At 40.4% G+C, this 57,671-nt stretch carries 48 protein-coding genes and 3 pseudogenes (2 of these 51 only partly in view); 31 read left to right on the top strand and 20 right to left on the bottom strand.

The features are described 5' to 3' along the window. A pseudogene (purE, locus tag D1093_RS09320) lies at window positions 1–89 on the bottom strand (5-(carboxyamino)imidazole ribonucleotide mutase); it reaches 410 nt to the left of the window's first position. Between the two features lie 851 nt (window positions 90–940). On the opposite strand from purE, the pseudogene D1093_RS10370 reads away from it, so the two are divergent. The 8 genes and pseudogenes from D1093_RS10370 to D1093_RS10050 form a co-directional block, all read left to right on the top strand. Next, a pseudogene (locus D1093_RS10370) lies at window positions 941–1,091 on the top strand (DUF5993 family protein); the annotation flags it as partial. A gap of 15 nt (window positions 1,092–1,106) precedes the next feature. After that, window positions 1,107–1,696, top strand: a pseudogene (locus D1093_RS09310) (disulfide bond formation protein B). A 1,872-nt stretch (window positions 1,697–3,568) separates the two neighbouring features. Further along, window positions 3,569–3,706 carry a hypothetical protein gene (locus tag D1093_RS10055; protein ID WP_174767405.1) on the top strand — a complete coding sequence of 46 codons (138 nt, stop codon included), beginning with the start codon at window positions 3,569–3,571 and terminating at the stop codon, window positions 3,704–3,706. Between the two features lie 598 nt (window positions 3,707–4,304). Beyond that, on the top strand, window positions 4,305–4,523 hold the full coding sequence (gene infA / locus D1093_RS09295) for a translation initiation factor IF-1 (RefSeq protein WP_004857577.1): 219 nt from the start codon (window positions 4,305–4,307) through the stop codon (window positions 4,521–4,523). Between the two features lie 234 nt (window positions 4,524–4,757). Further along, window positions 4,758–5,486 (top strand): Maf family nucleotide pyrophosphatase, encoded by a 729-nt coding sequence (locus D1093_RS09290; RefSeq protein WP_120102221.1) that lies wholly within the window; start codon window positions 4,758–4,760, stop codon window positions 5,484–5,486. 21 nt (window positions 5,487–5,507) lie between these two features. Further along, window positions 5,508–5,840, top strand: a complete 333-nt coding sequence (gene yacG, locus D1093_RS09285; protein WP_174767406.1) for a DNA gyrase inhibitor YacG — start codon at window positions 5,508–5,510, stop codon at window positions 5,838–5,840. Window positions 5,841–6,056: 216 nt separating this feature from the next. Beyond that, a complete protein-coding gene (locus D1093_RS09975; RefSeq protein WP_167309097.1) occupies window positions 6,057–6,227 on the top strand; it encodes a hypothetical protein in 171 nt (56 codons plus the stop codon). A 1,064-nt stretch (window positions 6,228–7,291) separates the two neighbouring features. After that, window positions 7,292–7,429, top strand: a complete 138-nt coding sequence (locus D1093_RS10050) for a hypothetical protein (RefSeq protein WP_174767405.1) — start codon at window positions 7,292–7,294, stop codon at window positions 7,427–7,429. A 255-nt stretch (window positions 7,430–7,684) separates the two neighbouring features. Here D1093_RS10050 and D1093_RS09270 read toward each other — a convergent pair whose 3' ends face one another. The 3 genes from D1093_RS09270 to D1093_RS09260 form a co-directional block, all read right to left on the bottom strand. Beyond that, entirely contained in the window at window positions 7,685–8,074 is a 390-nt protein-coding gene (locus D1093_RS09270; RefSeq protein WP_120102217.1) for a helix-turn-helix domain-containing protein, read from the bottom strand. Window positions 8,075–8,568: 494 nt separating this feature from the next. Then, window positions 8,569–8,958 carry a helix-turn-helix domain-containing protein gene (locus tag D1093_RS09265; RefSeq protein WP_174767404.1) on the bottom strand — a complete coding sequence of 130 codons (390 nt, stop codon included), beginning with the start codon at window positions 8,956–8,958 and terminating at the stop codon, window positions 8,569–8,571. Window positions 8,959–9,492: 534 nt separating this feature from the next. Beyond that, window positions 9,493–9,882 (bottom strand): helix-turn-helix domain-containing protein, encoded by a 390-nt coding sequence (locus D1093_RS09260; protein WP_120102217.1) that lies wholly within the window; start codon window positions 9,880–9,882, stop codon window positions 9,493–9,495. Window positions 9,883–10,657: 775 nt separating this feature from the next. Here D1093_RS09260 and D1093_RS09255 point away from each other — a divergent pair. Together D1093_RS09255 and D1093_RS09250 are read left to right on the top strand one after the other, a co-directional pair. Continuing rightward, the gene (locus tag D1093_RS09255) at window positions 10,658–10,909 is read left to right on the top strand and encodes an AbrB/MazE/SpoVT family DNA-binding domain-containing protein (RefSeq protein WP_005774741.1); all 252 of its coding nucleotides are present in this window, start codon (window positions 10,658–10,660) and stop codon (window positions 10,907–10,909) included. Continuing rightward, window positions 10,906–11,304 carry a type II toxin-antitoxin system VapC family toxin gene (locus D1093_RS09250; protein WP_120102215.1) on the top strand — a complete coding sequence of 133 codons (399 nt, stop codon included), beginning with the start codon at window positions 10,906–10,908 and terminating at the stop codon, window positions 11,302–11,304. The genes D1093_RS09255 and D1093_RS09250 overlap by 4 nt, the downstream gene beginning before the upstream one ends. Before the next feature lie 189 nt (window positions 11,305–11,493). Here D1093_RS09250 and D1093_RS09245 read toward each other — a convergent pair whose 3' ends face one another. Next, window positions 11,494–11,883, bottom strand: coding sequence for a helix-turn-helix domain-containing protein (locus D1093_RS09245; protein ID WP_244614000.1), 390 nt, complete (start codon window positions 11,881–11,883; stop codon window positions 11,494–11,496). 577 nt (window positions 11,884–12,460) lie between these two features. On the opposite strand from D1093_RS09245, the gene D1093_RS09240 reads away from it, so the two are divergent. Both D1093_RS09240 and D1093_RS09235 read left to right on the top strand, forming a co-directional pair. After that, window positions 12,461–12,649 carry a TylF/MycF/NovP-related O-methyltransferase gene (locus D1093_RS09240; RefSeq protein ID WP_120102211.1) on the top strand — a complete coding sequence of 63 codons (189 nt, stop codon included), beginning with the start codon at window positions 12,461–12,463 and terminating at the stop codon, window positions 12,647–12,649. Then, complete coding sequence (locus D1093_RS09235; RefSeq protein WP_244614048.1) at window positions 12,640–13,848, top strand: MFS transporter; 1,209 nt, start codon at window positions 12,640–12,642, stop codon at window positions 13,846–13,848. Before D1093_RS09240 ends, D1093_RS09235 begins: the two co-directional genes overlap by 10 nt. Window positions 13,849–14,084: 236 nt before the next feature. Here D1093_RS09235 and D1093_RS09230 read toward each other — a convergent pair whose 3' ends face one another. Beyond that, on the bottom strand, window positions 14,085–14,474 hold the full coding sequence (locus D1093_RS09230; RefSeq protein ID WP_120102208.1) for a helix-turn-helix domain-containing protein: 390 nt from the start codon (window positions 14,472–14,474) through the stop codon (window positions 14,085–14,087). A 472-nt stretch (window positions 14,475–14,946) separates the two neighbouring features. Here D1093_RS09230 and D1093_RS09225 point away from each other — a divergent pair, with 472 nt between their 5' ends. Beyond that, window positions 14,947–16,182: an MFS transporter gene (locus D1093_RS09225; RefSeq protein WP_120102416.1), complete on the top strand. Its 1,236-nt coding sequence runs from the start codon at window positions 14,947–14,949 to the stop codon at window positions 16,180–16,182. Window positions 16,183–17,142: 960 nt separating this feature from the next. Further along, complete coding sequence (gene clpB / locus D1093_RS09220) at window positions 17,143–19,722, top strand: ATP-dependent chaperone ClpB (protein ID WP_120102204.1); 2,580 nt, start codon at window positions 17,143–17,145, stop codon at window positions 19,720–19,722. An 836-nt stretch (window positions 19,723–20,558) separates the two neighbouring features. On the opposite strand, the gene D1093_RS10365 is transcribed toward clpB, so the two are convergent. The 7 genes from D1093_RS10365 to D1093_RS09185 all read right to left on the bottom strand — a co-directional run bounded on the left by D1093_RS10365 (window position 20,559) and on the right by D1093_RS09185 (window position 27,251). Continuing rightward, on the bottom strand, window positions 20,559–20,732 hold the full coding sequence (locus D1093_RS10365) for a hypothetical protein (RefSeq protein WP_244613999.1): 174 nt from the start codon (window positions 20,730–20,732) through the stop codon (window positions 20,559–20,561). Window positions 20,733–21,084: 352 nt separating this feature from the next. Next, window positions 21,085–21,309, bottom strand: a complete 225-nt coding sequence (locus tag D1093_RS10360; protein ID WP_244614047.1) for a hypothetical protein — start codon at window positions 21,307–21,309, stop codon at window positions 21,085–21,087. Between the two features lie 1,584 nt (window positions 21,310–22,893). Continuing rightward, window positions 22,894–23,286 (bottom strand): helix-turn-helix domain-containing protein, encoded by a 393-nt coding sequence (locus D1093_RS09205; RefSeq protein ID WP_120102201.1) that lies wholly within the window; start codon window positions 23,284–23,286, stop codon window positions 22,894–22,896. A 1,295-nt stretch (window positions 23,287–24,581) separates the two neighbouring features. Then, window positions 24,582–24,746, bottom strand: a complete 165-nt coding sequence (locus D1093_RS10550) for a VOC family protein (RefSeq protein ID WP_342212230.1) — start codon at window positions 24,744–24,746, stop codon at window positions 24,582–24,584. Between the two features lie 496 nt (window positions 24,747–25,242). After that, window positions 25,243–25,407, bottom strand: coding sequence for a hypothetical protein (locus D1093_RS09970; protein WP_167309096.1), 165 nt, complete (start codon window positions 25,405–25,407; stop codon window positions 25,243–25,245). A 461-nt stretch (window positions 25,408–25,868) separates the two neighbouring features. Further along, the gene (locus tag D1093_RS09190) at window positions 25,869–26,258 is read right to left on the bottom strand and encodes a hypothetical protein (protein WP_244613998.1); all 390 of its coding nucleotides are present in this window, start codon (window positions 26,256–26,258) and stop codon (window positions 25,869–25,871) included. 645 nt (window positions 26,259–26,903) lie between these two features. Continuing rightward, window positions 26,904–27,251, bottom strand: coding sequence for a helix-turn-helix domain-containing protein (locus tag D1093_RS09185; protein ID WP_120102197.1), 348 nt, complete (start codon window positions 27,249–27,251; stop codon window positions 26,904–26,906). Between the two features lie 1,207 nt (window positions 27,252–28,458). On the opposite strand from D1093_RS09185, the gene D1093_RS09180 reads away from it, so the two are divergent. The 14 genes from D1093_RS09180 (at window position 28,459) to D1093_RS09115 (ending at window position 47,878) form a co-directional block, all read left to right on the top strand. After that, window positions 28,459–28,779, top strand: coding sequence for a hypothetical protein (locus D1093_RS09180; RefSeq protein ID WP_120102195.1), 321 nt, complete (start codon window positions 28,459–28,461; stop codon window positions 28,777–28,779). 650 nt (window positions 28,780–29,429) lie between these two features. Then, window positions 29,430–29,627 carry a hypothetical protein gene (locus D1093_RS10045; protein WP_174767403.1) on the top strand — a complete coding sequence of 66 codons (198 nt, stop codon included), beginning with the start codon at window positions 29,430–29,432 and terminating at the stop codon, window positions 29,625–29,627. 74 nt (window positions 29,628–29,701) lie between these two features. Then, complete coding sequence (locus D1093_RS09170; RefSeq protein ID WP_120102193.1) at window positions 29,702–31,063, top strand: PBSX family phage terminase large subunit; 1,362 nt, start codon at window positions 29,702–29,704, stop codon at window positions 31,061–31,063. Further along, window positions 31,063–32,901 (top strand): portal protein, encoded by a 1,839-nt coding sequence (locus D1093_RS09165; protein ID WP_120102412.1) that lies wholly within the window; start codon window positions 31,063–31,065, stop codon window positions 32,899–32,901. Before D1093_RS09170 ends, D1093_RS09165 begins: the two co-directional genes overlap by 1 nt. Before the next feature lie 328 nt (window positions 32,902–33,229). Beyond that, window positions 33,230–34,003, top strand: a complete 774-nt coding sequence (locus D1093_RS09160) for a hypothetical protein (RefSeq protein ID WP_120102191.1) — start codon at window positions 33,230–33,232, stop codon at window positions 34,001–34,003. A 552-nt stretch (window positions 34,004–34,555) separates the two neighbouring features. Continuing rightward, a complete protein-coding gene (locus D1093_RS09155; protein ID WP_120102410.1) occupies window positions 34,556–35,674 on the top strand; it encodes a N4-gp56 family major capsid protein in 1,119 nt (372 codons plus the stop codon). Between the two features lie 81 nt (window positions 35,675–35,755). Beyond that, window positions 35,756–36,451, top strand: coding sequence for a phage adaptor protein (locus D1093_RS09150; RefSeq protein WP_120102187.1), 696 nt, complete (start codon window positions 35,756–35,758; stop codon window positions 36,449–36,451). Between the two features lie 861 nt (window positions 36,452–37,312). Next, window positions 37,313–38,776: a hypothetical protein gene (locus D1093_RS09145; protein WP_120102182.1), complete on the top strand. Its 1,464-nt coding sequence runs from the start codon at window positions 37,313–37,315 to the stop codon at window positions 38,774–38,776. Between the two features lie 260 nt (window positions 38,777–39,036). Next, window positions 39,037–39,519: a hypothetical protein gene (locus D1093_RS09140; protein WP_174767402.1), complete on the top strand. Its 483-nt coding sequence runs from the start codon at window positions 39,037–39,039 to the stop codon at window positions 39,517–39,519. Beyond that, entirely contained in the window at window positions 39,516–40,655 is a 1,140-nt protein-coding gene (locus D1093_RS09135) for a tail fiber domain-containing protein (protein ID WP_120102178.1), read from the top strand. The genes D1093_RS09140 and D1093_RS09135 overlap by 4 nt, the downstream gene beginning before the upstream one ends. Further along, window positions 40,652–41,656, top strand: coding sequence for a phage tail protein (locus D1093_RS09130; RefSeq protein WP_120102176.1), 1,005 nt, complete (start codon window positions 40,652–40,654; stop codon window positions 41,654–41,656). The genes D1093_RS09135 and D1093_RS09130 overlap by 4 nt, the downstream gene beginning before the upstream one ends. A 936-nt stretch (window positions 41,657–42,592) precedes the next feature. Next, the gene (locus D1093_RS09125) at window positions 42,593–43,036 is read left to right on the top strand and encodes a hypothetical protein (RefSeq protein ID WP_120102175.1); all 444 of its coding nucleotides are present in this window, start codon (window positions 42,593–42,595) and stop codon (window positions 43,034–43,036) included. Window positions 43,037–44,896: 1,860 nt separating this feature from the next. Further along, complete coding sequence (locus tag D1093_RS09120; protein ID WP_120102173.1) at window positions 44,897–45,340, top strand: hypothetical protein; 444 nt, start codon at window positions 44,897–44,899, stop codon at window positions 45,338–45,340. A 1,764-nt stretch (window positions 45,341–47,104) separates the two neighbouring features. After that, window positions 47,105–47,878, top strand: a complete 774-nt coding sequence (locus tag D1093_RS09115; protein WP_120102171.1) for a DUF4167 domain-containing protein — start codon at window positions 47,105–47,107, stop codon at window positions 47,876–47,878. An 839-nt stretch (window positions 47,879–48,717) separates the two neighbouring features. Here D1093_RS09115 and D1093_RS09110 read toward each other — a convergent pair. From D1093_RS09110 to D1093_RS09095, 4 genes are all read right to left on the bottom strand, one after another. Next, entirely contained in the window at window positions 48,718–49,158 is a 441-nt protein-coding gene (locus tag D1093_RS09110; protein WP_120102169.1) for a hypothetical protein, read from the bottom strand. Between the two features lie 55 nt (window positions 49,159–49,213). Further along, window positions 49,214–49,579 (bottom strand): hypothetical protein, encoded by a 366-nt coding sequence (locus tag D1093_RS09105; protein WP_120102167.1) that lies wholly within the window; start codon window positions 49,577–49,579, stop codon window positions 49,214–49,216. Between the two features lie 931 nt (window positions 49,580–50,510). Next, window positions 50,511–51,524 (bottom strand): sensor histidine kinase, encoded by a 1,014-nt coding sequence (locus tag D1093_RS09100; protein WP_120102166.1) that lies wholly within the window; start codon window positions 51,522–51,524, stop codon window positions 50,511–50,513. 22 nt (window positions 51,525–51,546) lie between these two features. Next, a complete protein-coding gene (locus tag D1093_RS09095) occupies window positions 51,547–52,341 on the bottom strand; it encodes a response regulator (protein WP_078674229.1) in 795 nt (264 codons plus the stop codon). A gap of 167 nt (window positions 52,342–52,508) precedes the next feature. Between D1093_RS09095 and D1093_RS09090 the strand changes: the two genes are divergently transcribed. From D1093_RS09090 to D1093_RS09080, 3 genes are all read left to right on the top strand, one after another. Beyond that, complete coding sequence (locus tag D1093_RS09090; RefSeq protein ID WP_005774781.1) at window positions 52,509–52,712, top strand: NepR family anti-sigma factor; 204 nt, start codon at window positions 52,509–52,511, stop codon at window positions 52,710–52,712. A 7-nt stretch (window positions 52,713–52,719) separates the two neighbouring features. Beyond that, window positions 52,720–53,274, top strand: coding sequence for an RNA polymerase sigma factor (locus D1093_RS09085; protein ID WP_078674230.1), 555 nt, complete (start codon window positions 52,720–52,722; stop codon window positions 53,272–53,274). A 224-nt stretch (window positions 53,275–53,498) separates the two neighbouring features. Next, window positions 53,499–54,923 carry a sensor histidine kinase gene (locus D1093_RS09080; protein ID WP_120102164.1) on the top strand — a complete coding sequence of 475 codons (1,425 nt, stop codon included), beginning with the start codon at window positions 53,499–53,501 and terminating at the stop codon, window positions 54,921–54,923. Window positions 54,924–55,246: 323 nt separating this feature from the next. On the opposite strand, the gene D1093_RS09075 is transcribed toward D1093_RS09080, so the two are convergent. From D1093_RS09075 to D1093_RS09070, 3 genes are all read right to left on the bottom strand, one after another. Next, window positions 55,247–56,443, bottom strand: coding sequence for a metallophosphoesterase (locus D1093_RS09075; protein ID WP_120102162.1), 1,197 nt, complete (start codon window positions 56,441–56,443; stop codon window positions 55,247–55,249). A gap of 318 nt (window positions 56,444–56,761) precedes the next feature. After that, the gene (locus D1093_RS09965) at window positions 56,762–56,899 is read right to left on the bottom strand and encodes a hypothetical protein (RefSeq protein WP_005775302.1); all 138 of its coding nucleotides are present in this window, start codon (window positions 56,897–56,899) and stop codon (window positions 56,762–56,764) included. A gap of 467 nt (window positions 56,900–57,366) precedes the next feature. Then, window positions 57,367–57,671, bottom strand: partial view of a M23 family metallopeptidase gene (locus tag D1093_RS09070; protein ID WP_005775303.1) — the 3' end only. It continues 1,675 nt past the right edge of the window; the window shows 305 of its 1,980 coding nt (coding positions 1,676–1,980); the start codon falls outside the window, past its right edge; it ends in the stop codon at window positions 57,367–57,369.

Genomic DNA, 57,671 nt, shown 5'->3' with positions numbered 1-57,671 from the left:
CCGTCAAAATATCGGCACTATGGCACATCGTTTGCCAATCCGATTGGCTCCCCATTAAAAAATCCGACATCACATGATTTCTTCATCATTCTTCGTCCTTTTCAAAGATTCAAGGCGATTCTTTATCATTCGTTTTGTAAGAGTTTTATAATCTCTTTGCAAAAGCCAATTGATGACAGAGAAACAGTTTTTTTTAAAATAAGATTGAAAGGTCAAAATTTAAAGGGCAAGTACAGAAGTTCAAAAATACCCTCTTGAAGCTCATAAAACACTGTCCTTTGAGCTTTTCGCTGTTCAATATGTTGGAGGATGTTGGAGGGGAAGTGGTTAAACAGCCAGAGTGTCTTTTACTTTAAGAATGCTTTTTTGTACTTTAAGAAAATGTACTTTGAAGCAGAAAAAAAAAAATACAGACTGCAAATATATTCTGGAAAAGTCTTTGAAGACTATAAGGTTTTTTAGAAAATGTCTCATTTTTTGTTGCTAAAAAACAAATACCGTTCCCATATACTGTAATGGTGCAATTTGAAACACTATTTTATGATAAAAAGAGATTTTTTATGGCAAAACTGCGTTCTAAATAAGGATATTTTTCCAAAAAAGTACAGAGGGGTATCTTGTCTTTCAAAGGCTTTTTTTTTATTTTGCTGTTGAGGTATGGGGAAAGGGGCTCTTTCAATAATTGTTGAGATCAAAGAATAAAATAATCAACGCTTTAATGCTTTTGTTCAAAGGTATTTTGAGGCGTTTAGCTCTTTCATCATTTCTTCATATAAATGTAACGATAAGCTATAAACATAACGACAATATAAAGTGAAGGATGAATTGTGAATAATAAATCCATGGTCTCTTTTTTTTTGCCCAATTTTTAATATGTTGAACCCTCATAATAAGAAAGAACAGTTAAACACCGGATATTAAGAAAGGAGATTTAAAAGTTATGTTTTTTCCATTTTTAATCGCTTTAGGCACTGCAATAACAACGGTGTATGGCAAAAAAAAATATAAGTTATGTTTTGTGGGCTATTTTGTTCGTTGTTATTCTTCTAACCTTTAATCATCACGCAACTTCTACTTTGAATTTATCTTTTTTTGAGAGAATAGCCATGGAAAATGTTGAACAAAAAAAATCCTCATTTCGTCATTTTTTATGAATACACTAGGACTGATTGGGTTGTCCATTGTCTTGGTGGTTGCTTTTTTTTTTATTATCAATTGGTAAAATTTGAGTTACCTTGTCCCCTCTGTTTGCTGCAACGCGTTGGATTGATGCTGGCAGGATGTGGGTTCTTGCTCAATATTCACCATAGAGTGAAAAAAATACCCATTATGGGATGGTTATTATCGGTTGTATGGTCACCAGTGCTGTTGCTGCTCGGCAGGTATTTTTTTTGCATATCACACCTGATGATCTGGGATATGGTTCAACGTTCTTTGGATTGCATTTTTTATACTTGGGCTTTCATTATTTCTGTCCTTTGTATCTTTGCTGTTGCATTCGTCATGATTTTAGGTGAATTGGCACACAAGTTTAAAGAGTTTTCTTCTTTTCCAATCTTAAGTAAAACAGCAAGTTTCTTATTTGTGTTTTTTAATCGCGGCAAATTTGATTTCGACCATATTGGAATGTGGTGGTGGACAATGCGCCGATGATCCTGTAAGGTACGAATTGTTATCAAATTGGTTCCCTTCATAGTCTTGAATTTTTTAAATTATTTCTCATCATAACTTTACGATTAAAGAGGCGGAAATGTTAAAAAATCCGCTTTTTTTTTTTTTTTTACTGGGGCGATGATTCATCAAGATTGTTGATCTCCTCAAAGGGATCTTTTATCGAAAAATTGGCTTTTATGCCTATGTGCGATTGATCTGTAAAAAAAAAAAGACTTGGTTTATCGTCTTTTTTTGGGGTTTGTAATTTTTTTTTTTTAAAAAAAAAACGTGTTATCGTTGAGCGGTGTTGGACGATTCGTTCGAGGGGACTTGTCTTGAGCCGTTGGATTGTCGAGCGGTGGGGGATAAGAAATCTCGTTTGTTAAGGGGCATTAACGATAAAATTTTTTTGTTCTTGATTTTTTTTTCGCTTTGTGCTAGATAATCCTTTGTATTCATTTTGGTGCTTCTGAAGTATTTTAGATACTTTTAGAGGGAGTAGTTTAAAATTTTGAAAATTATTCCAATAATTTTCTCTAGAGGTTTGTTTTATAAGAGACGAACCTTTTTTTTTTTATCTTTTTTTTCTTGATATCTCCTTTTTTTATGAAGCCTTTGTTTTAGAAAAGCATGAGCACTTTGATGATGATTCTCCTTACAAAAAAACATTGGCATAGAAAAACAATTTATCATTGTGATTATTGAAGGCAAAAATCAAAAAGGTCTTCTCATGTCTAACTTTCTGAGAGTGAAGCCATTCAATGGATCTTTATTCATTTTAAAAAAGCACTGCTTGTGGGGCAAGATTCTCTAAAAAATTGTAAAAATGCTTTTTATGACTCCTTTTAATCACCCAAATGGGCGTGTAAAATTTTGCGCTGGTCAATAAAATAATAAACTGGTTTATCTCTATCATTGAAATTAAAATGGGAGAATTTGACGTGAAAATGAGACCGAGATTTTAAAGGCGTTTTTTTAAAAAAAGGATTGTATCATCATTTTGTACAAATATTTCTGTAAATCTTTAAAAGCGTGAAAACAGAAATACGCAAAAAAGAGTGGAGGATTGATCTGTTGTGCAAGCTTTGGGGCCGTGGTTTGGGCTTGTGGTATGGCGTGAAATGGAGGGAGCGAATTGGGGCGGAAACGTTTGTGAATGGGGGTAAGCCGTGGTGAAAAGGGAGATGTGATTGGAGGAGAGCCTCGTGTGAGTGGAAGGGCAAATTGGGATGGTGAGGGGTGGTATGATTGGAGGAGGGAGAAGTTGGGAAAGAGAGAAAGAGGTAAGTGTGTGTAGGGGAATGAGAGGATAGAATGGAGGAGAGGGAAAGTGCGTATGGATAGGTTAGGATGGTCCTGTATAAGAGGCGGCGGTGCGAAGGGATGCATGAAAAAGCGCGGAGGATAGGGGATTGTTTGGTCTTGTCTGTTCCATGTTTTTGAGGGGACGATTTGGGATAGCGCGCGGGGTTAAGAGGCTGGATTGTCGTTTGTTTTCTCAATGGTGTGGGGTGGAGGTTTTGTCTTGTGGGGGCAAGCCAATCGGTCTTTTTATTGGCAGTTTAGTCTACAGATTTCTTTAAAAATGGTAAAATGTAAAAACGTGTATCTGTAAAAAGATAAGGGTCGTTTAAGCCGTGGAGGATTGATCTGTTGTGCAAGCTTTGGGGCCGTGGTTTGGGCTTGTGGCATGGCGTGAAATGGAGGGAGCGAATTGGGGCGGAAGCGTTTGTGAATGGGGGTAAGCCGTGGTGAAAAGGGAGATGTGACTGGAGGAGAGCCTCGTGTGAGTGGAAGGGCAAATTGGGATGGTGAGGGGTGGTATGATTGGAGGAGGGAGAAGTTGGGAAAGAGAGAAAGAGGTAAGTGTGTGTAGGGGAATGAGAGGATAGAATGGAGGAGAGGGAAAGTGCGTATGGATAGGTTAGGATGGTCCTGTACAAAAAAGTGGTGGTGTGAAGGGATGCATGAAAAAGCGCAGAGGATAGGGATTGTTTGGTCTTGTCTGTTCCATATTTTTGAAGAGGTGATTTGGGATAGCGCGCGGGGTTAAGAGGCTGGATTGTCGTTTGTTTTCTCAATGGTGTGGGGTGGAGGTTTTGTCTTGTGGGGGCAAGCCAATCGGTCTTTTTATTGGCAGTTTAGTCTACAGATTTCTTTAAAAATGGTAAAATGTAAAAACGTGTATCTGTAAAAAGATAAGGGTCGTTTAAGCCGTGGAGGATTGATCTGTTGTGCAAGCTTTGGGGCCGTGGTTTGGGCTTGTGGTATGGCGTGAAATGGAGGGAGCGAATTGGGGCGGAAGCGTTTGTGAATGGGGGTAAGCCGTGGTGAAAAGGGAGATGTGACTGGAGGAGAGCCTCGTGTGAGTGGAAGGGCAAATTGGGATGGTGAGGGGTGGTATTTCTTGTCATGCTTAAACTAAGATTATCCTAAAAATTGAAAAAAATTGGATGGTAAAATTTGAGGGAATGAAATGGGAATGCTCAAAATGAAGGGTGCGGTTTTTTGAGAATAGAAAAGAGAAAACTCGAAAAACCTTTCCCTTTTTGTGGAATTTTTATTCACAAATTTGAGAAAATAGGGTATGAACGCTGGAAAATAACGCTAGCTTAATAAAATATGCGCATTATATAAGGAAATGATTGTTTATGTCAAAAGAAGAAGTTTTAGAATTTTCGGGTATCGTTACCGAACTCTTGCCGAATGCGATGTTTCGTGTAAAACTCGAAAATGATCATGAAATTATTGCTCATACTGCTGGAAGAATGCGAAAAAATCGCATTCGCGTGTTAGCCGGTGATAAAATCATGGTCGAAATGACCCCTTATGATTTAACAAAAGGACGCATTACATACCGTTATAAGTAATCTCATAGATGCCCCCGCGCTTTTTTGTAAAAGTCACAATATTCTTTCTGTTATTTTTAACAGTCCTTGAAGGGGCTTTCTCTGCATGAAAAAAGAGCAATGTTTAAAGTGACCTTGAAAAAGTGTAAAATCAGTGCGGAAAGTATACAATAAGGGTAGTGCACAATAAAGAATAAGGAGACCCATGGCGCTTAAAATAGGGGAAGAAATAAGCCGATTGTAAAAGGGGTGGAAATGAAAATTATAAAAGAGTGGGGGAAAAAGCGTTGGGCAGAAACTCTTGGGGGAAAAATGGATTTGGGAGAAGAAATTCATTTGGTGCTTGCCTCTGCTTCGCCACGGCGTTTAATGCTCTTAGCGCAAATGGGCATTGAGCCCCAACAGGTTTATGCAAGCGATATTGATGAAACGCCAAAATTAAAAGAACATCCCGCAAACCTTGCCAAACGTTTGGCAAAAGAAAAAGCACTCAAAGCGCAAGAGAGCTTGCGCTGGTACGCTCAAAAATCCCAAGAAAATCAAAACCTCCAAGAAAAATTATCTGGGCAGAAAATGATTATCTTGGCGGCTGATACGGTGGTGGCGGTGGGGCGCACCGTTCTTCCTAAACCAGAAAGCGAGGATGAGGCTTATGAATGTTTACGCTTCCTTTCTGGAAGGGCGCACAAGGTCTATGGCGCCATTTGTGCCTTGAATGAACAGGGAAAAATAACCGTAAAATTGGTTGAAACGCGTGTCCGTTTTAGACGTTTAACCTCTTTTATGATGAAGGCTTACCTTGATTCTGGAGAATGGCAAGGGAAAGCAGGTGGCTACGCTATCCAAGGAAAAGCTGGCGCTTTTGTGGTCTATATCGCAGGCTCTTATTCGAATGTCGTGGGATTGCCTTTGGCGGAAACCGCCGATCTCTTGACTGCTTATCACTATCCACTTTACGCTCAGTGGACTGAAGAGATGCCGTAGAAAAATTTGAAGGTAAGAGCTATGCAGGGTGAAAGGCAGCAAAAAGAGTGCCAAAAAGTGCAAAGCAAAAATGAAAAAAAAGAAACAGAAGAAAATTTAATGAAAGAGGAAAGAACACAAACGTTTCAAAGTCAAAGGAAGCTGCATAGTCAAAAAGGATGCTCTGAGCAACAAGATCCCCCTTTGCTAAAAGACACTCGTCCGCCGCATCCTTGTCCTATTTGTGGTCAAATGTCGCAAAAATCTGCTTATCCTTTTTGCTCACCCCGATGCCGCGCCATTGACCTTAATCGTTGGCTTTCGGGGGCTTATATCCTTCCTCCACCTTCGCAGGTTAGTGATGAAGAAGAATAAAGGGCGGATTTCTATGGTGGAGGTTATGTGAGCTTTGCGTATTGGGGTAAGGGTTGGGGGGAGGATTTGTTCTTTGGGGGAATTTGCCTTTTGAAGGGGAATAGGGGAGTGGTTTCGAAGTTTCATTGGGTTGCTTTTTAGTAAAGATGGTAAAGCGTAAAAACGTTAAATCGTAAGAAAAGAAGGAAAGTTCCAAGACGTGGAGGGTTTTATGCTTTGTGGAGGCTTGGGGGTGGGGTTTGGTTTTTTGCCATAGTGTGGAATGGGGAGAGAGGATTGGGGAGTGAAGAGTTTGTCAATGGAGGGACAAGCTGCAGGGTGGAGAGGTATGTTGAGGGCGCTGATGGGAAAGGTGGAGAGCGTGAAGGCATGCGGAATAGGGGGTAAGTGTGTGAAGGCGAATGTGTAAGGGAGAGAAGAGTGTGGGATAAGAGGCTGGATTGTCGTTTGTTTCCTCAATGGTGTGGTGTGGAGGTTTTGTCTTGTGGGGGCAAGCCAATCGGTCTTTTTATTGGCAGTTTAGTCTACAGATTTCTTTAAAAATGGTAAAATGTAAAAACGTGTATCTGTAAAAAGATAAGGGTCGTTTAAGCCGTGGAGGATTGATCTGTTGTGCAAGCTTTGGGGCCGTGGTTTGGGCTTGTGGCATGGCGTGAAATGGAGGGAGCGAATTGGGGCGGAAGCGTTTGTGAATGGGGGTAAGCCGTGGTGAAAAGGGAGATGTGACTGGAGGAGAGCCTCGTGTGAGTGGAAGGGCAAATTGGGATGGTGAGGGGTGGTATGATTGGAGGAGGGAGAAGTTGGGAAAGAGAGAAAGAGGTAAGTGTGTGTAGGGGAATGAGAGGATAGAATGGAGGAGAGGAAAAGTGCGTATGGATAGGTTAGGATGGTCCTGTATAAGAGGCGGCGGTGCGAAGGGATGCATGAAAAAGCGCGGAGGATAGGGGATTGTTTGGTCTTGTCTGTTCCATGTTTTTGAGGGGACGATTTGGGATAGCGCGCGGGGTTAAGAGGCTGGATTGTCGTTTGTTTTCTCAATGGTGTGGGGTGGAGGTTTTGTCTTGTGGGGGCAAGCCAATCGGTCTTTTTATTGGCAGTTTAGTCTACAGATTTCTTTAAAAATGGTAAAATGTAAAAACGTGTATCTGTAAAAAGATAAGGGTCGTTTAAGCCGTGGAGGATTGATCTGTTGTGCAAGCTTTGGGGCCGTGGTTTGGGCTTGTGGCATGGCGTGAAATGGAGGGAGCGAATTGGGGCGGAAGCGTTTGTGAATGGGGGTAAGCCGTGGTGAAAAGGGAGATGTGACTGGAGGAGAGCCTCGTGTGAGTGGAAGGGCAAATTGGGATGGTGAGGGGTGGTATGATTGGAGGAGGGAGAAGTTGGGAAAGAGAGAAAGAGGTAAGTGTGTGTAGGGGAATGAGAGGATAGAATGGAGGAGAGGGAAAGTGCGTATGGATAGGTTAGGATGGTCCTGTACAAAAAAGTGGTGGTGTGAAGGGATGCATGAAAAAGCGCAGAGGATAGGGATTGTTTGGTCTTGTCTGTTCCATATTTTTGAAGAGGTGATTTGGGATAGCGCGCGGGGTTAAGAGGCTGGATTGTCGTTTGTTTTCTCAATGGTGTGGTGTGGAGGTTTTGTCTTGTGGGGTGGGGGGAGAAGAAGCGGGGTTATTGGGTGTTTTTTGGAGCAATGATGGTTGGGAACTTTTTTGAAAGTACATAGAAATTAAGAATATTTTAGAGTGGCATTATCTGTCCTGTCTTATGAAATATTCTCTTTGAGAGGTGCATAAATTTTACTGAAAAGCATAGTATGAGCGAAGAATGTTTCTGTGCACTTTGGTCTAGTCAGAGATTAGACACCAAATCGCTTGCTGTTTTTTGCGGGTAAGCTCTCTAAAGTTTTTTAAAAGGGAAAATTCTTGTGCGCTATAGATGTATTGATCAGGGTGTGCGTGATGGTCTTTTGAGACAATATCCTTTGTTAAAAGATCCGCATAAAAAAAGCTTATTGGAACTTGTAGTTGTGTAGCGATTTCTAGTAAACAGCTTGCGCTTACACGGTTTAAACCTTTTTCATATTTTTGAATTTGTTGGAAACTCACCCCTAAAGAATTCCCTAATGCCTTTTGAGTAAGCTCCATGGCCATGCGTCTTTGACGAATTCTTTTGCCAATCGCAATATCAATAAAATGTGGGTTTTTGGTTTGAAATTGTGAATTTTTGGTTTGCACTTTATTTCCCCTCCGGTTGCGAGCGCCCTCGCATGGGTATTCCGGGAGGTTGGATTCACTGAACTTAAACAGTCTCTTGTTTTTAGTGCTTATCGCACTTGGACATAACAAAAGCCCCCGGAATTTCCGGGATAGCCATAATTGTTTATGCGTTAAGTTTTAAGGAATCCAACTCCTTATTGACCGTTGCGTGGACGATCAAAACACGTGTTCATCAATAAAGGAATTTCAGGAGATTGGCAAGAAAAATGAAATTATTTGGAAAATGAAATTTTTTTTGTATCGCAAGAATTATCCTCTTATTTTGTGAAACACTACTTTTTGAGGCTGATATTGGGTTTATAGATTTTACGCATTGGGGTATTTTTTTGTAAGAGAGAGTGTTGAATGTTTTAGGGGTGGGGTTGTTTGTCGCGTCTTTTAAAGTATGGTGAGGGGGCATCAATTTTAACAAAAGGGCTCTATGCGCGAAGAATGTTGCTGTGCGTTTTGGTCTAGTCAGAGATTAGACACCAAATCGCTTGCTGTTTTTTGCGGGTAAGCTCTCTAAAGTTTTTTAAAAGGGAAAATTCTTGTGCGCTATAGATGTATTGATCAGGGTGTGAGAGATTTTCTTTTGAGACAATATCTGCTGTCACAATATCTGCATAAAAAAAGCTTATTGGAACTTGTAGTTGTGTAGCGATTTCTAGTAAACAGCTTGCGCTTACACGGTTTAAACCTTTTTCATATTTCTGGATTTGTTGGAAACTCACCCCTAAAGAATTCCCTAATGCCTTTTGAGTAAGCTCCATGGCCATGCGTCTTTGACGAATTCTTTTGCCAATTGAAACATCAATAAAATGTGGGTTTTTGGTTTGAAATTGTGAATTTTTAGTTTGCACTTTGCTTCCCCTCCGGTTGCGAGCGCCCTCGCATTGGTATTCCGGGAGTAACAAGTACTGAATCCGAGTCAGTTTTTTTGCTTTTAGTGCAGACAAGCACCTGGACATAGCAAAAACTCCCGGAATTCCGGGATATCCACAACAGTGGGTTCAACTATACGCTCGGATTTAGGGCTTGTTTTCCCTCTTGATCGGTGCGTAGACGATCAAAATATCTTTTAAGTAATAAAGGAATTTCAGAAGATTGGCAAGAAAAATGAAGATACTGGAAAGGTGAAAATATTTTTGGAGCTCAAGAATTATCTCATTATCCTCTTATGTTGTATTATGCTGTAAAAAACACTCTTTAAGATTCGATATTGGGTATATAAATTTACAATTTAGGTGTTTTTGTGCGCGTGTCATGTTGAATATTTAAGGGACGGCTTGTTTGGTAAGCTTTTTGAAATACGGTCCTTTGTCCTTTGAGGGGGCTTGATCTGAATCTTATATTTTAGGGGGAGATGCGCGAAGAATGTTTCTGTGCACTTTGGTCTAGTCAGAGATTAGACACCAAATCGCTTGCTGTTTTTTGCGGGTAAGCTCTCTAAAGTTTTTTAAAAGGGAAAATTCTTGTGCGCTATAGATGTATTGATCAGGGTGTGCGTGATGGTCTTTTGAGACAATATCCTTTGTTAAAAGATCCGCATAAAAAAAGCTTATTGGAACTTGTAGTTGTGTAGCGATTTCTAGTAAACAGCTTGCGCTTACACGGTTTAAACCTTTTTCATATTTTTGAATTTGTTGGAAACTCACCCCTAAAGAATTCCCTAATGCCTTTTGAGTAAGCTCCATGGCCATGCGTCTTTGACGAATTCTTTTGCCAATCGCAATATCAATAAAATGTGGGTTTTTGGTTTGAAATTGTGAATTTTTGGTTTGCACTTTATTTCCCCTCCGGTTGCGAGCGCCCTCGCATGGGTATTCCGGGAGTCTAAAAGTACTGAATCCGAGTCAGTTTTTTTGCTTTTAGTGCAGACAAGCACCTGGACATAGCAAAAACTCCCGGAATTCCGGGATATCCACAACAGTGGGTTCAATGGTACGCTCGGATTTAGGGCTTTTAGTTCCCTCTTGATCGGTGCGTAGACGATCAAAATATCTTTTAAGTAATAAGGCAATTTCAGAAGATTGGCAAGAAAAATGAAGATACTGGAAAGGTGAAAATATTTTTTGGAACTCAAGAATTATCTCTTTTTTTGTGAAAAAATGTTCTTTGAGATCGATATTAGGGTATGGAATACTTAGCGAGGATATTTTGACAACGAATTGGGCGTTCCTTTGCTGTTTTAAGAAAAAGGTGGAGGATGCGTAAAACCTACGGCCTCATCATTTTTTTTCAATGGTGCGTGTTTTTCTGCTTTAAAAGCTTTTCCTATTGATCGCATTTGTGTTAGTGGATAGATGAAACATGATCATCTTCAATTCTACACATTCTCCTATGCCATAAAGCACCGTTGTTTAATGCAGGAAGGAGTTCAAGGTCTCCTATTTTTCGGGTGTAATCAGATATTGCCGGTATGAAAACGAATATATCTTACAATTCCTCATGTTCAGGATCTGCCCTATAGTGCTTTGGTAATTTTAAAAAGTAATTGAATTTTTCATTATTTTTTATATATATACTGAATAACGATATTTATATTAAGAGGATTTTTCTATGCCTTCACTAACTGTTACAGCAAAAGGACAAGTGACGCTGAAGCGGGATTTACTCCAGCACCTTGGTGTTAAACCAGGAGAGCGCATCAACTTTGATAAGTTACCAGGTGGTGAACTTCGTATAAAAGCAGCACAGCCTACAAGCACAATTGATAGCTTTATTGGACGATTTGCCGGAAAAGTTAAAAAAACACTGACTGTCGAAGAAATGAACGAAATTGCTGCCTCTGGTTGGGCGGGGAAAAAGTGAGGATTTCTGTAGATACAAATGTTTTAGCCCGCGCTGTTTTACAAGATGATAAAAAGCAAGGTGAAATAGCAAGTAAGATCTTAAGAGAAGCTTCTCTCATCGCTATTTCTTTGCCTTGTCTTTGTGAACTTATTTGGATACTCCGCCGCGGGGCAAAATTATCAAAAGAAGAGATTGCTTTGATGGTTCGTAATCTTCTTGCAACGCGTAATGTTGTCATGAATCGACCAGCTGTTGAAGCAGGGCTTGCTATGCTTGAGGCTGGTGGAGATTTTGCTGATGGAATTATATCTTATGAGGGACATTGGCTAGGCGGTGAAACCTTTGTTTCATTTGATAAATTAGCAATAGACCTGCTAACGCAAAATGGGCTCTCAGCAAGACTCCTTTCTTAACCTTTTCAGTTAAGATCGTGATGGTGTCATTGTTATAGGAATAATGGGGCTTACTTTTTAAGCTTAGCGCATTTTTCTCTTCTATGATAAATTTATCCTATCATGCCCTAAAACACTGCTCTTTGTGGGGGATGGGAATTTTAAGCTGGGGGAGGGAGATGCGCGAAGAATGTTTCTGTGCACTTTGGTCTAATCAGAGATTAGACACCAAATCGCTTGCTGTTTTTTGCGGGTAAGCTCTCTAAAGTTTTTTAAAAGGGAAAATTCTTGTGCGCTATAGATGTATTGATCAGGGTGTGCGTGATGGTCTTTTGAGACAATATCCTTTGTTAAAAGATCCGCATAAAAAAAGCTTATTGGAACTTGTAGTTGTGTAGCGATTTCTAGTAAACAGCTTGCGCTTACACGGTTTAAACCTTTTTCATATTTTTGAATTTGTTGGAAACTCACCCCTAAAGAATTCCCTAATGCCTTTTGAGTAAGCCCCATGGCCATGCGTCTTTGACGAATTCTTTTGCCGATTGAAACATCAATAAAATGTGGGTTTTTGGTTTGAAACTGTGAATTTTTAGCTTGCACTTTGCTTCCCCTCCGGTTGCGAGCGCCCTCGCATTGGTATTCCGGGAGTAACAAGTACTGAACCCTAGTCAGCATTTTGCTTTTAGTGCGGTCGAGCACCTGGACATAGCAAAATCTCCCGGAATCCCGGGATACCCGCAAAGCGGGATAAATTTATGTATTAAGCTTTCGGGCTTTTAGATCCCTATTTGACCGTTGCGTGGACGATCAAAAACACGTGCTCATTAATAAAGGAATCTTAGAAGGTTGGCAAGAAAAATGAAAAAATTACTATAAAACTGCAAGGGAGTGTATCATTCCACAACTATCTCTTGCTAAAGAGGTAGGGAAGATATAATAGATGCCTACTGACTACAGTAGACACTAAAAGAGCGGGGAATTTTCATCGGAAATGTCTTAAACCATTCAAATAGTTACAGCGGAATCTATCCACTCTGGTATGGTAATCTAAGGTCCATTGTATTTATGGCACCATGATATCTTGGCATCATTGGTTGTGAAAAATTGGTAGTATGGCAGAATTTTTAAATTGTGCTTAAACCTCCTCAAACTGAAAGACAAATGGGGTGGGAAATCTATGAGCAACATCATGATAACCGCATTGCTGCTTTGCACTGCAATGGTCACTGCTGGTTTTGTTATTATTGACGATTATAAATTGCCGGGTTGCAGGACAGTCATTGATGCCTTTAGGGCGCAAGAAAGAAGCAAAAATCCTATCAGCTTTGCTGATGAAAAAGCAGGAGTCGTATTTTGGTGCAAGTAAATGCGGCAACAAAAAATCGCTTGCGGGTGATTTTGCTGGGAGATGGCATCGTGTCATTTGGGGGATGGATTGATTACATTGTAATTTTGACCGTATCCGTGTTCTATTGGAAAGCAGATCAATATGATGTCGCTTTTATTGGGGCTGCAACATTATTCCCTGGAATTATTCTGTCTAAGCCAATTGGAATGCTTGTTAGTAGCAAGTATATGATACATTGGTTGCGGGCGTCACTGCTGTTGCGCGCGCTGTGTACTGTCGCTTTATTGATGGCGACTACTCTGCAAGGATTTATTGTATTGGCAGTCATTCGAGCGATATTCAATAGTGTCGCTATGCCTGCAATTTCCGTTCTTAGTGCAAATTCTGTCCCTGAATGCGAACGGAGCCGTTACTATTCTGTTTTGAACATGATCAATAGCGCGGCAAAAATGATCGGACCTGCTTTGGGCAGTACGCTCTCTGCACTTTGGTCAGACACCTATACTTTATTGTTTTCTGGATTTTTGACATTGCTAGGTTTTATGGTGTTTTGTAGTATTGGTTCGCAGCCTGTCTCAATGTCAATGATAAAAAAAGCAAATAGTAAGACATCACAACAGAGCCTTTATGGGATAAATTGGTATGCCTATGTGGGGGTGATGTTCATTTATTTTGCCATGGTTTTTATGGTGAATAATCAGTTGCCGGTCATTCTTAAGGCAATGAAGATGAATAAACAGGCACTTGGGATGCTGGTATCTGCTTCGGCGATTGGTAATTTTCTATATGGGTTTTGGAGTGTGAAAAAATCAAAACATAGACCCCTTACAGGCAAAATATCGGAGTTGTTAATGCCAGCGATGTTAACAATGGTGTGTTTTGTCATGATCTCCGTGTGCTTTTTTTACTTAGACTTACTCCATATTGAAACTTTGTTGCTCTGTTTTTTCCTCATTGGAATGGTCAGTGCTTACTTTTCCATATCTTCTAACGTTTATCTGGTAACCAATTTTAATGAACAAATTGGGGTCGCTTCTGGATGGGTGCAGTCTATACAAAATTTAGCGATGTTGGTGGCGCCGTTTATTGGAGCCTTTGTTTTAGATCACACTTCTTCGGGGAAGTTATTCCTTCTTTCTGGAATGATGGGATTATTCTGTTTATTGGGGATCAGAATATTGGTAAACAGTTCTTTATCAATTGTTTCTTCTAAATGATTTACTCATCAATGAAACAAGTATCTTATCATGCCCTAAAACACCGTTCTGTGAGGTTGGTATTGGAGAATAGATTTACAATTTAGGTGTTTTTGTGCGCATGTCATGTTGAATATTTAAGGGACGGCTTGTTTGGTAAGTTTTTTGAAATACGGTCCTTTGTCCTTTGAGGGGGCTTGATCTGAATCTTATATTTTAGGGGGAGATGCGCGAAGAATGTTTCTGTGCACTTTGGTCTAGTCAGAGATTAGACACCAAATCGCTTGCTGTTTTTTGCGGGTAAGCTCTCTAAAGTTTTTTAAAAGGGAAAATTCTTGTGCGCTATAGATGTATTGATCAGGGTGTGCGTGATGGTCTTTTGAGACAATATCCTTTGTTAAAAGATCCGCATAAAAAAAGCTTATTGGAACTTGTAGTTGTGTAGCGATTTCTAGTAAACAGCTTGCGCTTACACGGTTTAAACCTTTTTCATATTTTTGAATTTGTTGGAAACTCACCCCTAAAGAATTCCCTAATGCCTTTTGAGTAAGCCCCATGGCCATGCGTCTTTGACGAATTCTTTTGCCAATCGCAATATCAATAAAATGTGGGTTTTTGGTTTGAAACTGTGAATTTTTGGTTTGCACTTTGTTTCCCCTCCGGTTGCGAGCGCCCTCGCATGGGTATTCCGGGAGTCTAAAAGTACTGAACCCTAGTCAGCTTTTTGCTTTTAGTGCGGTCAAGCACCTGGACATAGCAAAATCTCCCGGAATCCCGGGACACCCACAAGAGTGGGTTCAACTATACGCTAGGGTTTAGGGCTTTTAGTTCCCTCTTGATCGGTGCGTAGACGATCAAAATATCTTTTAAGTAATAAAGGAATTTCAGAAGATTGGCAAGAAAAATGAAGATATTGGGAAGGTGAAAATATTTTTTGGAACTCAAGAATTATCCTCTTTTTTTGTGAAAAAATGTTCTTTGAGATCGATATTAGGGTATGGAATACTTAGCGGAGATATTTTGACAACGAATTGGGCGTTCCTTTGAAGTTCATATCATCAATTGTATGAAAGGGCGGGGGACTTTAACTGTAAAAAAGTTTAATATCGGGTGGGTGATATGAAGTTATTTTTTAAAAAGAGTCCCTTCGCTCTTTTTTCTTCTCTGTTTATTTCTAAAGTTGGTGATTATGCTTATGAAGTCGTTTTCGTTTTACTTGTCTTAGAAGTCACAGATAATGCCTTTTTGATCGGTCTTGTGTATTTTTTTCGATTTATCCCTTTTCTCTTTTTTGGACCTATAGGCGGTTGGTTCGCAGATAATTTTTCTTTGAAGAAAAATATGATCTGCAGTGAAGTGGTGAGATTATTTGCCTCATTATTCGTTTGGATAACCACGATAACAGGGACGGCTCATATTATTGTGCTTATTTTGGCAGCAATAGGTACAACAATTGGAAGAAGTATTTTTCAACCAAGCTTTCAAGCTGCTATCCTGAAAATGTTTGCAAGAAAGGATCTGACTAAAGCAAATAGTCTTGCACAAATTATCAATGAAATTGCCGCCGTCATTGGTCCTTTAGTTTGTTCCCTCCTGCTGTTTTTAGCCAATAAATCCACCGTCCTCATTTTTGATTTTTTTACCTACTTTATCTCTATTATCCTGTTATTGAATCTCATGAGTTTAAATGCAAGTGAGACTCAATCATTCAATTTTATAAAAATTTATCGCGAAACCACTTCTTATCTTAAAGCTATTTATACTGAAAATAATAACTTATTGATTACGCTTATTGGATCGTCGGTTGCTATTCTCTTTACGGGGGCAATTTTAAGATTTTTAATTCCAGCTTTTGTTCTGTCTGTGGGGGGAGAAGAAAGCTTTGTGAGTTCACTTTTTTCTCTCATGGCTGTGGGAACGATTATCGGTGGTGTATTCTATCATAAAATTATATCCAAGGTTACATCATTAAAGCTTATGGTCTTTTGGCTTCTTTATGGGAGCGTTTTATTTGTTATGCCTTTAGTGGTAGTCCTTTCTTTCAAACTCCTTCTCGTGTTCGCTTTTGTTTTAGGATTTACGGGTGCATTTGTGGATATTAGTTTAGTCTCAGCGCTTCAATTATATTCTCGTCGTGAAGATTTTGGTAAGAGTTTTGGAACCTTTTCAACTCTAGCAAACTCTGCTGAAGCTGCGTCTGGCCTTATTGCTGGGCTTTTTGCTCTCGTCGGATTAATGAGCTCTTTTTTAACGATGTCTGCCTTTATCATTCTTACTGGAATGACTGGTGTTATAAAAATTAAAAAAAGTAAAACGTTAACACCCTCTGATACGACAGGAGAGGACGATCATTGAGCGATTTGAGATCTCCATGTCGTTTCTTTTTTAAAAAAAAGACAGTGCGCTCATGATCCTACCATAGTGTAAAACACTAATCTTTGAAGTGTGGTGATATCAGTTCTATCGCTTTATACATTTAAGATTCTTTTTTGTCTGCGTGGATTGTGGAGCTTGCTTGTTGCACCTTTTGTCGCACCGCCCCCCCCAAGGGCGGTGATCTCAAGATAGGAGCGTTGCTAAATTGTTTGTGTTGTTTACAAAGTGGCTGTGTATTGAGAAACGCAGGAGTGTGCCGCTTTGGTTGGCTGCTTTTGAGTAAAAATGGGGAAAGCGTAAAGGCGTGTATCTGTAAAAAAGAAAGGGGCGTTTAAGCTGTGGAGGTTTTAGGGTGTGGTTTGGTTTTTTTGCCATAGTGTGGAATGGGGAGAGAGGCTTGGGGAGTGAAGATCTTATGAATGGAGGGTAAGTTGGGATGGAGAAGGGCGCGCACGTATTGGGGTGTTGATGGAGGGAAGGTGAGAACAATTGAATATTCGGGGTGTGTTGAGGGAAGAGGGGCACGTATGGCGGGGTAAAGTCAATTTTTGAGAGGCGGCGGCTTTCATGTTCTTCTTAAAGGTGCTCTTCTGAGTGTCTTGGGCGATGGGCAATTTGTCGCAAGGGATGAGAGCCACTTTTGGGAGAGCTTTTTTGCAAAATCTTGGTGCTCTATCTTCTGGTTCTATGAGGTTTTTCGCATGCGTTTCTTGTTCTTGTTTTTTCTTTCATGTTTTGCTCTTGCACTCGTTTGGATCACAACCCATATTCATTTTAACACGACAGTTCTTCATGCTTCAACGTTTCTGGTGTTCGTGTGGTGGGGCGGTCTTTATGACATGCTGGGGAGAGCTTTTGGTAGGTGTTTTGAGAGAGAAAAAGGGCCGTGGCGATGACTAAGAAGTCAGGCTTAAAGGGTTGCCTCAAGAAAGGAAAAAAATGCACTTGGAAAAATATAGCGAACGCGTGCAGGGGTTTTTACAATCAGCACAAAATAATGCTCTGGCTTCTGATCATCAGCAGTTTATGCCGGAACATTTCTTGAAAGTCTTGTTAGATGATCCGCAAGGATTGGCTGCATCGCTGATCCAAAAAGCAGGGGGAGATCTGAAGCTTATTCAAAAGGCGCTTAAAGAAGCGCTCGAAGCTTTGCCAAAAGTGCAAGGGGGAAATGGACAGCTCTATCTCTCGCAGCCGGTGGCAAAAGTCTTCGCAGCCGCGGAGGAGATCGCACAAAAAGCCGGTGATCAATTTGTGACCGTGGAGCGCATGTTGCAAGCGCTGTTGATGGAAAAGTCCGCAAAAACAGCTGATATTCTCACAAAGGCTGGGTTAACCCCGCAAGCCCTTAATCAGGCAATTAATGATCTGCGCAAAGGAAAAACAGCGACAAGCCCCCATGCTGAGGGCCAATATGATGCCTTGCAAAAATATGCTCGTGATCTCACAAAAGATGCACGCGAGGGAAAACTCGACCCTGTCATCGGGCGAGAAGAAGAAATTCGTCGCACCATTCAGGTACTCTCACGGCGGACGAAAAATAATCCTGTGCTGATCGGTGAACCCGGTGTGGGAAAAACCGCTATTGTCGAAGGGTTGGCACTGCGTATTATCAATGGCGATGTTCCAGAAACTTTGCGCGATAAACAACTCTATGCGCTCGATATGGGCGCGCTTATTGCGGGCGCAAAATATCGCGGGGAATTTGAAGAACGCCTTAAAGCTGTTCTAGCGGAAGTGCAAGCCGAAAATGGGCAGATTATTCTCTTTATTGATGAATTGCATAACCTCGTGGGGGCTGGAAAATCTGATGGTCCGATGGATGCTTCCAACTTGTTAAAGCCGGCTCTTGCCCGTGGAGAACTCCATTGTGTGGGCGCAACAACCCTCGATGAATATCGAAAATATGTCGAAAAAGATGCTGCTCTTGCTAGACGTTTCCAACCGGTCTTCGTACCTGAGCCCTCTTTAGAAGATACCATTTCTATTTTGCGCGGTATTAAAGAAAAATATGAACAGCACCACAAAGTGCGCTTGGCAGACAGTGCTTTAATTGCCGCTGCACGACTTTCTTCTCGTTATATTACCGATCGGTTCTTGCCCGATAAAGCGATTGATCTGATCGATGAAGCCGCTGCACGCTTGCGTATGCAGGTTGATTCAAAGCCTGAAGAATTAGATGCTCTCGATCGGCGCATTTTACAGTTGAAAATCGAACGGGAAGCCTTGAAGACAGATGTTGAACCTACAGCTAAAGAGCGTTTGAAAAATGTGCAGGAAGAACTCAAAATATTGGAACAACAATCTGCGGAAATGACAACGGCTTGGCAGGCTGAAAAACAAAAATTAGGGCATGCGGCTGATTTGAAAAAACAACTCGAAGAAGCGCGCAATGCTTTGGCTATTGCACAGCGGGATGGACAATTCCAACGCGCTGGGGAATTGGCTTATAGTGTTATTCCAGAACTCGAAAAACAATTAACTTTAGCCGAAAATGATGACCAGCAAAATCATCTCGTTGAAGAAACGGTGACCGCTGAACATATTGCCCGGATTGTTTCACGCTGGACCGGTATTCCTGTTGATCGGATGTTGGAAGCAGAACGCGAAGCGCTCTTGCGCATGGAAGATGAAATTGCTACCCGTGTTGTGGGACAGAGTGAAGCGGTTCAAGCTGTTGCGCGGGCTGTACGGCGGGCGCGGGCAGGGCTGCAAGATCCCAATCGTCCTCTGGGTTCTTTCATGTTTTTGGGACCTACCGGTGTGGGAAAAACAGAACTCACCAAAGCTTTGGCAGCGTTTCTTTTTCAAGATCCCAATGCCATGTTGCGTATTGATATGTCGGAATATATGGAAAAGCATGCAGGAGCACGCTTGATCGGAGCACCTCCAGGATACGTCGGATATGAAGAAGGGGGCGTGCTGACAGAGGCTGTACGAAGAAGACCTTATCAAGTTATTCTCTTTGATGAAATTGAAAAGGCGCATCCGGATATCTTTAATCTGCTGCTGCAAGTGTTGGATGAAGGGCGCTTGACCGATAGTCAAGGAAGAACAGTCGATTTTCGTAATACTTTGTTGATTATGACTTCCAATCTTGGTGCTGAATTTTTAACCGCTTTGCCGGAAGGACAAACGGTTGATCAAGCAAAAGACGATGTGATGAATGTTGTAAAAGCTGCTTTCCGTCCGGAGTTTTTAAATCGTATTGATGAGATTATTCTTTTTCAGCGGTTGCAACGCAAAGATATGGAGGCGATTGTTGATATTCAGATACAACATTTGCAAAATTTGCTCAATGAACGCAACATAACCTTGCAGATCAAACCAGAAGTACGACAATTCCTTGCCGATAAAGGCTATGATCCCCTTTATGGGGCACGCCCCCTTAAACGGATTATCCAAAAGGAAATTCAAGATCCTCTCGCAGAAAAAATCTTGTTTGGAGAAATACAAGACGAAACAGCGGTGACAGTGACAAAACAAGGTGATCGATTAGCGTTTTTACCGGAAACATAAGTCGGGGGAAATTCCACGGGATAGAAGGGGCGATAATCCTCTTATACCATAACACCGTTGGTGTTAGGGGTTCTTACGGTCTGCTGCTCTGCTTGAGTGGACAATGGTGAAAATCTGCTAGGAAAGCATTTAGATTATTTATGCACACACTGTTGTTTATAGAGCAGTGTGGGGTGGTTGGTTTGGACGTTGCATTTGGCTTAATTCTGTAAAAGCGTAAAAATGTGGTTCTGTGAAAATGAAGTGAACGTTCAAGAGCGTGGGGGGATTTAGGCGTTGTATAGCCTTTGGAGGTGTATTGGGGCTTTTGTCTGATGTGTTGAGGGGTGGAGAGGATTGGAGGGCGAAGAGGAGGGGCGATAATCCTCTTATACCATAACACCGTTGGTGTTAGGGGTTCTTACGGTCTGCTGCTCTGCTTGAGTGGACAATGGTGAAAATCTGCTAGGAAAGCATTTAGATTATTTATGCACACACTGTTGTTTATAGAGCAGTGTGGGGTGGTTGGTTTGGACGTTGCATTTGGCTTAATTCTGTAAAAGCGTAAAAATGTGGTTCTGTGAAAATGAAGTGAACGTTCAAGAGCGTGGGGGGATTTAGGCGTTGTATAGCCTTTGGAGGTGTATTGGGGCTTTTGTCTGATGTGTTGAGGGGGAGATTGTTGATTGAGCGGTTGTTTACTGAGTGGTGTGTGTGTGCTTTGTCGTTTTTGGGGAATCTACTTTTGGAAGTGGGATTGTCAATTGATGCTTAAAAACTTTCGGTCTTTGGGAGATGGCAGGTAATTGGATACGAGCGTTATGAAAAGCCTTTTTAATTTGTATACTAATCGATTTTTATAGGTCTACGCCGATAGCTTTAGCTTGCATCTTTTCGTAAAGTTTTTGCATTGCCTTGATATTTTCTCTTCGCATGTCAATAATTGATTTTTCAACGGATGTTAAACGCTCTTTGTCTAAATTTTCTAACCGTGCATAATGGGATGCCATGGCTTGGCATAGCTTCATCATAAGGCAAATCACCTTTACGATTTTTGGGTAAACTATAAGCCTCATTGATCACTTTGTAACGCGTAGGATCATTAACAAGTGCTCCGTGCTTCTTAACAACATTTATTTCAGTTAATGCTGTTTTAAGGCTGCTGGTCATAGCCTGGCTATTGGCATATCTGAGCAAGTCACTTTTTATTATGCTACGCTCTGTATCAAGAAGCGATGATAAATCCCCACTCTTTCTAACGTTACGAATATGACTACACAAATCATTTCGTATATCACATAATCTCTTCATCTCTTCGCGGCTAATGTATCATTGATTTTTTTCACATAGCCTTCTTCGCGAGACAAAATCCGTTCTAATTCTTTAGAAATAATGACCTCCTATCATAACACCTTTGTCTAGCCAATCTGCACAATATTCTTCATCCGCATTCTTGGTAGAAAACCCCATATCACGTATAAATTGTGCTCCATTTTGAGATCTAAGAAACAAGAGTGTGTGAGCTGGTAAATCAGCTATTGCTAACCATTCCCATGCTGCTTTGTCATCACCAGCACGATCTGCTGCTTCTGATTCAGAGAGATAGATACAGTCTTAATCTAAACCGCCTGCTCGTAATTCCTCACGTTCAGCATCTGTCATATAACTTTTGGGTAATTTCTTTTGCATAGGAAATTCCTTTCTGTAATCTTCTTTTAAATATTAGTCTAATGGTTGAAGCTGATCAATTAAATTTTCTAGGCACTTTTCAATCTGTCGTGTAAGAGGAAAATTAAGATATCTGTTTTGATCTTTGATGTTTTTTATCAAGAAAAAACATCGTTTGAGGGGATGTGATATGAAGGGGGCTTGGCTTGGCGAAGTTGGAGTGTAGCGTATTGTTGCTTGAGTGGTGTGGACGTTTTGTTTTTTGGGGAAGATGCTTTTTGAAGAGGGATTGTCAATCGATGTTAATCGAAATTTTCATTCTTTGAGGAAGGGCAGAAAATTCTTTAAAAGAGACGGTGAGAAGCGTGAGGGAATGCGTGGAGAATGGAGGCAAGGTCGTGGGAAGATAAGCTTGTTGGGAAATAAGTGGTTATGTATGCGCTCTTGTAAAACTGTTGTGGACGTTGCATTTGGCTTAATTCTGTAAAAGCGTAAAAATGTGGTTCTGTGAAAATGAAGTGAACGTTCAAGAGCGTGGGGGGATTTAGGCGTTGTATAGCCTTTGGAGGCGTATTGGCGTTTTGTGTGATGCGTTGAGGGGTGGAGAGGATTTGGAGGTGGAGATTTTGTCAATGGAGGGGACACGTTGAGATGAAGAGGGGCGTATGGGTGCGTTGATGGGAGAGAAGAGAAAGCAGAGAGTGAAGGGGGAGAGAATGGGATGAAGGGGGCGTGGTCACTATAAGAGAGGGAGGAGAGGTGAAGGGGGAAAGGTTGGTTTATATGATCACAAGGTATGGAGCGTTATTTTGCAGTGCACTGTCGTGAAATGGCAAAAGCAGTAGGCATGTTTTTTCAAAAATGCGTGAATAAGCAACATAATGATGGTTTATTTTGTGCTTTATGTTTTGGGCATTCTGGTTGCATAAGAGAGATGATTATGAGAAAGAATGACACGAAATATTAAAAGAACAATATAAAAACTTGACAAGGTTAATGTAAAAAGGTATCATAATGACACAATCGGAATTGTATCTTTAAACCAGAGAAGATAAGAGCCCCCATAAAAACCATTGGGAAGACGATGGGTGAGAAGGAATATGGGGTGAGGGTGCTCAAGGTTTTTTTCCAAGATTTTGTTGCTTTATTGCTTGTTGCTCTCTGATGCTGTCAAGGGGGGATGAACAAGGGGATGTCGTTTGAAGTGGGGGGATGTCCTTCCCCATTGGGAGGCTACTGTACATTATTGGAGGCGGGTGATATCCGATATCAAAAGCGTTAGGTGCAGGGGGGGAGCAAAGCGTAAAGGCGTGAATCTGTAAAATGATGTGAAGGAGTTGGGCTTTGTGGGGGCTTTTGTTGTGGCATAGCCTGTAGGGAGAGAAGTGGGGACGAAGAGTGAAGAAGAGGATCGGGCTTGTTCTTAAGATTCCTTGAAATATTGTCTCTTGAGATGTACATAAGTTTTATTGAGGTATGTTGTGTTGGATATGTTGCGGAATATGCTGATGAGGGCGTTTTTATCTAATCAGAAATTAACCACCAGATTGCTTTCTGTTTTTTAGGGTGGAGTTCTCTAAAATTTCTTAAAAGGGCATGTTCTTTTTCGCTATAGGTTTCTTGATCATGGTGTGAGAGATTGTCTTTTGTGGAAAGATCTTCTTTTGTAGCAATATCTCCGTAAAAAAAGTGAATGGGAACTTCCAATCTGTTGGCAATTTCTTGTAAACGTCCTGCGCTGACACGATTTAAACCTTTTTCATATTTTTGGATTTGTTGAAAACTGACACCTAAGTGGCTTCCTAATTCTTTTTGGGAAAGCCCCATTGAAATGCGTCTGTGACGAATTCTTTTCCCTATTGAAATATCAATAAAATTGGGATTTTTGGTTGGAAAATGTGAATTTTTAGTTTGCACTTCAAGCTCCCCTCCGGTTGCGAGCGCCCTCGCATGAGTATTCCGGGAGGTTGAAAGTACTGAGCCTAATCAGCCTTTTGCTTTTAGTGCGAAGATGCACTTGGACATAGCAAAAGCTCCCGGAACTCCGGGATACCCGCAAAGCGGGACAAATTCATGTATTAGGCTTTTCAGGCTTCAACTCCCTATTGATCGCTGCGTAGACGACCAAAGCACCTTTTGAGTGATAAAGTAATTTCAAAAGATTGGCAAGAAAAATTAAAAGATGTGAAAAATGAGAGCATTTTTTGTATCTTAAAAATTATCTAATTATCCTTCTTATGTCGTAAAATAGGATTATGCCGTAAAAAGGGGTGTTTGAGGCGGGGTGAGGAGGAGGCATTAGAGGCCAAGAATATGCCGTTGTGGGATCTTCAAGCATGTAAATTTATAAGGTGCTTTTTTAAAAGTGTGTGGTGAATATTTAAGAGCCGGGCTTATCTGTTGTGTCTGGTGTAATCTCATCCTTTGAGGGGCGATGAGAGGTGGTTGCTCGACTGCAATGTACGCGATAAAAATTGGATTATTTACAGATTCTTGTTTATCGAATGGTGGGGTGGTTTAGAAATTTCCCTAGGATGTCTTCTGTAAAGACGCAAAAGCGTAAAAACGTGAAGCCGTAAAATGATGCGGAGAATTTATGCGTTGTGGGGGCTTTTGTTGTGCTAGGAAATGTCGCGAGAAAATAGCGGGCAGAGAGTGTAAAAAGGCAAAAAGTGGCAAGAATAGCTCTTGCTCTTAAGTTTCCATGAAATATTGTCTTCTGAGGGGTGATGATAACCATATGAAGTGGTTAGAAGAGAATTCTGCTAGAAAAGTCATGTGGTTTAAAGATTTATGTTGATAGTGCAGCGCGTGCTGGCTGTTTAAGCCTTTCGTTGAGCTGTTCTCTGTAAAGACGTAAAAGCGTAAAAACGTGGATCTGTAAAAGAAAGCGGAGAATTGATGCGTTATTTATTTGGGCTTTTTGTTATGGCGTGGAATAGAGAGAGGATTGGGGTGCAAGGAGTCTGTTTATGGAGCAGGGGGGGTAGATGAAGAGGGATGACGAGAGAAAAAATATTTTAGGGCTGGATGGACAAGCTTGATAAAACACTCTGCTTTGAGGGGTGAAGATCTCGAAGTAAACAAGCAGCTTCTTCTTTAGAAGAAGCTGGACCGTGCACAAGAACGGCGCTGGATGAAGTCTTCGTCCTTTGAGGTGAGAGGGGTGGAACTCAAAATTCAGGCGATTAAAGATCAGGTCTTAAAGTTTTTTAATCCAGTGGGCAAACACGAATAAGATGACCGTCGGGATCTTTGATGAGGAAGGTTCGTCCAAATACGTCCGTATAGGGTTCTTTCAAGACATTTATCTCAACGGTGGTTTGTTCTTGCCATTCTGCATAGAGTTTATCTACGTCCTCTCCGTGAGGCAACATAATGCTGATTTCTGAAAAACGAGGCACATTTTCCTCAGGCGTATCGCCTCCAGACTAGAGAGCAAAGAGGGCATCACCCGAAGAAGTAAATGCAACATAGCGTGGCGAGAGGAAAATAGGCTCTTTTTTGAAGATGAATTTGTAAAAAGCGGTAGAATGCTCGATGTTTGATACGTATATCAACTGTAGGTTCGGGGTAACAGGATTAAGAGGGGATCGTGCTCATAAATTCTCCATTAATAGCGGTTTCCTGACACGGTATACCTCTATAGAGGATATTTCAACAAGTGATTGTGAAACTTCCGTTTGCGGAGTGTTTTATTTATCCCATCATGCCGTCAAACACTGCTCTTTGAGGGGCGTGAGCTGAAGTCAACAGGCAGCTTCTTCTCTAGAAGAAGCTGGACCGTGCACAAGAATGGCGCTGGATGGAACCTGCGTCCTTTGAGGTGAGGGGGGAAGTCAAAATTCACATCTTATATTGTAGGGGATTTTTTTAATATGCATGTCCACGATCTGTATCTGGTAATTTTGTCTCAAAAAACTTTTTAGCTTGTTCTTCTTGTTGGGCTCTACGCTTTTCCTCTTCAGTTTTACCACAACCGGTAATACTAAATCCTACAGCTAACATAACCATGCATAATAAAATGGTTTTTTTCATTTTTATCCCTCTTTAAATTTATATGTGTTAATATCATCATCCTAAGGTATGAGATGGTTTATTGTATTGGTGTACAGATTAATTATCGCGCGCTTTTGTTTTTTATGAGCATTGTTAATGGGGAATGTGTAAACAGTTTACCTTAAAAAGCGTATCAATGTTTCATAACAAAAAATGAGAAGGAAAGAGCCAAAACTGACAATAAACAACAAAAACATGGGGTATATTAATGATGATATTGACCGACTTACTGCTGTAAAATGTATTGCAATAGGAAGTCCAACTAATGTTATAAAAGATGTAACTGATAGAGTGCTTAGTATAACTATTACAGGACCACGAAGCCATAAAAGCAAAAAAAACAATGCGCTTTTGCCTATTTGTAATTTTGACATTATTTTCCCCTCACGCGCTTAAATTAAGATGTCTCATAATATATACAATACGATAAATGATACAAGTCATATTTTTGTAAAATCTTCGAGATCTATTTGATATTCTTTCATAAAAGTAATTTTATTTCCTTTGAAGAATAGGATTGGATTGATCCAATATTGATTAGGTAATTTTGGTTTTAAAATTCCTTTTTGTATGAGCTCTCTTAAACCATTGTGAAAAGTTCTGTCGACCATATCGTGTTTTTTTCCATTAACGCCTCCATCAAACCAAATTAGAGTAATACTATTATTATTTTTATTTTCTGTCTTATTAGATTGACACTCCTCTAAAACAATTATCAAAACACGATGACCTGTACGAGATAAATTAAAAACTTTTTGGATTCCATTAGCAAAGATTTCAGATTTTTTGAGAAAAGGATTTTCACGCGGTGAAAATTTTTGCTTTCGCAAGTTTATCCTAGCAAGCCATAAAACACTGCTTTTTTGGGTGTGATGTTCGTTGAGTAATGTAAATGTAAGGGCTTGCCTATGAAAGTGGGGGGTGGATATTTTAGGGCAGGATTTGCAGGCTGGGGAACACTCTTCTTTGAGGGGGGATGACCATATAAAATAATTAGCAAGCCGCACCTGCTTTAAGCGAAGCTGGATTTTTATAGACTGTTGTTTACAGGGGGCGTAGGGATGGCGGTTTTTGAGTTTCGTTTGGCGCCTTCTGTAAAGATGCAAAAGCGTAAAAACGTGAATCTGTAAAATGAAGTGGAGAATTTATGCGTTGTGTGGGCTTTCGTCGTGGTAGGGAATGCGGTGAGAAAAATAGGGGGCAGAGAGTGTGAAAAGGCAAAAAGTGGCAAGAATAGCTCTTGCTCTTAAGTTTTTATGAAATATCGGCCTTTGAGGCGTGGTGATAACCATATGAAGTGGTTAGAAGAAAATTCTGCTAGAAAAGTCATGTGGTTTAAAGATTTATGTTGATAGTGCAGCGCGTGCTGGCTGTTTAAGCCTTTCGTTTGGTTGATTTTTAGTAAAGATGGTAAAGCGTAAAAATGTGAATCTGTAAAATGAAGTGGAGAATTTATGCGTTGTGTGGACTTCTGTCTAATCAGAAATTAACCACCAGATTGCTTTCTGTTTTTTAGGGTGGAGTTCTCTAAAGTTTCTCAAAAGGGCCTGTTCTTTTTCGCTATAGGTTTCTTGATCATGGTGTGAGAGATTGTCTTTTGTGGAAAGATCTTCTTTTGTAGCAATATCCGCGTAAAAAAAGTGAATGGGAACTTCCAATCTGTTGGCAATTTCTTGTAAACGTCCTGCGCTTACACGATTTAAACCTTTTTCATATTTTTGGATTTGTTGGAAACTGACACCTAAGTGGCTTCCTAATTCCTTTTGGGAAAGCCCCATTGAAATGCGTCTGTGATGAATTCTTTTGCCTATTGAAATGTCAATAAAATTGGGATTTTTGGTTGGAAAATGTGGATTTTTAGTTTGTACTTCAAGCTCCCCTCCGGTTGCGAGCGCCCTCGCATGAGTATTCCGGGAGGTTGAAAATACTGAGCTCAGTCAGCTTTTTGCTTTTAGTGCGAAGATGCACCTGGACATAGCAAAAACTCCCGGAATTCCGGGATACCCGCAAAGCGGGATAAATTTATGTACTGAGCGTTCGGGTTTTCAACTCCCTATTTGACCGTTGCGTGGACGATCAAAAACACAAACTTATCAATAAAGTAATTTCAAAAGATTGGCAAGAAAAATTAAAATATTTGGCTGTGCGGTTATACTGTACAACATTGTTGTTTGAGGGGTGATGGTTCATGAGAGCTGGGATAGGCTGTTAAAGGCACCTTCAAACCTATAAATTTATAAGATGCTTTTTTAAAAGTGTGTGGTGAAATATTTTAGGGGTGGTAAATCTGATGAAGTAAGGTCCTTTGAGGGGGGATGACCATATAAAATAATTAGCAAGCCGCACCTGCTTTAAGCGAAGCTGGATTTTTATAGACTGTTGTTTACAGGGGGCGTAGGGATGGCGGTTTTTGAGTTTCGTTTGGCGCCTTCTGTAAAGATGCAAAAGCGTAAAAATGTGAATCTGTAAAAATGAAGCGGAGAATTTATGCGTTGTGTGGGCTTTCGTCGTGGTAGGGAATGCGGTGAGAAAAATAGGGGGCAGAGAGTGTGAAAAGGCAAAAAGTGGCAAGAATAGCTCTTGCTCTTAAGTTTTTATGAAATATCGTCTTCTGAGGGGTGGTGATAACCATATGAAGTGGTTAGAAGAAAATTCTGCTAGAAAAGTCATTGGTCTACAGATTGGTGTTTATAGTGCAGCGCGGGCTGGCTATTTAAGCCTTTCTGGGCTATTCTCTGTAAAGACGTAAAAGCGTAAAAACGTGGATCTGTAAAAAAGGAAGAGGAAGTTCAAGGAGCTGGAGAATTTACACGTTGTGTGGGCTTCTGGTCGTGTTTGTTGCCCTTTTGTGAGGGCATGGAATGGGATGAGAGGTTTGGGGGTGAAGGTTTCAACATTATGGCAGCTTTTGGCTTGTTGGGGTGGTTTTCCTTTTTTAATTGTGGAGTGCTTTTGAAGGTTCGTTGCTGATTTTCATGACATTTTTTCATGGCATGGAATTGGTTTTTCTTTATTGGAAGGAACATGATGATGGCTGAGAAAAATTGTCTTCCCTTACGTCGAAAAGGGCGGGAAAAAGGGTCTTTGAATAAAACAACAAAGCGATTTAATGAAGCCTTACTTACAGCCGCTGAACAGGCTGGATCTCAGTATGGGGAGGATGGGTTGGTATCTTATCTTCAATATCATGCGCTGAATAATCCCGTGCCTTTTTTTTCACTGCTGGCAAAAGTTTTGCCTCTTCAGGTGACGGGAGAAGCAGGGGGAGAGGTCAAAACAATTTCGCGGATCGAGATCGTACCCGTGAAGCCTAAAAATACCGAACCGGAGAAGCAAGATTTTGAAGCGTGAGCCTGCGGAAAATTGAGGTTTGTGATATCGGAAAATGTTGCGTGGAAGTGGATGATCGGAGATGTCCTTTTGGAAGGGCGCTGCTTGGGGGGATGAGGTGTGAGGGCGTGTATCGAAGTGGATGAAGCTTTCAAGAGATTTTGTCAAGAGATCTGGGCTTGGTACGTAAGGGGACATGGCTGTGATGCTTGAAAGGCGCGGGGGAGAGCGCTTGATGCACTTTGCCGTTTTGGATTTCTTGTGAAGGTTTGTCTTTTCTCGTTATTGAAGGGGGGGAGAGGTCAAAACAATTTCGCGGATCGAGATCGTACCCGTGAAGCCTAAAAATACCGAACCGGAGAAGCAAGATTTTGAAGCGTGAGCCTGCGGAAAATTGAGGTTTGTGATATCGGAAAATGTTGCGTGGAAGTGGATGATCGGAGATGTCCTTTTGGAAGGGCGCTGCTTGGGGGGATGAGGTGTGAGGGCGTTTGAAGCAGAGGATATCGTGCTTGTAGGTGTTCGTGATACTTAACTGCTGGGGGCTTTGGGTATCTGGGGGTGGGTGGTACGAGATACTGTTTTGATGGATGAGGAGCGTGAAATTTAAGATGGTGTGCTTGTAAGGGCTTTTGTGAAGGATCGGTGAAATTCAGGGGAGGGGAAATACCGTGCTTTTGTGGGGGACAGGGGGACGGTGTTTCAAGGGGTGGGGCTTTTCGCGCGCTTCGAGGAAGTGGGGGGGCGTTGGGGCGTCAAAAGGGGCGCATGCAAAAAAGGGGAGTGCCCAAAAAGAAGGATGTATCGCGTATCAGAATGAACAGAGCGCTTTTGAGATAAGCGTTTTTCCTTCAATGGTTCTGGAATAATAAAACTTGGCATCATCAAATTGGCATCATCAAAAATGTGGAGCTCAATTGTTGATAAAGTATAAAAATTTATCATGACAATGGTTCAGAAAATTTCTCAAAAAATAGGGCAGAAAACGGCTCAAGTGGCTCTTATCCCAAAGCTTATTCCTGTCTTTACTGGAAAAGCAGATGTCCGAGCCGCTTGGGGCGGACGGGGCTCTGGAAAAACACGCTCTTTTGCTCTGATGACAGCGGTGGTGGGATATCGCCATGGAATGGCAGGAGAACGCGGGATTATTCTTTGTGCGCGACAGTTTCAAAATTCTCTCAATGAGAGTTCTTTGGAAGAAATTAAACGCGCCATTGAAGCTTACCCTTTTCTGCAAGATTATTATGAAATCGGCGATAAATATATTAAATCAAAAGATGGACGGATCGTCTATGTGTTTGCGGGGCTTGATCGAAATATCGCGAGTATTAAGTCTATGGGACGGGTGTTCCTCTGTTGGGTCGATGAGGCGGAGCCAGTCACTGAGACAGCTTGGCAAACCCTTATCCCAACTTTGCGCGAAGAGGGAGACGATTGGAATGCAGAATTATGGGTCACTTGGAACCCATATCATGAAAATGCTCCCGTGGAAAAACGTTTTCGAAATGTCGATAATCCCAATATCAAAGGCGTGGAAATTAATTGGCGCGATAATCCCAAATTTCCCGAAAAACTCAATCGAGATCGATTGAGCGATTTGCAGCAAAGACCAGAGCAGTATAACCATATTTGGGAAGGGGGATATCTCCAAGCTGTGCAAGGCGCTTATTATCAGAAATGTCTGCTCGAAGCCGAAATGGAAGGGCGCATTACCACCGTTCCACGGGATCCTTTGATGCAGGTGAGAATCTTTTGGGATATCGGGGGAACGGGAGCAAAGGCCGATGCTACCGCCTTGTGGGTCGCGCAATTTGTGGGGCGGGAAATTCGCGTGCTCGATTATTATGAAGCCCAAGGGCAGCCGCTCTCTGAACATGTGGGGTGGGTTTTTCAAAGGGGATATGAAAAGGCGCTCATGGTTTTGCCTCATGATGGCGCAACAAAAGATCGTGTCTATAATGTCAGTTTTGAAAGCGCACTCCAACAAGCCGGTTTTCAAACCAAAATCATTCCTAATCAGGGAACAGGCGCGGTGAAAATGCGGATCGAAGCCGTAAGGCGTTTGTTTCCTGCTCTATGGTTTAATCGTGACACAACAGCTGCGGGGAGAAAAGCGCTCGCTTGGTATCATGAAAAGCGTGATGAACAACGCAATATTGGTCTTGGCGCTGAACATGATTGGGCAAGCCATGGGGCTGATGCCTTTGGATTGATGTGTGTGGCTTATGAACAGCCCCATGTCCGCCCTAAAAAAAATACCTATCGCTCTTCTCACCATTCTCAAACTTCATGGATGGCTTTTTAATGAATATACTTACAGATTCTTCTTTCGATCAAATCGAAACGCTTGAACAACAAGCGCTTTTTAAAAAACTCGTAGGCTGGTATCAGGATGATATTGCGCATGTGGAAAAATGGCGAAAAAATGCCCAAGAAGACTATGATTTTTATAATGGACGGCAATGGAATGAGCAAGACTTGGCTGTCTTGAACGAACAAAATAGACCGGTCATGACTTTTAATCGTATTGCGCCTTTGATTAATGCCGTTATTGGGGCTGAGCGCAATAATAAAAGACAAGTCCAATTTATTCCACGACAAGAAGGGGCAGCCTTTGCAAACCAGATTCTAACAGGGGCAGCCGAATGGTTTCGCGATGAAGCTGATGGGGAATATGAAGATTCCGATGCTTTTCAAGATGCGGTCATTTGTGGAATGGGCTGGACAGATACCCGCCTTGATTATGAAGAAGATCCGCAAGGAAAACCAATCATTGCGCGACTTGACCCTATGAAAATGGTCTGGGATGCGAGTGCTGTTAAGTCTAATCTCATTGATGCACAACGCTTATGGTACATTGATGAAAAGCCTTTAGAAGTGGCTCAACAAATGTTTCCCCATGTTCATTGGAGCGATCTTCATGCCGATTGGGTGAAACATCAGAGTTTTTTATACCCAACCAACAATGGGACACAACCTTATCAAAGAGAGGGGGAATATCAAGAAGGGGGAGAAGAGGGAACAAGCTATCAACGCCCTAAAATGGTGACATTGGCAGAATGTCGCTGGTTTGAACGTGAGGTGGTTTATAAAGTACTCGAGCCGCAAAGTGGAAAGTTTATTGATTATGCAGAGCAGGATTTCCAAAGTTTAAGTAAAGCCTTTCCGGATATTCAAGCAACACGGTTGATGAGAAAAATTGTCAAACGAGCGTTTTTAGGCAGAAAATTACTCGAAGCACCGGATAAGCCTTTGGTCCCCGCAGGGCAATTGGGATGGGAATGTATTACCGGTACTTTTGATAAGTTAAGCCGGCAATTCTACGGGCTTGTGCGCCCTACAAAAGATCCGCAACGGTGGGCAAACAAATATTTTAGTCAAGTGATGCATTTGCTTAATAGCCAATCAAAAGGCGGGATTATGGCTGAACGTGATGCTTTTGATGATGATCGACAAGCTGTCGAGAGTTGGGCTAGAGCCGATAGCATTACTTGGTTGAAAAGTGGGGCTGTGTCTGGTGGAAGAATCCAGCCTAAACCGGTGGCGCAATTTCCGCAAGGGTTTTTCCAATTGTTTAATGAAGCAAAGAGCGCTCTCGAGCAAGTGACGGGATTGTCTTCTGAATTTATTGGGACGCGCGCTGTTAATCAGCCTGGTATTCTTGAACAACAACGGCGACAATCATCCCTTAATCTATTGGCTTCCTTTTTTGATGGTTTGCGTCGATATCGGCAGCGACAGGGGAAAATTATTCTCTATCTCATTCAAAATTATCTGTCCGATGGGCGGTTGGTTCGTATTGCTGGGGATGAAAATGCGCAGTATGTTCCTTTGACACGCGAAGTGGTGACAAGTTTGGAATATGATATTGTCGTCGATGATGCTCCAACAAGTCTCAATGAAAAAGAGCGTACTTTTGCATTGATCATGCAATTGCTCCCTTTGATGCAAAATTTTGCAACACCAGAGATTATGCTCGATCTCTTACGCTATTCGCCTTTACCCGCCTCCCTTATTCATAAAATTGCGCTAAAGGCGCAAAACGCTCTTCAAGAAGAGCAAAATGCTGCAGCACCGATGGGGATGCATGGAGGAGCAGAGCAGATCATGCAGATGTTGCAGACAGTAAATGCCCAACAATAAGGGGCTTTATGAATAGAGGGCTTTATGATGGGCGATCTTGGATGATCTTTATCAATGGGCGGGGTGATTATCTCTATAATTTCCATAGCACAGTGTTGCTTATGTTGTGCAATGTCATCTCTCTTTAGCTCAGAAGAGCTGTTTTGTTGGACAGTCCGTTTTGGGGCAGAAGCAGGTGAGAAGATGGTGTTTTGCCGTCATGTGAGAGGGAGCATGGTGTCGATATGCTGGAGCCCAAGTGATGGAAGGGCATTGGGGATCAATGCGCACAAACTGTTTTATCTGAAAAATTTAATTTTATTGTTTAAAAAAAGAAAAGGCTAACGTCATGGATCAAGAACATTTAACGCCAGCAGAACAAAACCATTTGAAACAGGATTTTTTTGCCTCAACACAAGAGGGAGAAGAGGGTGAAAGTGGAAGAGAAGCAAAAACTTTGGAAGAAAATTTTCAAGGACAAAGGCATCAACAACAGACACCTTTCCAAGAAGGGGGAAAAGAGGTGCAGGGGGAAGAAAATGCGCCGCCAGATCCGCAAAAGGACTTTATGGGCTATATGCAATGGTTGGGAAAAACACTGCAAAAACAAGGGCTTTTACATGAAAAACAACAACCTTCCTCTTTTTCCGAAGCAGAACAGCTGCAGGCGTTTTATCAGCAGTCGGTTGCAAGCGTTAAACAAAAGCACCATGATTTTGATCAAGCAGCCGATTTTATTTATGAAACACGTGCGAAACAGTTGGCAGCTTTTGCTTCGCTCTATCCTGAGCTGGCCGATCCCCAAAATATTGACGCAAGGATTGGTGATGAATTGAAGCAGATCTTGCGCGATTGTGCGCAAAAAAATCAAAATCCAGCTGAAGTGATTTACACGATTGCACAAAAATTTGGCTATACAAATGTTCCCAATACCATGGGGGAAAATTTACAAGAAAGACACAATTCTGCTCGGACACTGGCTGCTTATAACGGCTTGATGCCAAATGGACCAATTTCTTTGGATATGCTGGATAAAATGTCAGAAGCGGAATTTAGTACTTGGGTTGCTGATCCTAAGAATAAAGCGGCTTTTAATCGTTTAATGGGTGGCAGAGAATTTTAAAAACAAGAATGTAGTAGGTGTCTTTTGCGGGATACGTGAGGGGGGGTCTGGTGCATGAAATGCGTGGGGTGTCTTTTGCGGGATACGTGAGAGGGGGGGGCTGGCGCATGAAATGCGCGGGGTGTCTTTTGCGGGATACGTGAGAGGGGGGTTTTGGGCGCATGAAATGCGTGGGGTGTCTTTTGCGGGATACGTGAGAGGGGGGTTTTGGGCGCATGAAATGCGTGGGGTGTCTTTTGCGGGATACGTGAGAGGGGTTCTGGTGCATGAAATGCGTGGGGTGTCTTTTGCGGGATACGTGAGGGGGGTTCTGGTGCATGAAATGCGGGGGATGTCTTTTGTGGAAACATAAGAGAGTGTGGGTGGAGGGGGAAGAGGGGATTTCTCAAAGCACGGATGCGGTGAGGAGCGCTCTTATCAGTGGGAGGCGAGAGGCTAACAGAAACAAAACACACGAAAACAACCTATTCACCATCTGAAATGAAATGTGGTGTTTTGAGCGCTCGGCACTTTGCCGGGTTTTTTTATGTCAATAAACTTTTCGAGGATAAAATGACTGTAACTTATATCGGACTCAATGACCCAATGGCAGTGCGCACATGGTCTAAACTTTTAAATCAAGAAGTCTCAAAAGCAATCCCAATTGCACCGTTGATTGGAAATGATTCAAACAGTATCGTACAATTAAAGGATGAAACCACGAAAGCAAGTGGCGATGCCATTAGCTTTAATTTACGTGTCCAGTTGCTCGGTGATGGGGTGAGTGAAGGGCAGACATTGGAAGGCAATGAAGAAGCTTTACAGTTTCTCAATGATCGCTTGGCAATTAATGAACTCGTTCATGCGGTGCGTGTCAAAAATGAGGGCACCATTGATCAACAACGCATTCTCCACGATTTGCGCACAGAAGCAAAAAATGGGTTGGTTGATTGGTATGCGGATCGTCTCAGTATGATGTTCTTCATTCAAGTTTGCGGATATACCGCAAAAACCATTAACTTTGAGGGACGCACAATTACTCTTAAACCCGTTCATTATGGGTTTAATGCCCCAACGGCTCCAACCAATAAACGCGTGGTGCGTCCTCACGATAAAACAAAAGATGAAGACTTAAAAGAAAATGATGTTTTTGATCTTAAACTCATCGATAAAGCTGTTGAACGGGCTAAATTGGCAAATCCTAAAATTAGACCCGTGCGGATCGATGGGGAAAATGTCTATGTGCTTTATCTTCATCCAACCCAAGTGACGCAATTGCGAACCAATACAGATGCGGGACAATGGCTCGACATTACTAAGGCAATCTATAGCGGAAGCCGTATCAAAAATCCGCTCTATGATGGATCTTTGGGAATGTATAATGGTGTCGTTTTACGCGAAGCTGAACATATTACCGAAGGGGTCGAGTCTGGAACGGCAAATAAAGCTGTCCCCAATGTGCGTCGTGCGGTGCTGCTTGGGGCGCAAAGTGCTGTAATCGCTTTTGGGAAAGATCGAGGCGCAACACGCTATAAATTGGTCGAAGAACTCTTCGATTATGAAAGAGAATTCGGGGTCGCGGCAAAAACCATTATTGGAATGAAAAAAACCTGCTTTACCTTGCCAGGAAGTTCGCAAGGGGCTCAGGATTTCGGCACAATCGTTATCCCAACTTATGGAGCGCCTGCTTAAAGCGAATGCTTGCTCACTTCCCCCAACAGATTCTTCTTGTTGGGGGAAAATTTAAAATACTTCCAGAAAAAGGACAGGCTTATGACCGCTTTATCCAGTGATCCTAACAAGCGCGATCTTACACATTCAAACCGCTCGCAAACTTTTGCCTCTATGGTCGCGCTGATTCAAGATGAAATTGACGATACAACAGCTGAATATTCTCTGCAAATTCAAGATTCTATTGTTACAGCTTTGCGCTTGTGTGAACGCGAACCCTTTTTCTTTAATGAAAGGAGAAAAAGCACCTTCAAAACACAAAGTGAAAAAACATGGTATGGACGAGAAGAAGGCGTTTTTATTGAATCAGAAAAGAGTTTGGAAGACGTCTTTTTAGTAACAAAGAATGCAACACCAACAAAGTTGTTCTTTAAGCCCGTTGAAGTGTTGCATCAACAATATGGTAGGCATCCTGAGTTAGGAACGCCATTCTTTTATACCACCCTTGATCAAAAAATAGGACTCTTTCCAACACCAGAAAGTGTCGAAGACGTACAACTTTCGTATACTCCTGTTTATGTTAGCGATGAACAGTTGAAAGAGGACGATAATCCCTGGTTGATTTATGCTTTTGATCTCATTAAAGCACGGGCAAAATATGAACTTTATAAAAATATCCTTAAAGATCCTGAATATGCTGCCGTTTCTTTTAGAGATTTTCAAGAACAGCTTCAAGCTTTGCGTATTGAAACATCCCGTCGAAAAGGTTCCTTAAAAATTCGTCCAATGAATTTTTAAAAGTTTTTTTTCTAATCCTTTATCCTCAGATTGGCGTTGAAAATTAGAGCAGTGCTTATGCCTCGATGAGCTTTGGGAACTGAATTCGTGTTGGTATCTCGATTGGTGCTGAGAACCAGATTGGCTTTGAGGGGCGGGTTTTAAGCGAGGAGCCGCTTCTGAGGGCAGTGGATGTTGATATTTTTTGAATGTATCAACTTTGAGTTGTGTATTGGGGGCATGCTCTCGTTTTAAAGGCTTTTGTGGTTTCAATGAGCAAGCCTTTGTCCCTTGATTATGTTGGACTCTTCAAAAATTTTATAGAGAGTTTTATGGCTTTTTTTCAATACTTGAGGTTGAGGCTGGCATTTAACTGGCATTTAAAGAGTGTGGGTGGTGGATTTTGGTTGGGCGCTGGTGAGAGCTGTGGGCTTGCCATGATCGTGTGGTCTTATTTTTCTCAAGGCGTGTGTCAACTTTGGGTTGTATATTGATGGAATTTTATGCCTTTAAAGTTTTGTTCTAGGGGGGGCTCATCAATCAGCTTTGATGTTTTGAATAACACTAGGCTTTTCAGATATCTTATCTTATCTTATGGAGGCATCTTCTGGGGTGTTTGATGATTTTTTCTTAATCCTTGGGGGTGCCGCTGGCATTTAACTGGCATTTAAAGAGTGTGGGTGGTGGATTTTGGTTGGGCGCTGGTGAGAGCTGTAGGCTTGCCATGATCGTGTGGTCTTATTTTTCTCAAGGCGTGTGTCAGCCTTGGGTTGTATATTTATAGAATTTTGTGCTCTTAGAATTTTAAGGGCTTTTTTTGGTTTCAATGAGCAAGCCTTGGTGTTTTGGCACTGGGTGCTTGAAACATTTTAGGGGGGCTTGATGGCTTTTTTCCCAATCGCTGATTATCGACCCGATGTGGCGGATATCAATGGAATTTTTACCGATGAACTTGTCAATGTGCTCCCGGCGGATGGCTCTTATATCCCTATGCCAAATTTTGAAGCTTTGTCAGAGCCATGTCCGGAGCCCATTTTAGGCGCTCTTGCGGTTAAAACAAAAAATGGCGTTTCTATTCTTGTTGGGACAAGAGAAAAAATCTTCTTGCTGGATAACACAACAATGAAGTGGAAAGATATTAGCCAAAAAGGAAAGGCTTATCTGGCGAATATCGATGCCCCGTGGTCTTTTGCTTTGTTTGGTGATTTTATTATTGCGGTGAATGCTAATGATAAACCACAAGTGATCGATATTATTCATGATAAAACATTTAGAAATTTAGGAGGAAATCCACCACAAGCAGGGATCGTTCGCGTCTGGGGAGATTTCGTTTGTTTGATGAAATTAACCGAACATCCAAGACGGGTGCATTGGTCTGGACTTAATGATGCAGAATTTTGGACCGTGGGGAAAAAAAGCTGTGATTATCAAGATTTTCCTGATGGCGGTTTCGTGCAAGGGGCAACGGAGACAACAAATCCCATTATCTTTATGCGCTCTGCAATCTATGCTGGTTCTTTTATTCCAGGCTCTAAGATTATTTTTAGTTTCCAAAAAATCCACGATAAACGAGGCGCAAAAAATGCTGAATCGATTGTTGGTCGCGGAGATTTGGCATTTTTTGCGGATGAGGGCGGTTTTTATCAAATAACCAATGACGGACAGATTATACCCATTGGCTTTGAAAAAGTGGATCGAACCATGACTGCAAAATCAAGACAGAGTAATCTGTATACCATGTCTGCGGCGATCGATGGCGTGTATAATCGTGTTTATTGGATGGTGGATAGCGATGAGAGCCTCCATAAACGTATCTTGCTCATTTATGATTGGGGATTGCAAAAATGGACAAAAGCTCTCGTGGATATCAAAATGATCCTCCCCATTTTCTTGACGGGAACAACGCTAGAAGGTCTTGATTTTGTGGCTAAGAATATTGATGATTTGTCCTTTTCTCTCGATAGTAAAGCGTGGAAAAATGAATCACCTATTCTGGGCGCATTTGATCAAAAGGGAAGATTGGGGTCGTTTTCTGGTTCTCCTATGGGGTGTGTGGTCACTTCACAAGAAATGGGGCAGACAAATGGCATGATAACACGGGTGAAAAATATTATGCCTCAAGTCAATAGTGGAAAGTTTTATTTGTCTGTGGGAATGCGCTTTCGACAATCTCTTGAAGAAGAAACGGTTTGGTTACCAGAAAAACAGCCTTCTCATAATACAGGACAAATTCATTGTCGCGCAAGGGCACGGTTTTATCGCTTTAAATTGCGCATTCCTGAGGGGATGAATTGGTCTCATGTCACCGGATTTGATGTGGAGTTGATGCCTGCCGGCATGCGATAAGCCAAGTCGTGATAACCAAAGAAACCATGCGATAAGCTATGTCCTTATCTTTAAAGGAATAAGGCGGGGCTGATGCTTTCTTATGATATGGGAAAATAGCTTGCATCATGTTTTTTTTCTATAAAAAGTTTCCTCTTATCTTGTGAAAAAGGGATGATGGGGGATGATGGGGGGGGCTTTTCGGTTTCTTCTTTTTTTTGAAAGGTGGGCGGTAAACATGGAATGGGTGAAGTCTGCCAGGGGGGATGTTCTTAAAGGGGATGCGCGAAAAAGTGAAGAGAGCTAAAATCATGATGCAAGATCGTCAAGATTTGTATTCTGCTCATTTAACAGAGCAATGGCCATGGGAAAAAATAGCGCCTTATCAAGAGGCAATCAATGGGGCATTTAAAAAATATGCACAGCGTTTTCCTGATGATGTTTGTCTGGAAAAAATTGCTGAAGAAATCGCGACAGGACAAGCCCAATTGTGGCTGGTCTTAAAAAATAAAATCCAATTTAGTGCTTTTGCAATAACCAAAGTTGAAAGTGCCCATACGGGGAAAAAATGCGTCGTTCTCTCAGATCTTGCTGGAGAGGGAGGACTGAAACTGGTCAAATTGATTGATGAGGTCGAAAAATGGGCGCGAAAAATCAACGCTGAAGAAATACACATGTTTGGAAGAATTGGATGGGCGAAAAGGCTCGCTCATCACGGATATTCTCGTAATCTTATTCAATATAGAAAGGTTCTGGGGCCATGAGTAGAAAAAAAACACCTCAAGTGCAGACGACAACACAAACAAATGCACCACCCGCTTGGGCGGCGGATATTCTTAAACAAGCCAGTGCGGATGCACAGGGGCTTTATAAGAAAGGAATTGGTGGAAACGTTTATCAAGGAGAGCGCGTTGCAGGTCTTAGCGATATGACAAAAAATGCGCTGTCCGGTTTACAACAAGCCGCAGAGCTTTATGATAATCCTGTGGTAACCCAGTGGTTAAATGCACCAACCAACAGTGCTGCAAATCTTTCCAGTATGGCGAAGGGAAATTGGATGGGAAGTAATAGTAAATTTAATGCTGCATTGCAAAATGCTCTCAATAAAACTTCTGATGCCATTAATCAATCGATGTCTGGGGCGGGGCGTTATGGCTCTGGAGCCCATACCGGCGTGCTTGCTGATGAACTAGGCGCCTTGGCTACAAATGCCGCAGCACAGCAATATAATCAAGATATTAACAATATGATGAATGCAAACCAGATGATTGATCGCGCGCAGCATGATCAAGTGAATGCGGCAAACGCCTATTATCAAGGGCAGAGTAATGTACAAGGAAATGCTCTCAAAGGGGGGATGATTCAAGATCTCAACCGTCAAAATATCTTAGATGCGGAGCGCCAAAAATGGTCAGAAAAAGATAATCAAGATTGGAACCGGTTGGAACGCTTGTTACAGGTCGGAACACAGGCGGCTGGAAATTACGGAACAACTTCCGGAAAATCTACAATAATCCCTTCTGTGACAAAAGATCCATTGCGTGATGCGCAGCAAGTGCTGGGATTGGTTGGAGGAATTCTGGGGCTTTGTGATGTGAGAGCAAAAGAAAATATTATCCTTGTGGGAAAGAAAAAAGGATATTCTCTTTATAGCTTTAATTATAAAGGAAATCCACAACGGTATCAGGGTGTTCTGGCGCAAGAAGTGTTGCGTGTGAAACCGGAAGCTGTCTTTGTCAATGCGAAAACAAAATTACTCCATGTGGATTATGACAAAATAGGGCTGAAAATGAAGAAAATGAAAATCGAAGAAACACCGGCCTCTAAAAATAAAATTCTGGCTTTCTTTTCTTCCGTTTTTGCGCGTCTTTCCTTTTTGCAAAAAGAGTGTCTCCTATGAGTTCGATTTATGATTGGTCAATCATCGCATCAGAAAATGCTTATGTCGATGAGAGTATAAACTGGGCTGAAGGGCAACCGCCAAGTTCAGTCAATGATAGTGCACGTGCTATGATGCAACGTATCAAAGAATATGTTTTGGATAATGGGGGCGTGATTGAAACACAGTTTACGATTGATAACGAGAACAAGAGAACATCCCTTCGTTTGGCGACAAAATCTTTTTTTGAGACCTATATCGATGGCATTGTGGTGCGCTTTAAAGCACAAGGCGTCAATAGAGGAATAACAAATGTTTCTTTAAATCAATTGCCTCCAAGACCAACCTATATGGCAACGACAGAGGGGATTATGCCTTTAAAAGGGGGAGAAATCCAAAAGGGAGGGCTTTATGAACTCGTCTATACGCATGATATTGCTGGGAAAAATGCTGATGGCTGGTTTTTAACCAATCCTACTATAAAACTTCCTGAAATTCCGCCCTTTCCTCCTTTGCCGGAATCTTTTTCACCTGGGTTTATTGGAACTTTTGCCAGTGAAAAAATACCCTCTGGGTGGCTGTTGTGTGATGGGAAAGAATATTCGCGAAAGAGTTATGCCAATCTCTTTGCTGTTTTGGGGGAAATATGGGGAAAAGGAGATGGGAAAACAACATTTAATGTTCCCGATTTGCGGGGAATGTTTTTACGGGGGCTCGATAGTGGAAAAAACATTGATAAAGGACGCCTCTTGGGAAGTCGACAAGAGGAGTCTTTTAAAGCCCATACCCATGAAGGGAAAACAGATTCGACAGGTAAACACCAGCATAGTTTTTCAGAGTCTGAAAACAGAATTTTCGAGGCGGATTGGGGGGATCTTAAAAGGTATGCAGCTCTCACCCTCATTAAAACAACGTTGACAGAACCTGCGGGAGAGCATGAACATAAGATTTTATTGCAAAAAACAGGGGGAGATGAAACACGCCCCATCAATATGGCGGTGGTTTATGCGATCAAAGCCTGAGAATGAAAGCTGAGAGATAAAAGAGAGAGCAAAATGGCTGCAAAATCTTTATGATGAAAAAAAGCCTTATCGAATTTATCGTGCAGAAAGCTTTGAGATGCTCCTGAAAAAAAAATGCGCCCTTAAACCCTCTTGATGATTTTACTTTTTGTCGCACCTTTGTTGGAGATAAAGATCTTTTTGCCTCTTGTTCTTTAGAAAATCAAGGCAATGATCATTGTGGGGAGGGGATCATTGTGGGGAGGGGATCATTGTGGGGAGGGGCTAAAAGAGAGAAGAAAATCCTCCTTCGCTTATAGAGTTTTCATCTAAAAAATCAAAGGTTTTATTCAATCTCTCTTTCTCTTGTGGTGTCGTGATCCATTGTTGAGAGTGCTTCAGTTTAATGCTTTGATGGGCGATGAAAAAGAGCGCAGGGATAGTTTTATTTTTATAATGTCGTAAAAGATCATCATTAAAATACTGTCATTGAAGGTGATGATATCTCGTCAGATCGCTTGATCCATTCAGTATTGAAGATATGAGCAAATCTTCAGTACAGGATTTGCTCGTAGCGCTTTTATGAAATCCTCTTCTTTGAGCTTTAGGAATAGAGAGCATTTGAAGGAGAAATCCAAGCAGAATTCCGCTTGGCAAAAAGCCGTATTGTTTCCAGACTATTGTTTATCGATGGGAATTGTTGAAAGAGCGATTGAGGTTTGCTTTGTTCTGTTGGGAGAAGTCGACAAAGTATGCCATGTCGTTATGCATTTTTTTTGAGGGGGGAGGAGGTAAAATCATCATTTTAGGTGGAAAACAGAAATAATCTAAAAAAAATATTTTGTAAAAATTTTCGATAAAGAAAAACCTATTACGCGGTTGTATAAAAAATGAAAGAACCGTGCAAAGCGAAAAGAGACTCAAAGGCTCCATGGAGCTGTTCAAAAAGGGGGTATAATGGCACTTTTTCCATTTTCTATTGCCGATATTGATGATCCTGAATGTATTCGTGTGGTGCTTTATGCCAGCGGGAGAATGGGCCATGCTCCTTTGAACGCATTGTTGAAAAAAGCATATGAAGATATGACAAAAATTTCAGAGCGTATGGATGCTTTAGAAAAAAAGTTAAAGACTCTCGATCTTGACAATTTCAAACAGAAAAAAAATGCGAAAGAAGATGATCAAAGCATTATGAGTAGTAGTATTGTGAGCGGTGGAATAACCGTACCAAATACTCAAATGAATATACCGGAAATTAAATTAGAACCATCTGTGGATAAGAGAAATTTTTTTTTAGAATTTACATCACTCAAGACCCCAGAAATACACAATTGTGCTGATGATAACATCACTCTTGGATCTTTTAAAGGCTCTTCTTCTTTTGTTAAAAAAGAGAAATAAAAAACAGTGATCATAATAGTATGTATGCGTTGAAGCTATAGATAAAGAGAAATCTTATTACTATCTTTGGTGGGCGTGTCATTGCTATACGTTTGAGATATTTTTAAAAATGTCAAAAATTGATTAAAAAGCGTGTCTTCAGAAACAAGCGGTGTTACAGGAAAGTTTATCGTGATGTTTTTGAAAAAATGAGAGCGTATGATGAGTGCGCATAGGCAAGTCTATAGGGAAGGTTTGGGAGCCCACAGAGCAAAAAAAGCCTTACCCAAATAAAAAACAATGGCAAAAAAGTTTGCAAAAAAAGCTCTTGCAGCCATTTGAAACATTTTGATAATAGAGCACATCTTGGTTTTACATCTATAAAAATTTGCTCTTTTCAAAGAAAAAAATATCAATTTGTGGCAATTTTAGTTGGTTAAACATTCTATAAAAAGAATTTTTAAATTACCAAAAAATCAGAGCAGAGAAAATTATCAATAAAAAAATGCGTGGTATTGTGTCTTTTCTTATCAGGAACAGAAAGGCTGTGTAATTGGAGAAGGCTTCTGTTTTTCCTATCGATAATGCCGTATAAGATAGGGTATACTTATAGGGAAGCAGTTGTTTGTTTATCGTATCTTGCTGATGTCGTAAAATACCATCCTTAAAAATTTGATTTATTCAATCTATTTTGTTTTTTTAGTATGCGTTACTGTAAACGGCCCCGTCAATAAAAAGATATTATCCTTCATATGGTTAGAGAAAGAAGAGAGACAACGGTTTTTTTTCATTCAGATGAATGTGATAAAAAAGTGCGTTTATCGCTCATTCTTTATACTTATCTTTGGATAAGTTTTATAAATATAATTAAAAATCTTGCAATACTATACATTTCGTGTATAAGTATTGATGATTGATTTCTTTTTTATGTTATTTAAATTATATCTCTATTCATAAGCCGCACCATGTAAATGGTGCGGCTTTTTTTTATTGCCTCACAGGTGGAGCGCTTGATCTCTGTTTTTGAGAGAGCTTTGGATATTTTTCTCATAATTCTCATCATGATATTTTGTGAATGATATTTTGTGATGTTTTTTTGTCATGAAATCTCTAAATTCTTTTGCGTTTTTATCACAATAGGGTGAATTTAAAGTGAAAATGCAGGGTTTTGTTTTTTGTTTCTTTGCATTGATTGTCTTCAAGGTTGCTGAAAAGGAGGGGATCTTTGTTCTTTTTTATCTGGTTAACCTACTTATTTATAATAATTTAGCATGATGCAATCTGAATTTAAAACCCTGAGTATCGTAAGGTTCTCTCATTTCAAACCTGTTTAGCTTCAATCAATCAAAATCATTTGTTCGCATCGTATAAGTGGGATTGGCGTGTGGGTAAAAACGGTTCAAGAAAGACATGCTTCTTAGTAGAGTATCTCAAGCGTCAAGGGTTGTTAAAACATTTTAGAGCTGGAAAATAGTGTAATAATGCCGGCTTGCTTCTTCATAAGTGTAAAGATGAAGGTGCAAAATGAATTTTATGGTCGCCGGATTGCTCATGCAACATAAAAAAATAATGAACATTTTTTATCAATCAACGAGTTCTGTCTTAACGAAAATGAATTGTTTACAGAGTGGGCTGGATGAAGAATCTTTGTCTTTTAAGCTGCTGTGAAAAAATGATAATCTCTGCTTCTTTATAAAGGAAAAAGATTTTTCACAAGAATTTTATACGATAAAAAACAGTAAAAATATTAACAATACAGAGAAAAAAGAGTCTTTAAGCGTATTGATCGTTTGCTGTTATACCCTGTATTATGTAAGAAGACACTTCTATCATTTTTTGCTGTAAAAAGCTTCTCTTGGTATGTTTTAAGGTATAGTCTTTATGGAAAAAAGAATCCGCGCAAGACAAAAGGCTTATTTCAAAAGGTTATATCGCAAGATTGCTTTTGTTTGCATGATACTCTTTTGTATCGTGATTTTGTGTTTTGTTTTTGCAAAGGCGATCAGTTATTTTTCTTCTCACAAAAAAATAGCACAACAAGCGCCTGTTGAATTGACTATTCCTGTTTTTGACTTGCGTGTGTATTGCAAGGAAATTTCTGCTTCCGTGACGTCTGATATGAAAAGAGAAGTTTATCAGCATTGCCTTAATTTGGAAAGTGAGGCTTATTTTGCTATTCGCGAAATGTGGGATAAGCTTTCTGATACGGCAAAAAAACAATGTTTGACAAGGGTTCGACCGGGGGATGGAAATTATTTTCTCTTACGAGATTGTTTTCTCAATGAAAAAGAAAGTGAAAAAGGCAGAAAACGCAATTACTTTTAAGCTGTTATACGGAAAGTTAAAAGAATGCGAATTTTGATGAAAAGATAAAAAACGCCTCATTACTCTCTGCCTTTATTACCCATAACCTCTATACCACTAAAATGTATTTATTTTGTACAAGCATTGGTCCATTTAAGGTGTGATCGTATAAGCTATGGAGGATTCTTTAAAGTATTTTAAGGGGTATGGTGCTTTTTCAGGGAATTTTTGTGCGCGTTTCATGTAAGGGAAAGAACAGCGTGGAAAGCCCATTTTGCAACGATGCTGCGTAAATGAGGAAGGCGCTCATGAAATATATAAAACGTTTATGGAGTATATAAAACTTATAAGGCCCCCTCTCTTTTTGTTTCATAAAAGTGCAAGCTAGCGCTCCAAGGTTACGGACAGCCTTTGAGCTTTATAGACAGTTCATAAGAGGTATTTTTAATCTTTCCTTTTGCCGTTTTTACTCTGCGTAGGCTCTCCTTCGCATGTAATGTGCAAGTCAATGAATCTGGATTGATTAAATAGGGAACAGATTGAGGATGAAAAAATCTTACGGTCTGAAGGTTTTTTACTCAATACAAAAATTTAAAACAAAAAAGATGAATGATCTTTATAAATCAATTTATTTGTATGAATTTTAAAAAAATTTCAGATTATACAGATTGGTGTGGAGAAAGAATCCGCTTCCTTTGAGGGGGCATAAGCCAACAGGGATAACAAAGGCGGCAATAGATATGATAAAACTGAGTAAAAACATTTCTTTCTTTGCGAGGGTATAAACTTCAAGGTTGTTTTATGCCTAAAGCGTTCTATGGGGTTTTGCTATGGAGCTTATTCTATCTCCCCCAGTTTTCTTGATAAGATTAGGATAAGAGAAAAAATGCGTGATATTATTCATATGGATAGACTTTGAAGAGACATTTTTTTTAAGAAGAATCCGATTTTTAAGAAAGTGTAACATATTAGTCTCTTTTTTAAATAATTTGATATTTTTTGTATTTAACTATTTATTTTTTTGCTCAATTTGTTATCAATGAGGAGGGGGGATTAACTTAAAAATCTATGGGATTAAAATAGAAATTAAGAGGATCGTTGGCATGTTTGAGAAAGAAGAGTGGTCTTTTGATGATTATAGGGCTTGAATAATCTTTCATATTAATCTATCTATAAGAGTCTTAAGAGATTTTGTGAAGCGATCGTGAATTATCGCTCGCAAGGGGTTGCTTTAGCGGTGAAGAAAGGCTATATTCATAAAATAAAGAGGTTCGCGCAATGACTCGTTAGGGCAGAGGTGCTTATGAGTTTAAGGCTCGAGGGGGGAAGGAATATCGGCGTTTTTAGGAGCGGTGGTTTTAGAGCAAAAAGTGGTTTTAGGGCAGAAAAAGGGAAGCTTCCCATGTTCTCTGGTAGGAGTTTGTTCTTTGTGAATTTGTTCCTTGTCAGGTATGTTCTATATGTGTTCTCCTTTTTGTTTTCCACAAGGTAGTTATTTTTTTAGTGAAATATGGTTTATTTTAAAAAAAACACTTGGCATTTTATGTGAACATCACTAGGTTTCTGCTGGTTGACAGAGAAAGAGGGAATTTTTGATTTACAATTTCCCTGCTGTTGGGTGATTTTCAAGAAAACATGTGCTTTTATCAATATCAGTAGGGTTCGTTTGAGTGAAATAAAACGCGGATAGCTTGATAACCGTATGTTAAACATGAGCAGCATGATCAAAAAATAATGCAATGAAGAAGAGTCAATTAAGACACACACTCCAATAAAGGGATAAAGATGAGGCCACAACAAAATAGACGGGTACGCGGTCGCAATAATAACAATAATGGTAATAACAATAATAATCGTCGCGGTCCTAATCCGTTGTCTCGCAATTATGAAAGTAGCGGTCCGGATGTTAAAATTCGCGGAAATGCTCAGCAAATTGCCGATAAATACATCAGCCTTGCGCGGGATGCACAAGGGGCGGGGGATCGTGTGATGTCCGAGAATTATTTACAACATGCCGAGCACTATTTGCGGATTATTTTAGCTGCAGCTGGGCAAATGGCTCAATCAGCTCGACGTGATGAAACGCGTGGTGATGAAAATCGTGATGAAAACAATGGACAAGAATGTAGTGAAAGTGATCCTGAAGAGCAAAAAACAGAGGCTATCGCGTGTGACGCAGATGGATTGCAGAACACAGATGGATTGCAGAAAAAGTCGCAGAAAAATGGTCATGGTTCATATGTCGAAGCACAAAATGCTAATGCGCGTGAAAATGCTGTCGAGGCTCTATCGGATGAGAAAACAGATCAGGAGAATGGTTGCTCTGTGGAAAATGGTGAACCGGTTAAGAAAACACGTCGTTCTCCCCGCCGGCGTACGGTACGGACTAAAGAGCAAGCATCTCTTGAGCTTTCACTGACTACAGCAGAAAATTCAAAAAATGGCGATGTGTCAACTTCAACAGAAGAGGTCTCTGCTTTACCGGGATTAAGTGAGGGAATACAGAGAAAAACCCGCCGTCGCCGTGTGGTCAATCTTGAAGCAGAGGAAAATGTTTAAATTCTTCAAGTAAGCTATGTTAAGTGTTTAATGGTGCTTTTGATCTAAGAATGTGTAAAGGTGCGATTTTTTGCACTTTCTTTGAGTTTTTATTCTTTACGTTTTTATGAATAATAGTCGCCAATAGGGGAGATGTGGCTAAGAAGATTATCTCTTAGCTTTAAGTGGGGCGGCTTGGAAGAGATGAGGGGGATGGAGAAAATCCGCATTTGTGTATTTTAGTTTGTGTATTTTAAGAGGCCGTTCTTTTATAAAGAATAGATTGCTTTGTTTATGCGCGTGTGGTGTTTAATCTTTCTCAATCTACTCAGCCTATTTTACTACCGGAAAGCTACACTGTGAAAGCCATCAATTGCTTTTGCTAAATAAAAGGTGCAAACTGGGCATTCTTGCTTTTATTCTCAATGTCGCAACGGCTTTTCCTTTGGCTTTTGAAGCAGTTCATAAAGAGCTTTTTATGCATAGGCTTCTTTGGTGTGATGTGTGAGGAAATGCTTTTGATAAGCTTCATCATGAAGAGCGGTGGAATGAGAGAATCTTAAGGTATTTGAAGCACTCGTTTGGCATGCAAAAATAAAGGGTTATTATAAATTAATAGGTTGAACTTTCGTCCTCAAGAAGGGGTGTTTCTTGCACTTTCATTTGAGTTTTTACAGGCAATATCCATTTTCTTAAAAATGGGAATGCATTGACTTGAAAAGTAGCTCCTTTATCTCGATGAGGCGAGAGGAGACGGAGAAAAACCACCATCTGCTCAAGTAATCCTATCTTGAAGTGCCCCCACCTTGAAGCTGAAGACAATGTTTAAACCCCAAGAATGGTTTTGTCAGCCGGTGATGTTATTGACTTGCTTCATGAGGTATTGCCGTTGATATTTCTTCTATTGTTTCAATAGAAAGAACGGCAATCAGTGCACCGGTATGATAATTGTAAATCATCAATTTTGTTTGCCCCTCAGGGGTTAACGTCTTTAGAACAATATTGTCTTCTGAGAGGCTTTGCGACAAAATCTGTGTTTTTTTCGGTAGGGAGAGCGTGTGGTGGATAACGTGTGGATTTTTGCTGTGAGAGGAAGAGAGCTCTGTTTGTTTTAGCGCTGATCCCGTTGTAACTTTATAAACGATTAAAAATAGGACGGTTAGAATGAGGAAGAGCGTTATTAAAACGGAAATCATCATTAAACCCATCAATTTTTTTCTCACTCGTTCTACAGCAGGATCTAAGGGGAGATCTTGGGGGTGAGAATTTTGCTCTGTGTGAGGGGCTTTTGAGGAGGGCATTGGCTTGTTTATCCATCATGTCTTCTATTGATTATTTTCTGATGGGTTTATGCGTTTAAAGTTTTTTGTGCAAGAGGTTTGTGGAAGAAGAACGCAGAAGAGAAGGCAATGTTGGTAAAATGTCTTCTTTGTGGACTGTTGATCTCTTGTCATTGACATTTTGGCTTTTAAGCAGAAAATTTCCGTGGTTTGTTACAGACCAGATCAATTTTACTTTTTGTTGATGTAATTGGGGGTGTATGTTTATACATTGGGCAAAAACTTGCTGTCCATAAAATGCAGACTTTTTTATGGATGGCACCATGGCTTGCTCACAGGCTTGAGCCGTTGGGTAGATTTTAGCCATGGTATTGTTGGAATAACAACTGTTAAAATCATCCGTACATGAAACCAATAAGAGAATAAAAATAAGGGGATTCATAAAATATTTCCCAAATGAGCGGTTGATAGCGTGGGTTCCAATTTTTCAGCCTAGGGTCTCTTCATTGTTAAACGTTTTTAACGTTTTTTTGTTCCAAGCGGTTCCAAAATTTTCCAAATTGAATCACTCAAAATCATTGGCTTGCACCGCATAAAAGCCAAGCTTTTGGAGAAAACTGGTAAGGGGACGATTTGAAAAAAAACACTCAAAATAGCGCTGGTGAATGCTCTTTCATATCAAAGGTTTGTTGTACGGGAAAATATAATGGATTTGTTGTATCGCTGGGTATAATGATGTCCAATGGCGTTTTTTAGCGCGTAAGGGCTATGAAGGGCTTGGTGGCTCACTTTATGGGGGAGAAGATTTTGTTGACAGGCGCTGTTTTGAAATGAACTTGAAAATATTGAGAAATATTAAAAAAGTGCGTGAAGGGAAAAGGGATTTTCTGTTTTGGATGTTGTCTTTTGTGTGAAGAGGAGGATTTAGAATGCGGTCAATAAAAACATTAGAATTGTGTCATTTTTATTGGTTTATTGATTTTGTCATAGATGCTTTAAGCTCAGTCAAACTCTGAAGCGTGATGGTTGGCTTTAATCCTTAAAATTTCATCATTTTTCCAAAATAAAAAGGTCTGCACAGGGCAAAAATGACACACGAACATTATACAAAAAGACAGGGGGATAGGTCTGCTCTGATGGGGTATATAAAAAACTGAAACGGCTTGTTCTTCACTGTTTTGGTTTCTGTTTTAGAAGAAGAGGCTGTGATGGGAGGGATGGGGCGTTGAGGGATAGCAGGAAGGGGCTTTTATTGCGGATTTTCGTTGTTACGGTTTTTTGCGAGGGGAAAAATATCTTTGGGCTGAAGAAAAAGGCCTCAAAAGATTAGAAATTTTCCTGAAGAGAGGAATTTACGGTTTAAAAGGCTTCTTTTAAGAAAAAAGATCAAAATACGTATCAGGAACAGAAAGGCAATAAACAATCCCTTCTTTTGTCCATTTGAAAGAAGCTGAACCATTGACAGAAATGGGAACAATTTTTTCGAGAACCGCACTGCCAAAACAAGCTTTTTTATCATTTGCCGGAAGGGCGCCGGATTCAAAGTGTTCATTCCAAGTGATGCGTAGATGCGTTTTGCCATTCAGTTGTGTCTCGATTTCACAGCGTACATAGACATGGCCCTTTTCTTGGGAAAGGGCTCCAAAAGAAAGAGAATTGACAATCAATTCATGAAAAGCCAAACCAATATGCAAAGCGGCATTGGGAAAAAGATAAGGATCAACACCTTCAAGTGAAAAACGTTCTGTTTCTTTTATTAAATAGCCAAACGCTTGCGTTTGGACCAATTCACGAAATTGGGCGCCTCGCCAATCAGAATCGGTGATCAGATCTTGAGAATGAGAAAGAGAATGAAGACGACCTTGAAATTTGCGTAAAAAAACCTGAAGGGATTCCGTATAGCGGGCCGTTTGGCTCGCAATACTTTGAATGATCGCTAGAAGATTTTTAGAACGGTGGCTGACTTCTCGGAGAAGAATTTTAAGCACTTGTTCACGGCGGCGTAAGCCGGAAATATTAACACCGGTGGTAATAATACCAATGATGTCTCCGTTGTCATTGCGGTGGCAATCAATAGAAAATTTGTACCAAATCTCTTGTTTACTCGTATCTTCAAAACGTGCTTCAACGGTTTGCATTTTGCCACTGGCTAAAACCTGCAGTTTAATGGTTTCCATATTGTCTGCAAGGTCAAGCGAAAAAAAGTCGCTGTCACGACACCCAACCCGCCATTTATGGTGCAAATGGTGTGGCAAGTTTTCAGCCCATAAATAAACTAGATTTGTTGCCTGATAGAGAACACAAATATCAGCACCTCGAATCGCTTGCATGAGTGCGCTGATATGAGATCTATCCATAGGAGGCTTTGAAAGAGGCGTAACGATCATAATGGAAAAGGTTTACTTTGCTCTAAGCTGCTTTAGAAGCATTCTCTTGAAAAAATAAAGCCTGCGAAATAAGCGCTTTCACCATATCTGGATTAAAAGGTTTGGTCACTAAAAAAGTCGGTTCTGGACGCTCGCCGGTCAATAACCTTTCCGGAAAAGCCGTGATGAAAATCACCGGGATACGATCATTTTTCAAAATCTCATTGACCGCATCAATGCCTGAACTGTTATCGGCTAACTGAATATCCGCTAGAATCAACCGTGGCTTTTTCTTATGATACATGATCACAGCTTCATCACGCGTGCGTGCTATGCCTACAACATGATGACCTAAGCTTTCTACCATTTGCTCAATATCGAGTGCAATAAGAGGTTCATCTTCAATAATCATCACTTGTGTGGCAATTTGTTGAGAAATATCAATCGAGGCTTGGGTAAGAAGCTTACGAAACTCTTTCGTATCTAGATCCATGATTTCGCTGGCTTCTTGTTCATTAAATCCTTCAACGGCAATGAGCAAAAATGCTTGGCGGGCACGGGGTGTCAGATAGGATAATTTGGCACTGGTTTTTTGTTCAATTCCAAATTGTGGCAGAGGTTCAGGGATATTCGGGGTGGTTTGGTCAAAAAGATGGCAAAAAAGCCAATAGGTCCCAATCCGGTCACTGGATGCTTTGGGAAAAATAGAAATGTCGGCAATGAGCGCTTCCAACATCGCTGATACATAAGCATCGCCAGAGGATTGGCTCCCGGTAACAGAACGGGCAAAACGCCGAAGATAGGGAAGATGCGGGGCAATGCGCGTGGATAATGACATAATTTATAACTCCTTTGACCTTTAAAGCATTTTGTTGGTTGAAATTCTCAACAGATAAAAAAGTTCCGATTTGTATGGAACTTTTTGCCCACAGCCATATTTACAACCATAAGGCGAAAAAATTCTTCGCGGTGCTACTTATATTATATGGATTAGGGGGATGAAAAATGAACGACCGTGATGAAAAAAATCTCACCACACCCTTTAAAGTTGGAGATGATCTTCTCGGGGCTAACAGTGAGATAGCACGGAAATTACGCCAATTTTACATGGAAATTCAAGAAGAAGCGCTACCACGGCGTTTGCTCGAGCTTTTAGAAAAGTTGGAGCGCGCAGAGCAATTTGCTTTAAACAATGTGGAAAAGGTTTGAACCCTTTATGTCAAAATGCGCTAAAAACTTTAAACAAGAACTCCTTTTGGTGTTGCCGGCTCTGCGTGCTTTTGCGGTTTCTTTAAGTGGCAAGCATGATAAAGCCGAAGATTTGGTCCAAGATACGGTGATGAAAGCATGGGCTAAACAAAAGTCTTTTGAGATGGGAACTAATCTTAAAGCGTGGCTTTTTACGATTTTGCGCAATGAATTTTATAGTCAAATGCGCAAAAAGGGAAGAGAAGTTCAAGATACCGACGGTGTATTTACCCAAAATGTTGCGGTTCATCCTTCTCAATATGGAACGCTTGATTTGCAGGATTTTAAAAAAGCCTTAAATCTGCTTTCAGCTGATCAAAGAGAAGCCATTATTCTGATTGGGGCATCGGGATTTTCTTATGAGGATGCTGCAGCTATTTGTGGCTGTGCTGTTGGAACCATTAAAAGTCGTGTAAGTAGGGCGCGTCATCGATTACAGGAGCTTCTTCATGTCGATGGTGAGTCCGATTATGGGCCTGATTCTTATTCTGCTGGGAGTACATTGTGTTCATTTAACGGCTAAAAAAGCATAATAATTATGATGGATAGCCTTGTTTTTTTTATTCTCGTTATAGCTATTACAGTAAAGTCAGTATCTGAGAAAATTCAGAATGTTTGACGTGTATCCTTTGGAACACAAGAAAAGCCTGTATGAAACACTCTCATAGGCTTTTGGTGTTTGTTCCATAAGGTTGCCTTCCTTTGTACTGAAAAATGACGACTTTCAAGTTCGCCAATGGAAATTCTATGACAACAAAAACAAATTTGCTGCCTCAAATGCCTTCTTCTGATGCAACGATATCACGCTGGCGATGGGCAGCAATTGTTGTTTCCCTTGTGATGGCTCTTTTAGCATCGGTTTTTATTATGTTGCTTTCCAATGCCGTTGATCGAGAAGTTGCCCAGTTAAATACAAGTTCAGAATTGCGCGAACAGGCTGATTTGGTGCTGATCAGCCTGATTGATATGGCTGTTGCTGATCGTAGTTATGCAAAAACCCGAAAGCCAGAAGATAAAATACGCTTTGAAAATGCAGAGCGGGAATTGGGAGATATTCTTGATTATATCGAACTTATTGTTTATGCGCATCCACAATGGGATGAATGGTTTAAGGCTTTTAAAGGCGAGGTTGAAGCACGAAAAGCATTTATGAATGCCCATATGCAGGCGCTTGACACAGTTCCTGATCAATCTTCTCAACCTTCTGTGTCGTTGGATGTTTCGAGGATTCCTGTGGCTCGTTTAGCGCAATTGATGACAAGTTTTATTAATGGTGATGATGTGGTGCGACAAAAACAGCGTGAGGGTATCGCATTGATGCGGGCTGCTTTAACATTGGCAGCGATCGTTTCTGTCGTGAGTACTTTTATTTCTGCCTATTTTGTGATTAATCGTTTTCATCGTGATGTGCGTTCTTTAAAATTGTATCAATTGCTACTTCATAGCGAAAATGCTGCTCTTGAAGCTCGTGTGAAAGAAAGAACCCAAGAATTAGAAAAAGCGCGTAATCACGCTGAGAAAGAACGCCAACGAGTTGAAATATTGTTGCAAGATGCAAGCCATCGCATTGGCAATTCTCTGGGGACGGTGTCTTCTTTGCTAGGGCTTCAATTAAGTCGGAGTAAAAATGAAGAAGTCCGTTCTGTTTTAGGCGCTGCACGGGATCGTATTCAGACAATTTCCACAGCCCATCGTCGTTTGCGCTTGAGTGATGATATGGAAACAACTCTCTTGGCCGATTTTCTCAGTTCTGTTGTGCATGATGTCGAACTGGCAGTTCCTTTTGAATTGCGTGAAAACATTACCATTCACACGAACTTTAAAGATTGTCGATTGTCTTCAAGAGATGCAACAACACTTGGAATTATCCTTGGTGAATTGTTGACAAATTCCTTAAAACATGCCTTTCCCTCTCAACGAGAGGGGCATATTTATATCTCTTTTGGTCCTGAGGCAAATGGACAATTGATGCTTATTGTCGAAGATGATGGCGTGGGGATGAAAAGCCAAACTTTAGAACAAAAAACGGGACTTGGGCGTGTGGTTGTGGAACAGCTCTGTATGCAATTTGGTGAAAAACCTCTTTTTGAAACTTCTGCTTTAGGGGGCACAAAGATCGTCATTCCTTTGCCAAAACTTAGCACGAAGAGCTCAAAAAAAATCTCTGACTAATTTTTAAAAGGCGTAAATTTTTTCTGTTTGTTCGTTTTTAAGAGAAGAAAATAACATAATACGTTTTCGCGAAACCATCACTATTCATATAAAAGCTGCTTGTTTTCAGGAGATGCAACACATTTGGAATTACCCTTGGTGAATTATTGACCAAATTCTTAAAATATGCTTGTTCTGATCATCGTCTCCTTCATATTTATATCTCTTTTGGCTCTCAGCCAAATGGACAATCGTTATTCATTATAAAAGAGATAGTGTGGGGATGAAAAGCTAGGTTTTGATTATTTGATTTTTGAACAACAACAGTTTGGTGAAAAGCCCCTTTATAAATTACTACAACTCTCAAAGAATTCTATATTGGTGCCTATCATGCCTAAATCTTCGATCAAAGTAGGTTTTCCGGTTATGCCATTATAAGCTTTAACATGGATATTCTTTCCCTGTACCGTGATGTGATAATAGTCTCCTCTAAAGAGTGCTCCTGATGTGTAGACAGGTATATTGCCGAAAACTTTATCATCTTGTGCACGACAATAAGTTTGAAAATGCCTATGACCAACAAAGATTGCTTTAACATTATGAGAGGTAATGATTGATTTAAAGACCGACAGACTTTGAGCATTTTGGGGGTTAATAAAATGAGAAGAATTATTAGGAAAAAATGCTTTTGCATCGTGGAAATTTATAACAGTGATTTTCCCTCTTGCATCAGCAGCAGCTAAATCTTTTTTTAGCCAATCCAAAGAGCTCTTAACATGGATAATCATATCCCTTTGTTTCAGATTAACTGTATAAGTTGGATAATTGTGAAGTTGTACGTAGTGAATATCTCCATAATCCCACGAGTAGCCAAAACTTCCTTCTATAGAACGAACAGATTTGTTAGAAGGGTTGGTGACCTCCGTGATGTCTTGATTGAAATGGGGGAGTTCGTCCTCGTATTTTTTGATTTCTTTGATCATTCTAGAGACGGCGTCTATAGCACATGCATCACCTGAAGAATTCTTATCTTCAGGAATTATACAATAACCGATATTATTCGCATAATCATGATTTCCAAGCCCTTCATAAACAGGAGAGCCAAGGTTTTTGTATGTATTGGTATAATCTTCGTAGGTTTCTATACGACCAAACTCCGTTAAGTCACCATTGACGATATAAAACGTCGGTTTTTGTGATTTTATTGCTTTTGCAACTTTCTTGTTTTTCTTAAGCCATAGGACTTTGTTTGTTTTGTTGTTAGGATCACCATAATCCAAACGCCATGCTTGCGGATCACTCATGATGATCACAGTATAGTTTTTGGGTGAGGTTTTCTTCGGGCTATTTGAAGATTTTTGGGCATTATGATGAGAATCAATTTCGTCAGTTGAGCGATGGTTTAAATTTCCGAATTTGGTTTTTGATTTTGTCACCTCATGAGGTTTATTTGAAATTTCCTTTTCTCCTCCAATAGTATAATTTGTATAACTCAATATTGATAAAAAAATAATACTTATATTTGTATATTTATATTTCATCAAATTAGCCCCTCAGTTATTTGATAGTTTTCTATTTACAATAATATATTGTAATATACTATAAAATATTTTTTATTAAATAGAATTTGTATTACAAGCTTTTAAATCCGATATATATTTATTTTGGGGTAATTTTCGTTATTAAGAGCCCTTTATTTTGTTTATTGAGAGACGTGCAATTGTCTTTTGATTTTTTCTTGTTCAATTTCTTTATGGTTAAAGCTTCCTTTCTCGTTGTGCATTTTCCTTTTCTTCAATCTTAACTGAAATAACAGAAATTATTAGATTTTTAGCTCCATTCTTATTTGCTGAATAATTTTACAATTTTTCTGATTGCATTTTTGAGACTGTTACACCATTTTGCGTGTGATAAGGTGTCGCTATCGCTTTTTCAGAGATAAAAAAGAAAGGAACCAAAGCTATAATAATAATTATGTTTATTATTGCAGCTTTCATAAACTTAATCCTTTTTAATTATTTATTATCGTTGTATTATAAAATATAAAATAATTTTATACAATATGTGTTTTACATATTTTACATTTATGAAAATTTCAATTAAAAATTTAAGAAGGCAAATTTTATATTATTTATTTGTTGTTTGTAGAAAAATTTAAACTTTGTTATTCCTCATGATCTTTTTCGATATAGAGAAGAATGCGCTTTTCAGATTCTTGATAGAATATATAAGGGAAGAGTCACTATTTTTCTTTATAATTTCACCTTTACGTCTTGATAAGGCAATAGAGCTTATGCCTATTTTAAACATTGCTCTATTTTTTTTGTGTATCCGTTTTCTTTAAACTATTCTTAAGCGCGGAAATCCCTTTGAGGTCTTTTAAACTCTTAGGTTTTTTTTGAAAGACTTTGAAAATGCTGTTAAGCTTTTGTGAGAAAGACACTTGCACGGTGCTTTTCATGCTTTAAGTTTCTTCAGAGGGTCTTATCGGGCTGTTGATTAAGGAATCAATATTGTTTTTTTCTTGTAAGAATGTTTGCAGGTCTTGATTGGTTAAGGCTTTGCTATCAGGTATACGGATACGCATGGGATCAACTTTGACGTCATTGACGATGATTTCAAAATGACAATGGGGACCGGTTGCCATCCCTGTTGTTCCAACATAGCCGATGACCTGTCCTTGTCGTACTTTCACGCCTGGTTTTATATCTGGTGCATAACGGCTTTGGTGTGAATAACTGCTGACATATCCATTCGCATGTTGAATTT

This window comes from Bartonella kosoyi, assembly GCF_003606325.2.
GTDB classification, from domain to species: Bacteria; Pseudomonadota; Alphaproteobacteria; order Rhizobiales; family Rhizobiaceae; genus Bartonella; species Bartonella kosoyi.
The sequence above is the reverse complement of the archived record's forward strand: the minus strand, read 5'-3'. Positions and strand labels throughout refer to the sequence as shown.

What these genes read in the sequence shown, in the direction of transcription:
- D1093_RS09080 (WP_120102164.1), top strand. Translation starts at nt 53,499, where the DNA reads ATGACAACAAAAACAAATTTGCTGCCTCAAATGCCTTCTTCTGATGCA.
- D1093_RS10050 (WP_174767405.1), top strand. Translation starts at nt 7,292, where the DNA reads ATGGATAGGTTAGGATGGTCCTGTACAAAAAAGTGGTGGTGTGAAGGG.
- D1093_RS09180 (WP_120102195.1), top strand. Translation starts at nt 28,459, where the DNA reads ATGGCTGAGAAAAATTGTCTTCCCTTACGTCGAAAAGGGCGGGAAAAA.
- D1093_RS09075 (WP_120102162.1), bottom strand. Translation starts at nt 56,443, where the DNA reads ATGAAATATAAATATACAAATATAAGTATTATTTTTTTATCAATATTG.
- D1093_RS10550 (WP_342212230.1), bottom strand. Translation starts at nt 24,746, where the DNA reads ATGTTGCCTCACGGAGAGGACGTAGATAAACTCTATGCAGAATGGCAA.
- D1093_RS09155 (WP_120102410.1), top strand. Translation starts at nt 34,556, where the DNA reads ATGACTGTAACTTATATCGGACTCAATGACCCAATGGCAGTGCGCACA.
- D1093_RS09120 (WP_120102173.1), top strand. Translation starts at nt 44,897, where the DNA reads ATGGAAAAAAGAATCCGCGCAAGACAAAAGGCTTATTTCAAAAGGTTA.
- D1093_RS09170 (WP_120102193.1), top strand. Translation starts at nt 29,702, where the DNA reads ATGACAATGGTTCAGAAAATTTCTCAAAAAATAGGGCAGAAAACGGCT.
- D1093_RS09100 (WP_120102166.1), bottom strand. Translation starts at nt 51,524, where the DNA reads ATGATCGTTACGCCTCTTTCAAAGCCTCCTATGGATAGATCTCATATC.
- D1093_RS09970 (WP_167309096.1), bottom strand. Translation starts at nt 25,407, where the DNA reads ATGAAAAAAACCATTTTATTATGCATGGTTATGTTAGCTGTAGGATTT.
- D1093_RS09095 (WP_078674229.1), bottom strand. Translation starts at nt 52,341, where the DNA reads ATGTCATTATCCACGCGCATTGCCCCGCATCTTCCCTATCTTCGGCGT.
- D1093_RS09115 (WP_120102171.1), top strand. Translation starts at nt 47,105, where the DNA reads ATGAGGCCACAACAAAATAGACGGGTACGCGGTCGCAATAATAACAAT.
- D1093_RS10365 (WP_244613999.1), bottom strand. Translation starts at nt 20,732, where the DNA reads ATGATGAAGCTATGCCAAGCCATGGCATCCCATTATGCACGGTTAGAA.
- D1093_RS10055 (WP_174767405.1), top strand. Translation starts at nt 3,569, where the DNA reads ATGGATAGGTTAGGATGGTCCTGTACAAAAAAGTGGTGGTGTGAAGGG.
- D1093_RS09125 (WP_120102175.1), top strand. Translation starts at nt 42,593, where the DNA reads ATGGCACTTTTTCCATTTTCTATTGCCGATATTGATGATCCTGAATGT.
- D1093_RS09135 (WP_120102178.1), top strand. Translation starts at nt 39,516, where the DNA reads ATGAGTAGAAAAAAAACACCTCAAGTGCAGACGACAACACAAACAAAT.
- D1093_RS09140 (WP_174767402.1), top strand. Translation starts at nt 39,037, where the DNA reads ATGCGCGAAAAAGTGAAGAGAGCTAAAATCATGATGCAAGATCGTCAA.
- D1093_RS09965 (WP_005775302.1), bottom strand. Translation starts at nt 56,899, where the DNA reads ATGAAAGCTGCAATAATAAACATAATTATTATTATAGCTTTGGTTCCT.
- yacG (WP_174767406.1), top strand. Translation starts at nt 5,508, where the DNA reads ATGCAGGGTGAAAGGCAGCAAAAAGAGTGCCAAAAAGTGCAAAGCAAA.
- D1093_RS09085 (WP_078674230.1), top strand. Translation starts at nt 52,720, where the DNA reads ATGTCAAAATGCGCTAAAAACTTTAAACAAGAACTCCTTTTGGTGTTG.
- clpB (WP_120102204.1), top strand. Translation starts at nt 17,143, where the DNA reads ATGCACTTGGAAAAATATAGCGAACGCGTGCAGGGGTTTTTACAATCA.
- infA (WP_004857577.1), top strand. Translation starts at nt 4,305, where the DNA reads ATGTCAAAAGAAGAAGTTTTAGAATTTTCGGGTATCGTTACCGAACTC.
- D1093_RS09105 (WP_120102167.1), bottom strand. Translation starts at nt 49,579, where the DNA reads ATGAATCCCCTTATTTTTATTCTCTTATTGGTTTCATGTACGGATGAT.
- D1093_RS09165 (WP_120102412.1), top strand. Translation starts at nt 31,063, where the DNA reads ATGAATATACTTACAGATTCTTCTTTCGATCAAATCGAAACGCTTGAA.
- D1093_RS09255 (WP_005774741.1), top strand. Translation starts at nt 10,658, where the DNA reads ATGCCTTCACTAACTGTTACAGCAAAAGGACAAGTGACGCTGAAGCGG.
- D1093_RS09130 (WP_120102176.1), top strand. Translation starts at nt 40,652, where the DNA reads ATGAGTTCGATTTATGATTGGTCAATCATCGCATCAGAAAATGCTTAT.
- D1093_RS09225 (WP_120102416.1), top strand. Translation starts at nt 14,947, where the DNA reads ATGAAGTTATTTTTTAAAAAGAGTCCCTTCGCTCTTTTTTCTTCTCTG.
- D1093_RS09160 (WP_120102191.1), top strand. Translation starts at nt 33,230, where the DNA reads ATGGATCAAGAACATTTAACGCCAGCAGAACAAAACCATTTGAAACAG.
- D1093_RS09150 (WP_120102187.1), top strand. Translation starts at nt 35,756, where the DNA reads ATGACCGCTTTATCCAGTGATCCTAACAAGCGCGATCTTACACATTCA.
- D1093_RS09240 (WP_120102211.1), top strand. Translation starts at nt 12,461, where the DNA reads ATGAGCAACATCATGATAACCGCATTGCTGCTTTGCACTGCAATGGTC.
- D1093_RS09145 (WP_120102182.1), top strand. Translation starts at nt 37,313, where the DNA reads ATGGCTTTTTTCCCAATCGCTGATTATCGACCCGATGTGGCGGATATC.
- D1093_RS09090 (WP_005774781.1), top strand. Translation starts at nt 52,509, where the DNA reads ATGAACGACCGTGATGAAAAAAATCTCACCACACCCTTTAAAGTTGGA.
- D1093_RS09290 (WP_120102221.1), top strand. Translation starts at nt 4,758, where the DNA reads ATGAAAATTATAAAAGAGTGGGGGAAAAAGCGTTGGGCAGAAACTCTT.
- D1093_RS09110 (WP_120102169.1), bottom strand. Translation starts at nt 49,158, where the DNA reads ATGCCCTCCTCAAAAGCCCCTCACACAGAGCAAAATTCTCACCCCCAA.